The organism is Chitinilyticum piscinae, from assembly GCF_015223195.1.
GTDB lineage: Bacteria > Pseudomonadota > Gammaproteobacteria > Burkholderiales > Chitinibacteraceae > Chitinilyticum > Chitinilyticum piscinae.
Map to the genome: position 1 here is coordinate 1 of NZ_JADFUA010000015.1, position 56,449 is coordinate 56,449.

Annotated in this window: 54 protein-coding genes and 7 pseudogenes; 37 read left to right on the top strand and 24 right to left on the bottom strand. The window is 60.4% G+C overall.

From position 1 onward, the window contains the following. Nucleotides 1-141, top strand: a pseudogene (locus INR99_RS16245) (transposase); the annotation flags it as partial. A 422-nt stretch (nt 142-563) separates the two neighbouring features. Here INR99_RS16245 and INR99_RS16250 read toward each other — a convergent pair. From INR99_RS16250 to INR99_RS16275, 5 genes are all read right to left on the bottom strand, one after another. Beyond that, entirely contained in the window at nt 564-920 is a 357-nt protein-coding gene (locus tag INR99_RS16250; RefSeq protein WP_012435589.1) for a cupin domain-containing protein, read from the bottom strand. Nucleotides 921-1,053: 133 nt separating this feature from the next. Further along, entirely contained in the window at nt 1,054-1,614 is a 561-nt protein-coding gene (locus INR99_RS16255) for a chlorite dismutase family protein (protein ID WP_011514928.1), read from the bottom strand. A gap of 406 nt (nt 1,615-2,020) precedes the next feature. Continuing rightward, nucleotides 2,021-2,305: a type II toxin-antitoxin system RelE/ParE family toxin gene (locus tag INR99_RS16260; RefSeq protein WP_011342942.1), complete on the bottom strand. Its 285-nt coding sequence runs from the start codon at nt 2,303-2,305 to the stop codon at nt 2,021-2,023. Next, complete coding sequence (locus INR99_RS16265) at nt 2,302-2,580, bottom strand: hypothetical protein (RefSeq protein WP_011342941.1); 279 nt, start codon at nt 2,578-2,580, stop codon at nt 2,302-2,304. The genes INR99_RS16260 and INR99_RS16265 overlap by 4 nt, the downstream gene beginning before the upstream one ends. A gap of 353 nt (nt 2,581-2,933) precedes the next feature. Beyond that, nucleotides 2,934-3,698, bottom strand: coding sequence for an IS6-like element IS6100 family transposase (locus INR99_RS16275; protein WP_001389365.1), 765 nt, complete (start codon nt 3,696-3,698; stop codon nt 2,934-2,936). A 44-nt stretch (nt 3,699-3,742) separates the two neighbouring features. On the opposite strand from INR99_RS16275, the gene INR99_RS16280 reads away from it, so the two are divergent. From INR99_RS16280 to INR99_RS16290, 4 genes and pseudogenes are all read left to right on the top strand, one after another. Then, nucleotides 3,743-4,699: a cation diffusion facilitator family transporter gene (locus tag INR99_RS16280; protein ID WP_194117462.1), complete on the top strand. Its 957-nt coding sequence runs from the start codon at nt 3,743-3,745 to the stop codon at nt 4,697-4,699. A 136-nt stretch (nt 4,700-4,835) separates the two neighbouring features. Then, complete coding sequence (gene trfA / locus INR99_RS16285; RefSeq protein WP_002013842.1) at nt 4,836-5,888, top strand: plasmid replication initiator TrfA; 1,053 nt, start codon at nt 4,836-4,838, stop codon at nt 5,886-5,888. Between the two features lie 19 nt (nt 5,889-5,907). Beyond that, nucleotides 5,908-5,980, top strand: a pseudogene (locus INR99_RS17580) (TetR family transcriptional regulator); the annotation flags it as partial. A 72-nt stretch (nt 5,981-6,052) separates the two neighbouring features. Continuing rightward, nucleotides 6,053-6,520 (top strand): GNAT family N-acetyltransferase, encoded by a 468-nt coding sequence (locus INR99_RS16290; protein ID WP_223155915.1) that lies wholly within the window; start codon nt 6,053-6,055, stop codon nt 6,518-6,520. Here the strand turns inward: INR99_RS16290 and tet(A) are convergent. After that, nucleotides 6,451-7,650 carry a tetracycline efflux MFS transporter Tet(A) gene (gene tet(A) / locus INR99_RS16295; protein ID WP_000804064.1) on the bottom strand — a complete coding sequence of 400 codons (1,200 nt, stop codon included), beginning with the start codon at nt 7,648-7,650 and terminating at the stop codon, nt 6,451-6,453. The genes INR99_RS16290 and tet(A) overlap by 70 nt on opposite strands. A 105-nt stretch (nt 7,651-7,755) precedes the next feature. On the opposite strand from tet(A), the gene tetR(A) reads away from it, so the two are divergent. Continuing rightward, nucleotides 7,756-8,406, top strand: a complete 651-nt coding sequence (gene tetR(A) / locus INR99_RS16300) for a tetracycline resistance transcriptional repressor TetR(A) (RefSeq protein WP_000164043.1) — start codon at nt 7,756-7,758, stop codon at nt 8,404-8,406. A 396-nt stretch (nt 8,407-8,802) separates the two neighbouring features. Here the strand turns inward: tetR(A) and sul1 are convergent, their stop codons facing one another. Continuing rightward, nucleotides 8,803-9,654, bottom strand: coding sequence for a sulfonamide-resistant dihydropteroate synthase Sul1 (gene sul1, locus INR99_RS16310; RefSeq protein WP_031966051.1), 852 nt, complete (start codon nt 9,652-9,654; stop codon nt 8,803-8,805). A 101-nt stretch (nt 9,655-9,755) separates the two neighbouring features. Here sul1 and intI1 point away from each other — a divergent pair. The 5 genes and pseudogenes from intI1 to INR99_RS16335 form a co-directional block, all read left to right on the top strand. After that, nucleotides 9,756-10,586: pseudogene (intI1, locus tag INR99_RS16315) on the top strand (class 1 integron integrase IntI1); the annotation flags it as partial. Nucleotides 10,587-10,727: 141 nt separating this feature from the next. After that, the gene (locus INR99_RS16320) at nt 10,728-12,410 is read left to right on the top strand and encodes a TnsB C-terminal domain-containing protein (protein ID WP_011494284.1); all 1,683 of its coding nucleotides are present in this window, start codon (nt 10,728-10,730) and stop codon (nt 12,408-12,410) included. Nucleotides 12,411-12,412: 2 nt separating this feature from the next. After that, on the top strand, nt 12,413-13,321 hold the full coding sequence (locus INR99_RS16325) for a TniB family NTP-binding protein (RefSeq protein ID WP_013741668.1): 909 nt from the start codon (nt 12,413-12,415) through the stop codon (nt 13,319-13,321). Continuing rightward, on the top strand, nt 13,318-14,535 hold the full coding sequence (locus tag INR99_RS16330; RefSeq protein ID WP_194117430.1) for a TniQ family protein: 1,218 nt from the start codon (nt 13,318-13,320) through the stop codon (nt 14,533-14,535). The genes INR99_RS16325 and INR99_RS16330 overlap by 4 nt, the downstream gene beginning before the upstream one ends. A 60-nt stretch (nt 14,536-14,595) precedes the next feature. Beyond that, the gene (locus tag INR99_RS16335; RefSeq protein ID WP_194117431.1) at nt 14,596-15,210 is read left to right on the top strand and encodes a recombinase family protein; all 615 of its coding nucleotides are present in this window, start codon (nt 14,596-14,598) and stop codon (nt 15,208-15,210) included. Here INR99_RS16335 and INR99_RS16340 read toward each other — a convergent pair. The 6 genes and pseudogenes from INR99_RS16340 to INR99_RS16365 form a co-directional block, all read right to left on the bottom strand. Then, nucleotides 15,197-16,708, bottom strand: a pseudogene (locus tag INR99_RS16340) (efflux transporter outer membrane subunit). The gene INR99_RS16335 and the pseudogene INR99_RS16340 sit on opposite strands and share 14 nt — an antisense overlap. After that, nucleotides 16,695-17,201: a cytochrome c gene (locus tag INR99_RS16345; protein ID WP_228098387.1), complete on the bottom strand. Its 507-nt coding sequence runs from the start codon at nt 17,199-17,201 to the stop codon at nt 16,695-16,697. Before INR99_RS16345 ends, INR99_RS16340 begins: the two are co-directional and overlap by 14 nt. Continuing rightward, nucleotides 17,198-17,908, bottom strand: a complete 711-nt coding sequence (locus tag INR99_RS16350) for an ABC transporter ATP-binding protein (protein WP_054257781.1) — start codon at nt 17,906-17,908, stop codon at nt 17,198-17,200. The genes INR99_RS16345 and INR99_RS16350 overlap by 4 nt, the downstream gene beginning before the upstream one ends. Nucleotides 17,909-17,910: 2 nt before the next feature. Continuing rightward, nucleotides 17,911-19,113 carry an ABC transporter permease gene (locus INR99_RS16355; protein WP_054257780.1) on the bottom strand — a complete coding sequence of 401 codons (1,203 nt, stop codon included), beginning with the start codon at nt 19,111-19,113 and terminating at the stop codon, nt 17,911-17,913. Then, the gene (locus INR99_RS16360; RefSeq protein ID WP_054257779.1) at nt 19,110-20,261 is read right to left on the bottom strand and encodes an efflux RND transporter periplasmic adaptor subunit; all 1,152 of its coding nucleotides are present in this window, start codon (nt 20,259-20,261) and stop codon (nt 19,110-19,112) included. Before INR99_RS16360 ends, INR99_RS16355 begins: the two co-directional genes overlap by 4 nt. Continuing rightward, a complete protein-coding gene (locus tag INR99_RS16365) occupies nt 20,258-20,866 on the bottom strand; it encodes a TetR/AcrR family transcriptional regulator (RefSeq protein ID WP_054257778.1) in 609 nt (202 codons plus the stop codon). The genes INR99_RS16360 and INR99_RS16365 overlap by 4 nt, the downstream gene beginning before the upstream one ends. 267 nt (nt 20,867-21,133) lie before the next feature. Between INR99_RS16365 and INR99_RS16370 the strand changes: the two genes are divergently transcribed. Beyond that, nucleotides 21,134-21,691 carry a recombinase family protein gene (locus INR99_RS16370; RefSeq protein ID WP_001162012.1) on the top strand — a complete coding sequence of 186 codons (558 nt, stop codon included), beginning with the start codon at nt 21,134-21,136 and terminating at the stop codon, nt 21,689-21,691. 2 nt (nt 21,692-21,693) lie between these two features. Next, nucleotides 21,694-24,666, top strand: coding sequence for a Tn3 family transposase (locus INR99_RS16375; protein WP_001138073.1), 2,973 nt, complete (start codon nt 21,694-21,696; stop codon nt 24,664-24,666). On the opposite strand, the gene INR99_RS16380 is transcribed toward INR99_RS16375, so the two are convergent. Together INR99_RS16380 and INR99_RS16385 are read right to left on the bottom strand one after the other, a co-directional pair. Next, complete coding sequence (locus tag INR99_RS16380) at nt 24,663-24,785, bottom strand: type II toxin-antitoxin system RelB/DinJ family antitoxin (RefSeq protein WP_228098388.1); 123 nt, start codon at nt 24,783-24,785, stop codon at nt 24,663-24,665. The genes INR99_RS16375 and INR99_RS16380 overlap by 4 nt on opposite strands. Nucleotides 24,786-25,201: 416 nt before the next feature. Next, a pseudogene (locus INR99_RS16385) lies at nt 25,202-25,336 on the bottom strand (ATP-binding protein); the annotation flags it as partial. A 173-nt stretch (nt 25,337-25,509) separates the two neighbouring features. On the opposite strand from INR99_RS16385, the gene vapB reads away from it, so the two are divergent. Then, complete coding sequence (vapB, locus tag INR99_RS16390) at nt 25,510-25,740, top strand: type II toxin-antitoxin system VapB family antitoxin (RefSeq protein ID WP_194117432.1); 231 nt, start codon at nt 25,510-25,512, stop codon at nt 25,738-25,740. Between the two features lie 8 nt (nt 25,741-25,748). Continuing rightward, on the top strand, nt 25,749-26,150 hold the full coding sequence (locus INR99_RS16395; RefSeq protein WP_228098405.1) for a type II toxin-antitoxin system VapC family toxin: 402 nt from the start codon (nt 25,749-25,751) through the stop codon (nt 26,148-26,150). A gap of 145 nt (nt 26,151-26,295) precedes the next feature. On the opposite strand, the gene INR99_RS16400 is transcribed toward INR99_RS16395, so the two are convergent. Then, entirely contained in the window at nt 26,296-26,640 is a 345-nt protein-coding gene (locus INR99_RS16400) for a DUF8583 domain-containing protein (RefSeq protein WP_228098389.1), read from the bottom strand. A gap of 184 nt (nt 26,641-26,824) precedes the next feature. Between INR99_RS16400 and mobQ the strand changes: the two genes are divergently transcribed. The 3 genes from mobQ to INR99_RS16415 all read left to right on the top strand — a co-directional run bounded on the left by mobQ (nt 26,825) and on the right by INR99_RS16415 (nt 29,018). Further along, entirely contained in the window at nt 26,825-27,943 is a 1,119-nt protein-coding gene (gene mobQ / locus INR99_RS16405) for a MobQ family relaxase (RefSeq protein WP_194117434.1), read from the top strand. An 84-nt stretch (nt 27,944-28,027) separates the two neighbouring features. Further along, nucleotides 28,028-28,288 carry a hypothetical protein gene (locus INR99_RS16410; RefSeq protein WP_194117435.1) on the top strand — a complete coding sequence of 87 codons (261 nt, stop codon included), beginning with the start codon at nt 28,028-28,030 and terminating at the stop codon, nt 28,286-28,288. A 19-nt stretch (nt 28,289-28,307) separates the two neighbouring features. After that, nucleotides 28,308-29,018 (top strand): type 2 periplasmic-binding domain-containing protein, encoded by a 711-nt coding sequence (locus tag INR99_RS16415; RefSeq protein WP_194117468.1) that lies wholly within the window; start codon nt 28,308-28,310, stop codon nt 29,016-29,018. A gap of 339 nt (nt 29,019-29,357) precedes the next feature. Here INR99_RS16415 and INR99_RS16420 read toward each other — a convergent pair. Continuing rightward, nucleotides 29,358-29,771 (bottom strand): annotated as a pseudogene (locus INR99_RS16420) (transposase); the annotation flags it as partial. 368 nt (nt 29,772-30,139) lie between these two features. Between INR99_RS16420 and INR99_RS16425 the strand changes: the two are divergent. Together INR99_RS16425 and INR99_RS16430 are read left to right on the top strand one after the other, a co-directional pair. Further along, nucleotides 30,140-31,654: a hypothetical protein gene (locus INR99_RS16425; RefSeq protein WP_194117436.1), complete on the top strand. Its 1,515-nt coding sequence runs from the start codon at nt 30,140-30,142 to the stop codon at nt 31,652-31,654. Next, a complete protein-coding gene (locus INR99_RS16430; protein ID WP_228098390.1) occupies nt 31,615-32,535 on the top strand; it encodes a heparinase II/III domain-containing protein in 921 nt (306 codons plus the stop codon). Before INR99_RS16425 ends, INR99_RS16430 begins: the two co-directional genes overlap by 40 nt. A gap of 472 nt (nt 32,536-33,007) precedes the next feature. On the opposite strand, the gene INR99_RS16435 is transcribed toward INR99_RS16430, so the two are convergent. The 4 genes from INR99_RS16435 to INR99_RS16450 form a co-directional block, all read right to left on the bottom strand. Next, nucleotides 33,008-34,228 (bottom strand): NnrS family protein, encoded by a 1,221-nt coding sequence (locus tag INR99_RS16435; protein ID WP_194117438.1) that lies wholly within the window; start codon nt 34,226-34,228, stop codon nt 33,008-33,010. A 5-nt stretch (nt 34,229-34,233) separates the two neighbouring features. Continuing rightward, entirely contained in the window at nt 34,234-34,953 is a 720-nt protein-coding gene (gene ytfE / locus INR99_RS16440; RefSeq protein WP_194117439.1) for an iron-sulfur cluster repair protein YtfE, read from the bottom strand. A gap of 123 nt (nt 34,954-35,076) precedes the next feature. Continuing rightward, nucleotides 35,077-35,346 carry a DUF2249 domain-containing protein gene (locus INR99_RS16445; protein WP_194117440.1) on the bottom strand — a complete coding sequence of 90 codons (270 nt, stop codon included), beginning with the start codon at nt 35,344-35,346 and terminating at the stop codon, nt 35,077-35,079. Nucleotides 35,347-35,460: 114 nt separating this feature from the next. Continuing rightward, complete coding sequence (locus INR99_RS16450; protein WP_194117441.1) at nt 35,461-37,737, bottom strand: nitric-oxide reductase large subunit; 2,277 nt, start codon at nt 37,735-37,737, stop codon at nt 35,461-35,463. 104 nt (nt 37,738-37,841) lie between these two features. Here INR99_RS16450 and INR99_RS16455 point away from each other — a divergent pair, with 104 nt between their 5' ends. Together INR99_RS16455 and tnpA are read left to right on the top strand one after the other, a co-directional pair. Then, entirely contained in the window at nt 37,842-38,279 is a 438-nt protein-coding gene (locus INR99_RS16455) for a hemerythrin domain-containing protein (protein WP_194117442.1), read from the top strand. A gap of 72 nt (nt 38,280-38,351) precedes the next feature. After that, entirely contained in the window at nt 38,352-38,783 is a 432-nt protein-coding gene (gene tnpA / locus INR99_RS16460) for an IS200/IS605 family transposase (protein ID WP_028455501.1), read from the top strand. A 273-nt stretch (nt 38,784-39,056) separates the two neighbouring features. Here tnpA and INR99_RS16465 read toward each other — a convergent pair whose 3' ends face one another. Next, nucleotides 39,057-39,506: an RrF2 family transcriptional regulator gene (locus tag INR99_RS16465; protein ID WP_194117443.1), complete on the bottom strand. Its 450-nt coding sequence runs from the start codon at nt 39,504-39,506 to the stop codon at nt 39,057-39,059. A 344-nt stretch (nt 39,507-39,850) separates the two neighbouring features. Here INR99_RS16465 and hutW point away from each other — a divergent pair, with 344 nt between their 5' ends. The 4 genes from hutW (at nt 39,851) to hemP (ending at nt 42,698) form a co-directional block, all read left to right on the top strand. Further along, nucleotides 39,851-41,170 carry a heme anaerobic degradation radical SAM methyltransferase ChuW/HutW gene (gene hutW, locus INR99_RS16470; RefSeq protein WP_228098391.1) on the top strand — a complete coding sequence of 440 codons (1,320 nt, stop codon included), beginning with the start codon at nt 39,851-39,853 and terminating at the stop codon, nt 41,168-41,170. Then, nucleotides 41,167-41,712, top strand: coding sequence for a heme utilization cystosolic carrier protein HutX (hutX, locus tag INR99_RS17590; RefSeq protein ID WP_228098392.1), 546 nt, complete (start codon nt 41,167-41,169; stop codon nt 41,710-41,712). The genes hutW and hutX overlap by 4 nt, the downstream gene beginning before the upstream one ends. Next, a complete protein-coding gene (locus INR99_RS16475) occupies nt 41,709-42,362 on the top strand; it encodes an NAD(P)-dependent oxidoreductase (RefSeq protein ID WP_194117444.1) in 654 nt (217 codons plus the stop codon). Before hutX ends, INR99_RS16475 begins: the two co-directional genes overlap by 4 nt. A 177-nt stretch (nt 42,363-42,539) precedes the next feature. Next, nucleotides 42,540-42,698: a hemin uptake protein HemP gene (hemP, locus tag INR99_RS16480; protein WP_194117445.1), complete on the top strand. Its 159-nt coding sequence runs from the start codon at nt 42,540-42,542 to the stop codon at nt 42,696-42,698. A 94-nt stretch (nt 42,699-42,792) separates the two neighbouring features. On the opposite strand, the pseudogene INR99_RS16485 reads toward hemP, so the two are convergent. Continuing rightward, nucleotides 42,793-43,077, bottom strand: a pseudogene (locus tag INR99_RS16485) (transposase); the annotation flags it as partial. A 428-nt stretch (nt 43,078-43,505) separates the two neighbouring features. Between INR99_RS16485 and hmpA the strand changes: the two are divergent. The 4 genes from hmpA to INR99_RS16505 all read left to right on the top strand — a co-directional run bounded on the left by hmpA (nt 43,506) and on the right by INR99_RS16505 (nt 46,760). Beyond that, nucleotides 43,506-44,723: an NO-inducible flavohemoprotein gene (gene hmpA, locus INR99_RS16490; RefSeq protein WP_194117446.1), complete on the top strand. Its 1,218-nt coding sequence runs from the start codon at nt 43,506-43,508 to the stop codon at nt 44,721-44,723. A gap of 211 nt (nt 44,724-44,934) precedes the next feature. Further along, complete coding sequence (locus INR99_RS16495) at nt 44,935-45,750, top strand: ferredoxin--NADP reductase (protein ID WP_228098393.1); 816 nt, start codon at nt 44,935-44,937, stop codon at nt 45,748-45,750. 105 nt (nt 45,751-45,855) lie between these two features. Then, complete coding sequence (locus tag INR99_RS16500; RefSeq protein WP_194117447.1) at nt 45,856-46,392, top strand: iron transporter; 537 nt, start codon at nt 45,856-45,858, stop codon at nt 46,390-46,392. 44 nt (nt 46,393-46,436) lie between these two features. Further along, the gene (locus INR99_RS16505) at nt 46,437-46,760 is read left to right on the top strand and encodes a cupredoxin domain-containing protein (RefSeq protein WP_194117448.1); all 324 of its coding nucleotides are present in this window, start codon (nt 46,437-46,439) and stop codon (nt 46,758-46,760) included. A 290-nt stretch (nt 46,761-47,050) separates the two neighbouring features. Here INR99_RS16505 and INR99_RS16510 read toward each other — a convergent pair whose 3' ends face one another. Next, nucleotides 47,051-47,236 carry a hypothetical protein gene (locus INR99_RS16510; protein WP_194117449.1) on the bottom strand — a complete coding sequence of 62 codons (186 nt, stop codon included), beginning with the start codon at nt 47,234-47,236 and terminating at the stop codon, nt 47,051-47,053. Here INR99_RS16510 and INR99_RS16515 point away from each other — a divergent pair. The 7 genes from INR99_RS16515 (at nt 47,235) to INR99_RS16540 (ending at nt 56,188) form a co-directional block, all read left to right on the top strand. After that, a complete protein-coding gene (locus tag INR99_RS16515; RefSeq protein WP_194117450.1) occupies nt 47,235-48,047 on the top strand; it encodes an FTR1 family iron permease in 813 nt (270 codons plus the stop codon). The two genes, INR99_RS16510 and INR99_RS16515, sit on opposite strands and share 2 nt — an antisense overlap. Further along, complete coding sequence (locus tag INR99_RS16520) at nt 48,044-49,462, top strand: 4Fe-4S binding protein (protein WP_228098394.1); 1,419 nt, start codon at nt 48,044-48,046, stop codon at nt 49,460-49,462. Before INR99_RS16515 ends, INR99_RS16520 begins: the two co-directional genes overlap by 4 nt. Before the next feature lie 301 nt (nt 49,463-49,763). After that, nucleotides 49,764-52,013, top strand: coding sequence for an EcoAI/FtnUII family type I restriction enzme subunit R (gene hsdR / locus INR99_RS16525; protein WP_308431509.1), 2,250 nt, complete (start codon nt 49,764-49,766; stop codon nt 52,011-52,013). Between the two features lie 15 nt (nt 52,014-52,028). Further along, nucleotides 52,029-53,858, top strand: coding sequence for a class I SAM-dependent DNA methyltransferase (locus INR99_RS16530; RefSeq protein ID WP_194117451.1), 1,830 nt, complete (start codon nt 52,029-52,031; stop codon nt 53,856-53,858). Then, a complete protein-coding gene (locus INR99_RS17595; RefSeq protein WP_228098395.1) occupies nt 53,855-54,019 on the top strand; it encodes a hypothetical protein in 165 nt (54 codons plus the stop codon). The genes INR99_RS16530 and INR99_RS17595 overlap by 4 nt, the downstream gene beginning before the upstream one ends. Next, a complete protein-coding gene (locus tag INR99_RS17855) occupies nt 54,006-55,046 on the top strand; it encodes a PDDEXK nuclease domain-containing protein (protein ID WP_308431510.1) in 1,041 nt (346 codons plus the stop codon). Before INR99_RS17595 ends, INR99_RS17855 begins: the two co-directional genes overlap by 14 nt. Further along, nucleotides 55,043-56,188: a restriction endonuclease subunit S gene (locus tag INR99_RS16540; RefSeq protein WP_194117452.1), complete on the top strand. Its 1,146-nt coding sequence runs from the start codon at nt 55,043-55,045 to the stop codon at nt 56,186-56,188. Before INR99_RS17855 ends, INR99_RS16540 begins: the two co-directional genes overlap by 4 nt. Nucleotides 56,189-56,449 lie beyond the last annotated feature (261 nt).

Sequence of the window (56,449 nt, forward strand, 5' to 3'; positions counted from 1 at the left end):
GTAGTCGGGTACATGAAGGGCAAGAGTGCGATTCATCTTGCGCGGGTGTATGGGGAGCGCAAGCGTAATTTCGTCGGGCAACATTTCTGGGCCAGAGGCTACTTTGTCTCAACGGTGGGTCGTGATGGGGTTCTAAGCCGGAACCGCCGAAAATTCCGTCAGCCGATCAACGTGGCTTGTCCCGCGCCCGGTCGATGGGGTAGACCCAACAGTCGTGTCACTAGCCGCCATTTCGATCACGGCAATGCCAGCCGGACGTCACGTCCAGATTGTTCCGGTCTGGATGAGGCCGACTGACGTCTCGGATGACGGGTGGCATACAACTGCTGTGAGTCCTGCAGGGGGGCAGCTGCCTGACCGGACGGCGAGCATCAGCCCATCTCATGTATTAGTCATGTCAGCTTTGACACTGCGCACGCGACGGCACCCGACCCGTTGCAGACCCCCAGACATATGGAAAGCTGACGCTCAACGTGGAGTTAGCCGGCGCGGCGCGGCTTCATCGCGCAGCGTCCGTGTTGATGGATGGGTTAGAACTCTCTGGGGCACACATTTGAGAAAGACTATTTTTCAGCCAACGCAAAACCCGCGTTGCCAGATGCAACCACTGAGACAAATACAAACGGCACTGGACTAGTATTTAGAGCGCCATGCACTTGGCCAGGTTTTGCTATGGCAATATCTCCAGCCTTTAGATGAGCGACTTTGCCGCCTCCTTGGTAATACTCAGCCTCTCCAGAGATAACCGTCCAAGTATCTTGGCCGTCCGGGTGAACATGAGCGGTTATTTCTTGCCCAGGATGGGCATGCCAAACAACAACTGCTGAGTCCTTGGTTTCCAGAACCACTGAACGAATTGGTTCGCCGTCAGACGGACGAATATATTCTGTTACCGAAAATATTCTTGATTCCATTTCCATATCCACTCCAAAAATCAATTTGGCTTGAGAAGTTATTACAGAACAACTGTATCCGAGAGTTCTACGTTGCCGATAACCGGCCCGAAACGGCGGCGCAACGCGCCGCTGTTGGGGGTCCGTGTTCATCGGCGGGTTAGACCTGTGCTTGCGTAAGACGAATATCGACTTCTCGGTCGACGTATTTCCATTCCTCTGACGCACGCAGTTCGGAAAGCAGCCTGTTGAACTCAACCTCATGAATTGGCGCGTATTCGAACCAATTCAGAAAATCGAACGGTTCATTCTCTGAGAGGTCGCGGCAGTGGTGGAGCTTGCGCGCTACTGCAGGCAAATACTGAAGCCCGATTTGGACGTGCTTCGACTGTTCGAAAACGCTCCGGCGTTCGTCTTGCGTGAGCTCCCACCAAGCTGCGTTCTTCCGGATCGGTATTAGCGCACCGCACGTTGCTTCTGGGCGCGCCAGACCTTGCTGCTTCGCTACAATTTCATTCTTCTCTGCGCGCATGACATATCGTTCATTGCTGGTTATTCCACGAAGTATCCAGGGTGCATTGGTTTCAGACTGCAACTCTGAAGCGGATACGACGTTGAGCCTTTTGGCTTCAGGCAGGGGCTCGCCAACTCTCGTTTCGGCCCTGACAATCCGCCAAGGGCCAATGTCTGCGCCGACGAAAGCAAATAATCGTGTATCCATTTCAATCTTTCATGTGTGAATGTTTTAACTCTTGCAGCTTCGAAGAACCTATCTGCCGATCCCGTGCTTGTGCATCATCGCCTCCGCGCAACTGCGACGACCGCCCGCAGCAATCACATTGAACTTTCGAATCGAAACTGCTGAAGCGAACCTACGCGGACGTACGGCCGCAGTCTGTGCGCTGCCGGACGGAGCGCTGCCAATTTGCGCCTACTGGCAGGCTGTGAGTGCGCGGATGGGCCAGCGACCTCCCTTCATAGAGGGAGCGAAGCAGGTCAGAGACACTATTGAACGTCCGCTACCGGGAAGATGCTTGACCGTCCGCAACTGGCCGCCTGCCGCCGACCGCGGTCTGGCTCGAAAGCAGTCTGTCAACGCGCCGTTTCATTGTTGCCATGATCATATCTTAATCGCGCACAGGCGGCCACAGGCGGGCAGTATGAACCAGCGTCAGTATCCACACCGTTTCGCCGTCGATCTGATACACCAGGCGATAGCTTTCGTGCGGGATCAACTCGCGGGTCCCGGGAATCTTTCCCGGCTTGCCCAGCATGGGGTGCTGGATCAAGCGGGCGGCCGCGTCGCTGAAAATCTCATCCATCCGGGCCGCCGCGCGCGGATTGTCGGCTGCGATGTAGTCCCACACATCGGCACGGTCTTGCTGCGCTTCGGGCGTCCAAACAACCCTCACGCCTGGCTCGCCACACTGGCACGCCGTGCGGCGAATTCGGCCTCAACTTCATCGTTCGACCGCCCCAATCCAGCGCGCATCGAAGCCCGGCCGGCTTCGACCTTGCGGCGCAGGAACTCGTCGTACTCGCGCGACTCGCGCTGGCGCTGAACGAACTCGCGCATCAGCTCGCGCAGCACTTGCGACGCCGGGCGATGGGCCGCCTCGGCTTCGGCCATAAACTCGGCGCGCAACTCAGGCTCCAGCTTCATCGTGAAAACGGCTTGTTTTGACATGATCGGGGCCTCCTGCCACTTGATACTAACAAAGTATATACGCCGTCATTACTAAGCGCTATTCACAGAACGCTGCAAGGCGGGCGTGCGCTAGGCCAAGGCCTGTCGGAAAACATTTGTTTTTCGACAGGCCTTCAACGGTCCTCTTGTCATTTTCAGAAGACGACTGCACCAGTTGATTGGGCGTAATGGCTGTTGTGCAGCCAGCTCCTGACAGTTCAATATCAGAAGTGATCTGCACCAATCTCGACTATGCTCAATACTCGTGTGCACCAAAGCGAGGTGAGCATGGCGACGGAGGCTCTGTTGCAAAGATTGGCGGCAGTCAGAGGTAGGCTGTCGCTCTGCGCCGATCAGGCGGCTGCTGCGAAATGGTGGTTGAGCATGCCCATGGCCTCCGTCAGCGCCGAGGGCCCAATGCCAAAAGCTCTCTCCACAAGGCGCACCTCGCCCCTGATGCCGGGCTGCAGGCACCAGGGGCGAGCCTGTCCTTTGCGCAGGGCTCGCATGACTTCGAATCCCTTGATCGTGGCATAGGCCGTGGGGATCGATTTGAAACCGCGCACCGGCTTGATCAGTATCTTGAGCTTTCCGTGATCGGCCTCGATCACGTTATTGAGATACTTCACCTGCCGGTGGGCCGTCTCCCGGTCCAGCTTTCCTTCGCGCTTCAATTCGGTGATCGCTGCACCATAGCTCGGCGCTTTGTCGGTATTGAGCGTGGCAGGCTTTTCCCAGTGCTTCAGGCCTCGCAGGGCCTTGCCCAGGAACCGCTTCGCTGCCTTGGCGCTGCGGGTCGGCGACAGGTAGAAATCGATCGTGTCGCCCCGCTTGTCGACTGCCCGGTACAGGTAGGTCCACTTGCCCCGCACCTTGACGTAGGTTTCATCCAGGCGCCAGCTCGGATCAAAGCCACGCCGCCAGAACCAGCGCAGCCGCTTCTCCATCTCCGGGGCGTAGCACTGGACCCAGCGATAGATCGTCGTATGGTCGACCGAAATGCCGCGTTCCGCCAGCATTTCCTCAAGGTCGCGATAGCTGATCGGATAGCGACAATACCAGCGCACCGCCCACAGGATCACATCACCCTGGAAATGGCGCCACTTGAAATCCGTCATCGTTCCGTCCGTCCAATCTCCGCCAAGCATGCTCAAGCTTCACGATTTTTGCAACAGAGCCTGCCCTACCCAGCGAGCGCAATGAAAAATCGCTCTGGATCGCCCTGGCGCTGACCGGAAGCTTCCTGCTGGCCGAAGTCGCCGCAGGCATTGTTTTCAACAGCCTGGCCCTGCTCTCAGATGCGGCGCACATGTTCACGGATGCAGCGGCGCTGGCCATCGCCTTGGCGGCTGTACGGGTGGCGAGACGGCCAGCCGATGCCAAGCGCACCTATGGCTACTACCGCTTCGAAATCCTTGCGGCCGCATTCAACGCCCTGTTGCTCTTCGGCGTCGCTGGCTACATCCTGTATGAGGGCTGGCAGCGTTTGCGCGAGCCAGCGCAGGTTCAGTCCAGCGGGATGCTGGTGGTAGCAGTGCTGGGTCTGATCGTCAACCTCATCAGCATGCGTATGCTTCAGGGCGGCAAGGACAAGAGCCTCAACGTCAAAGGCGCTTATCTGGAGGTCTGGAGCGACATGCTTGGCTCCATCGGCGTGATCGGAGCTGCGCTGGTCATCCGATTCACCGGCTGGGTGTGGGTAGATGCGGTCGTCGCCGTGGCAATTGGGCTTTGGGTGCTGCCACGAACTTGGCTGCTACTCAAGGAAAGCCTGAATGTCTTGCTGGAGGGAGTCCCAGACGGCATTGACATGGGAGCCTTGATGGCATCTGTTCAGGCCGTGCCAGGCGTGACAGGGCTGCATGACTTGCACGTATGGGCGCTCACGAGCGGCAAGGTCAGCATGACCGCTCATATCGTGTATGCGCCGGAAATAGGGCCCGACGAGTTGCTCAAAACCCTCAAGTTGTTGCTGGCTGACCGATTCAGCATCTTCCATACGACGCTGCAACTGGAGATTGTTGCCTGTGAGCACAGCGTCGATGGGTGCAACTTCGTGGATCATCGCCACAAAGAACCGAGTTCTCAACCAGACCAAGCCGCAGCCCGGCAGGCGTGACTAATGGGACTCCTACTACCCGGCTAGCCAAACCGGTCTTAGCGTACGATTTTTTCCGTTTTCTGAGACGACCCCAGAACTGATCGACGCGGGGTTTTCCGCCGAGGATGCCGAAACCATCGCAAGCCGCACCGTCATGCGTGCGCCCCGCGAAACCTTCCAGTCCGTCGGCTCGATGGTCCAGCAAGCTACGGCCAAGATCGAGCGCGACAGCGTGCAACTGGCTCCCCCTGCCCTGCCCGCGCCATCGGCCGCCGTGGAGCGTTCGCGTCGTCTCGAACAGGAGGCGGCAGGTTTGGCGAAGTCGATGACCATCGACACGCGAGGAACTATGACGACCAAGAAGCGAAAAACCGCCGGCGAGGACCTGGCAAAACAGGTCAGCGAGGCCAAGCAGGCCGCGTTGCTGAAACACACGAAGCAGCAGATCAAGGAAATGCAGCTTTCCTTGTTCGATATTGCGCCGTGGCCGGACACGATGCGAGCGATGCCAAACGACACGGCCCGCTCTGCCCTGTTCACCACGCGCAACAAGAAAATCCCGCGCGAGGCGCTGCAAAACAAGGTCATTTTCCACGTCAACAAGGACGTGAAGATCACCTACACCGGCGTCGAGCTGCGGGCCGACGATGACGAACTGGTGTGGCAGCAGGTGTTGGAGTACGCGAAGCGCACCCCTATCGGCGAGCCGATCACCTTCACGTTCTACGAGCTTTGCCAGGACCTGGGCTGGTCGATCAATGGCCGGTATTACACGAAGGCCGAGGAATGCCTGTCGCGCCTACAGGCGACGGCGATGGGCTTCACGTCCGACCGCGTTGGGCACCTGGAATCGGTGTCGCTGCTGCACCGCTTCCGCGTCCTGGACCGTGGCAAGAAAACGTCCCGTTGCCAGGTCCTGATCGACGAGGAAATCGTCGTGCTGTTTGCTGGCGACCACTACACGAAATTCATATGGGAGAAGTACCGCAAGCTGTCGCCGACGGCCCGACGGATGTTCGACTATTTCAGCTCGCACCGGGAGCCGTACCCGCTCAAGCTGGAAACCTTCCGCCTCATGTGCGGATCGGATTCCACCCGCGTGAAGAAGTGGCGCGAGCAGGTCGGCGAAGCCTGCGAAGAGTTGCGAGGCAGCGGCCTGGTGGAACACGCCTGGGTCAATGATGACCTGGTGCATTGCAAACGCTAGGGCCTTGTGGGGTCAGTTCCGGCTGGGGGTTCAGCAGCCAGCGCTTTACTGGCATTTCAGGAACAAGCGGGCACTGCTCGACGCACTTGCTTCGCTCAGTATCGCTCGGGACGCACGGCGCGCTCTACGAACTGCCGATAAACAGAGGATTAAAATTGACAATTGTGATTAAGGCTCAGATTCGACGGCTTGGAGCGGCCGACGTGCAGGATTTCCGCGAGATCCGATTGTCGGCCCTGAAGAAAGCTCCAGAGATGTTCGGGTCCGTTTACGAGCACGAGGAGAAAAAGCCCATGGAGGCGTTCGCTGAACGGTTGCGAGATGCCGTGGCATTCGGCGCCTACATCGACGGCGAGATCATTGGGCTGTCGGTCTTCAAACAGGAGGACGGCCCCAAGGACGCTCACAAGGCGCATCTGTCCGGCGTTTTCGTGGAGCCCGAACAGCGAGGCCGAGGGGTCGCCGGTATGCTGCTGCGGGCGGTGATAGACTATGGCCGCGAGCATGTGGAGCAGATCATGCTGACGGTTGCGGAAGGGAACGAAGCCGCTATAAACCTCTATCAGCGATCGGCTCGTTGCCCTGCGCCGCTCCAAAGCCCGCGACGCAGCGCCGGCAGGCAGAGCAAGTAGAGGGCAGCGCCTGCAATCCATGCCCACCCGTTCCACGTTGTTATAGAAGCCGCATAGATCGCCGTGAAGAGGAGGGGTCCGACGATCGAGGTCAGGCTGGTGAGCGCCGCCAGTGAGCCTTGCAGCTGCCCCTGACGTTCCTCATCCACCTGCCTGGACAACATTGCTTGCAGCGCCGGCATTCCGATGCCACCCGAAGCAAGCAGGACCATGATCGGGAACGCCATCCATCCCCGTGTCGCGAAGGCAAGCAGGATGTAGCCTGTGCCGTCGGCAATCATTCCGAGCATGAGTGCCCGCCTTTCGCCGAGCCGGGCGGCTACAGGGCCGGTGATCATTGCCTGGGCGAGTGAATGCAGAATGCCAAATGCGGCAAGCGAAATGCCGATCGTGGTCGCGTCCCAGTGAAAGCGATCCTCGCCGAAAATGACCCAAAGCGCGGCCGGCACCTGTCCGACAAGTTGCATGATGAAGAAGACCGCCATCAGGGCGGCGACGACGGTCATGCCCCGGGCCCACCGGAACGAAGCGAGCGGGTTGAGAGCCTCCCGGCGTAACGGCCGGCGTTCGCCTTTGTGCGACTCCGGCAAAAGGAAACAGCCCGTCAGGAAATTGAGGCCGTTCAAGGCTGCCGCGGCGAAGAACGGAGCGTGGGGGGAGAAACCGCCCATCAGCCCACCGAGCACAGGTCCCGCGACCATCCCGAACCCGAAACAGGCGCTCATGAAGCCGAAGTGCCGCGCGCGCTCATCGCCATCAGTGATATCGGCAATATAAGCGCCGGCTACCGCCCCAGTCGCCCCGGTGATGCCGGCCACGATCCGCCCGATATAGAGAACCCAAAGGAAAGGCGCCGTCGCCATGATGGCGTAGTCGACAGCAGCGCCGGCCAGCGAGACGAGCAAGACCGGCCGCCGCCCGAAACGATCCGACAGCGCGCCCAGCACAGGTGCGCAGGCAAATTGCATCAACGCATACAGCGCCAGCAGAATGCCATAGTGGGCGGTGACGTCGTTCGAGTGAACCAGATCGCGCAGGAGGCCCGGCAGCACCGGCATAATCAGGCCGATGCCGACAGCGTCGAGCGCGACAGTGCTCAGAATTACGATCAGGGGTCTGTTGGGTTTCACGTCTGGCCTCCGGACCAGCCTCCGCTGGTCCGATTGAACGCGCGGATTCTTTATCACTGATAAGTTGGTGGACATATTATGTTTATCAGTGATAAAGTGTCAAGCATGACAAAGTTGCAGCCGAATACAGTGATCCGTGCCGCCCTGGACCTGTTGAACGAGGTCGGCGTAGACGGTCTGACGACACGCAAACTGGCGGAACGGTTGGGGGTTCAGCAGCCGGCGCTTTACTGGCACTTCAGGAACAAGCGGGCGCTGCTCGACGCACTGGCCGAAGCCATGCTGGCGGAGAATCATACGCATTCGGTGCCGAGAGCCGACGACGACTGGCGCTCATTTCTGATCGGGAATGCCCGCAGCTTCAGGCAGGCGCTGCTCGCCTACCGCGATGGCGCGCGCATCCATGCCGGCACGCGACCGGGCGCACCGCAGATGGAAACGGCCGACGCGCAGCTTCGCTTCCTCTGCGAGGCGGGTTTTTCGGCCGGGGACGCCGTCAATGCGCTGATGACAATCAGCTACTTCACTGTTGGGGCCGTGCTTGAGGAGCAGGCCGGCGACAGCGATGCCGGCGAGCGCGGCGGCACCGTTGAACAGGCTCCGCTCTCGCCGCTGTTGCGGGCCGCGATAGACGCCTTCGACGAAGCCGGTCCGGACGCAGCGTTCGAGCAGGGACTCGCGGTGATTGTCGATGGATTGGCGAAAAGGAGGCTCGTTGTCAGGAACGTTGAAGGACCGAGAAAGGGTGACGATTGATCAGGACCGCTGCCGGAGCGCAACCCACTCACTACAGCAGAGCCATGTAGACAACATCCCCTCCCCCTTTCCACCGCGTCAGACGCCCGTAGCAGCCCGCTACGGGCTTTTTCATGCCCTGCCCTAGCGTCCAAGCCTCACGGCCGCGCTCGGCCTCTCTGGCGGCCTTCTGGCGCTCCTGCTGCGGCGTCCGCTCGTGGGCCGTGGCGCGGGTCCGCGCGCCGGCCTCGTGCGCCTGGCGCTCGCGGGCGAGGTCCAGGGCGGCCGTCTTCACGTTCTGCCTTGCGCAGAGCGACAGCCTACCTCTGACTGCCGCCAATCTTTGCAACAGAGCCTCTGCGCCCACCTTCGCGGAACCTGACCAGGGTCCGCTAGCGGGCGGCCGGAAGGTGAATGCTAGGCATGATCTAACCCTCGGTCTCTGGCGTCGCGACTGCGAAATTTCGCGAGGGTTTCCGAGATGGTGATTGCGCTTCGCAGATCTCCAGGCGCGTGGGTGCGGACGTAGTCAGCGCCATTGCCGATCGCGTGAAGTTCCGCCGCAAGGCTCGCTGGACCCAGATCCTTTACAGGAAGGCCAACGGTGGCGCCCAAGAAGGATTTCCGCGACACCGAGACCAATAGCGGAAGCCCCAACGCCGACTTCAGCTTTTGAAGGTTCGACAGCACGTGCAGCGATGTTTCCGGTGCGGGGCTCAAGAAAAATCCCATCCCCGGATCGAGGATGAGCCGGTCGGCAGCGACCCCGCTCCGTCGCAAGGCGGAAACCCGCGCCTCGAAGAACCGCACAATCTCGTCGAGCGCGTCTTCGGGTCGAAGGTGACCGGTGCGGGTGGCGATGCCATCCCGCTGCGCTGAGTGCATAACCACCAGCCTGCAGTCCGCCTCAGCAATATCGGGATAGAGCGCAGGGTCAGGAAATCCTTGGATATCGTTCAGGTAGCCCACGCCGCGCTTGAGCGCATAGCGCTGGGTTTCCGGTTGGAAGCTGTCGATTGAAACACGGTGCATCTGATCGGACAGGGCGTCTAAGAGCGGCGCAATACGTCTGATCTCATCGGCCGGCGATACAGGCCTCGCGTCCGGATGGCTGGCGGCCGGTCCGACATCCACGACGTCTGATCCGACTCGCAGCATTTCGATCGCCGCGGTGACAGCGCCGGCGGGGTCTAGCCGCCGGCTCTCATCGAAGAAGGAGTCCTCGGTGAGATTCAGAATGCCGAACACCGTCACCCTGCTGCGTAACATCGTTGCTGCTCCATAACATCAAACATCGACCCACGGCGTAACGCGCTTGCTGCTTGGATGCCCGAGGCATAGACTGTACAAAAAAACAGTCATAACAAGCCATGAAAACCGCCACTGCGCCGTTACCACCGCTGCGTTCGGTCAAGGTTCTGGACCAGTTGCGTGAGCGCATACGCTACTTGCATTACAGTTTACGAACCGAACAGGCTTATGTCCACTGGGTTCGTGCCTTCATCCGTTTCCACGGTGTGCGTCACCCGGCAACCTTGGGCAGCAGCGAAGTCGAGGCATTTCTGTCCTGGCTGGCGAACGAGCGCAAGGTTTCGGTCTCCACGCATCGTCAGGCATTGGCGGCCTTGCTGTTCTTCTACGGCAAGGTGCTGTGCACGGATCTGCCCTGGCTTCAGGAGATCGGAAGACCTCGGCCGTCGCGGCGCTTGCCGGTGGTGCTGACCCCGGATGAAGTGGTTCGCATCCTCGGTTTTCTGGAAGGCGAGCATCGTTTGTTCGCCCAGCTTCTGTATGGAACGGGCATGCGGATCAGTGAGGGTTTGCAACTGCGGGTCAAGGATCTGGATTTCGATCACGGCACGATCATCGTGCGGGAGGGCAAGGGCTCCAAGGATCGGGCCTTGATGTTACCCGAGAGCTTGGCACCCAGCCTGCGCGAGCAGCTGTCGCGTGCACGGGCATGGTGGCTGAAGGACCAGGCCGAGGGCCGCAGCGGCGTTGCGCTTCCCGACGCCCTTGAGCGGAAGTATCCGCGCGCCGGGCATTCCTGGCCGTGGTTCTGGGTTTTTGCGCAGCACACGCATTCGACCGATCCACGGAGCGGTGTCGTGCGTCGCCATCACATGTATGACCAGACCTTTCAGCGCGCCTTCAAACGTGCCGTAGAACAAGCAGGCATCACGAAGCCCGCCACACCGCACTGTCATTTTCAGAAGACGACTGCACCAATCAACGAGACATGAAGCCTGCTGTGCATACGGCTCCTGACAGCCCGATATCAGGACTCCTCTGCACGAAACTCGTCTATGCTCAATACTCGTGTGCACCAAAGCGAGGCGAGCATGGCGACCGATACCGTACCGATTGCCGAGCGCGGCGTAGCCACCCTGTCAGAACAGGCATGGGAGCGTGCTCGCTGCCGCGCGGAGATCATTGGGCCGTTGGCGCAGTCGGAGACGGTCGGGCATGAAGCGGCCGACGCAGCAGCCCAGGCGCTGGGTCTGTCCCGGCGGCAGGTCTACGTCCTGATCCGCCGTGCCCGGCAAGGTTCGGGGCTGGTCACTGATTTGGCTCTTGGACAGTCGAGCGGTGGCAAAGGTAAAGGCCGCTTGCCGGAGTCGGTCGAACGAATCATCCGCGAGCTACTGCAAAAGCGCTTCCTGACCAAGCAGAAGCGCAGCTTGGCGGCGTTCCACCGTGAAGTTGCGCGGGTGTGCAAGCTGCAAAAGCTGCGGATGCCGGCGCGCAACACGGTCGCGTTGCGGATCGCCAGCCTTGATCCACTCAAGACCACTCGACTTCGGGAAGGCCAGGATGCGTCCCGCATCCTGCAAGGTGTTGGCGGTGTTCCTCCGCCAGTCTCCGCACCGCTGGAGCAGGTACAGATCGACCACACAGTCATCGACCTGATCGTGGTGGACGAGCGCGACCGGCAACCGATTGGCCGTCCGTACCTGACCCTCGCCATCGACGTGTTCACCCGCTGCGTGGTTGGCATGGTGGTCACGTTAGAAGCGCCATCTGCCGTCTCGGTCGGCCTGTGCCTCGCACACGCCGGTTGCGACAAGCGCCCTTGGTTGGAAAGGTTGGACGTGGAAATGGACTGGCCGATGAGCGGCAAGCCCGCGCTGCTCTACCTGGACAACGCGGCCGAATTCAAGAGCGAGGCGCTACGCCGTGGCTGCGAGCAGCATGGCATCCGGTTGGACTATCGGCCTCTCGGGCAGCCGCACTATGGCGGCATCGTGGAACGGATCATCGGCACGGCGATGCAAATGATCCACGACGAATTGCCGGGGACGACCTTCTCCAACCCTGACCAGCGCGGGGAATACGCCTCCGAGAAGATGGCCGCCCTGACACTGCGCGAGCTGGAACGCTGGCTCGCATTGGCGGTTGGCACCTATCACGGCTCCGTGCACAACGGCCTGCTCCAACCGCCGGCCGCACGCTGGGCCGAAGCTGTCGCGCGTACCGGCGTTCCAACCGTCATCACTCGCACCACGGCTTTTCTGGTCGATTTCCTGCCCGTCCTCCGCCGCACCCTGACCCGCACTGGCTTCGTCATCGACCACATCCACTACTACGCCGATGCGCTCAAGCCGTGGATAGCTCGGCGCGACCGCCTGCCTGCGTTCCTGATCCGGCGCGACCCACGCGACATCAGCCGCATTTGGGTGCTGGAGCCGGAGGGGCAGCACTATCTGGAAATTCCATACCGTACCTTGTCGCACCCGGCTGTCACCCTCTGGGAACAACGGCAGGCGCTGGCGAAATTGCGGCAGCAAGGGCGCGAACAGGTGGATGAGTCGGCGCTGTTCCGCATGATCGGGCAGATGCGCGAAATCGTGACCACTGCGCAGAAAGCCACGCGCAAGGCGCGGCGCGACGCGGATCGACGCCAGCATCTCAAGTCAACGGAACAACCTGTCAAAACCACGCCACCAGCGGACACGGACATGGCAGACCCGCAGGCGGACAACCAGCCACCTGCCAAACCGTTCGACCAGATTGAGGAGTGGTAGCCGTGGACGAATATCCCATCATCGACCTGTCCCACCTGCTGCCGGCGGCCCAGGGCTTGGCCCGTCTCCCGGCGGACGAGCGCATCCATCGCCTTCGCGCCGACCGCTGGATCGGCTATCCGCGAGCAGTCGAGGCGTTGAACCGGCTGGAAGCCCTGTATACGTGGCCAAACAAACAACGCATGCCCAACCTGCTGTTGGTCGGTCCAACCAACAACGGCAAGTCGATGATCGTCGAGAAGTTCCGCCGCGCCCACCCGGCCAGCTCCGACGCCGACCAGGAGCACATCCCGGTATTGGTCGTGCAGATGCCGTCCGAGCCATCGGTGATCCGCTTCTACGTCGCGCTGCTCGCGGCGATGGGAGCACCATTGCGACCGCGCCCACGGCTGCCGGAAATAGAGCAACTGGCGCTGACACTGCTGCGCAAGCTCGGTGTGCGTTTGCTGGTGATCGACGAGCTGCACAACGTCCTGGCCGGCAACAGCGTCAACCGCCGGGAATTCCTCAACCTGCTGCGCTTCCTCGGCAACGAATTGCGCATCCCGCTGGTCGGTGTGGGCACACGCGACGCCTACCTGGCCATCCGCTCGGATGACCAGTTGGAAAATCGCTTCGAGCCGATGATGCTGCCGGTGTGGGAGGCCAACGACGATTGCTGTTCACTGCTGGCCAGCTTCGCGGCTTCGCTCCCGCTGCGGCGACCTTCGTCGATTGCCACGCTGGACATGGCTCGCTACCTGCTCACGCGCAGCGAGGGCACTATTGGCGAGCTGGCGCACCTTTTGATGGCGGCGGCCGTGGCCGCCGTGGAGAGTGGTGAGGAAGCGATCAACCACCGCACGCTCAGCATGGCCGATTACACCGGTCCCAGCGAGCGGCGGCGGCAATTCGAGCGGGAACTGATGTGAAGCCAGCGCCACGCTGGCCACTGCATCCGGCACCCAGGGAAGCCGAAGCCCTGTCTTCGTGGCTCAACCGCGTGGCCCTTTGCTATCACATGGAAGTGTCCGAGCTGCTGGAGCACGATCTTGGTCACGGCCAGGTTGATGACCTGGACACCGCGCCACCACTGGCGCTGCTGGCGATGCTCTCCCAGCGGAGCGGTATCGAGCTGGATCGGCTGCGCTGCATGAGTTTCGCCGGCTGGGTGCCTTGGCTACTGGACAGCCTTGATGATCAGATTCCAGCCGCATTGGAAACCTATGCGTTCCAGCTCTCGGTACTGCTGCCGAGACTCCGCCGTAAGACGCGATCCATCACGAGCTGGCGTGCCTGGCTGCCCACCCAACCGATACACCGCGCCTGTCCGCTCTGCCTGAACGATCCGGAGAACCAAGCCGTACTGCTCGCGTGGAAGCTGCCCCTGATGCTGAGCTGCCCACTGCATGGCTGCTGGCTGGAATCCTATTGGGGCGTGCCAGGGCGGTTTCTCGGCTGGGAGAACGCCGACGCCGAACCGCGCACTGCCAGCGACGCGATTGCGGCGATGGACCAGCGTACCTGGCAGGCACTGACGACCGGCCACGTGGAGTTGCCGCGCCGACGCATCCACGCCGGATTGTGGTTTAGGCTGCTACGCACGCTGCTCGATGAGCTGAACACCCCGCTTTCGACGTGCGGCACCTACGCGGGGTATCTCCGCCAAATCTGGGAATGCTGCGGGCATCCGCTGCGTGCTGGGCAAAGTCTGTGGCGACCGTATGAAACCCTGAACCCGGCAGTACGGTTGCAGATGCTGGAGGCGGCGGCAACGGCAATCAGCTTGATTGAGGTGAGGGATATAAGCCCGCTAGGCGAGCACGCAAAGCTATTCTGGTCCGAGCCCCAAACCGGGTTCACCAGTGGCCTGCCGGCGAAAGCGCCGAAGCCCGAACCCGTCGATCACTGGCAGCGTGCAATCCAGGCCATTGATGAGGCCATCATTGAAGCACGACACAACCCCGAGACGGCACGCTCGCTGTTCGCGTTGGCTTCCTATGGTCGGCGCGACCCCGCTTCCTTGGAACAGTTGCGCGCCACCTTCGCGAAGGAAGGCATCCCCCCGGAATTTCTGTCACATTATGAGCCTAGCCTACCCTTTGCATGCCTTAGACAGAATGACGGGTTAAGTGACAAATTTTGACGTGCAGAGCTTCCCGATGCAAACTGTCACATAATCGAACGTATATGTGACAGGTGCAAAATGTTGATCGGCTACATGCGGGTATCGAAAGCGGACGGCTCTCAAGCGACCGATTTGCAGCGCGACGCGCTGATTGCTGCCGGCGTCGATCCGGCACATCTCTACGAGGATCAAGCGTCCGGGAAGCGCGAGGATCGGCCCGGTTTGGCAAGCTGTCTGAAAGCGCTACGCGATGGCGATACGCTGGTGGTGTGGAAGCTGGATCGGCTCGGCCGCGACCTGCGGCATCTGATCAACACCGTACATGACCTGACTGGACATGGCATCGGCCTCAAGGTGCTGACCGGCCACGGCGCGGCCATCGACACCACGACCGCCGCCGGCAAACTGGTCTTTGGCATTTTCGCTGCGCTGGCCGAGTTCGAGCGCGAGCTGATCGCCGAACGCACAGTTGCCGGTTTAGCGTCGGCACGGGCACGCGGACGGAAAGGCGGGCGGCCGTTCAAGATGACGGCGGCCAAGCTGCGCTTGGCCATGGCGGCTATGGGGCAACCGGAAACCAAGGTCAGCGATTTGTGCCAGGAACTCGGGATTACCCGGCAGACCTTGTATCGGCATATTTCACCCTCCGGTCAGTTGCGTTCCGACGGAACGAAGTTGCTCAGTAAGGCTTGACCTTCATTCCATCATAACCACCACCCATCGCCTGAAATAGAGCGGCACTATCGGCAAGTCGTTGCGCCTGCGCTGCGACCAAGGCAATGCTATTTTGTTGAGCCTGCTGCCTTGCAATCAGCAATTGCGTGTAGCTGGCTGCGCCAAGCGCATACTGACGCCCCGTGGATTCAAGGGAAGACTGTGCAGTTGAGTCTGCAAACGCGAGTGAACTCAATGCCTGTGCATCGTGCTCCAGTGCGCTCAATGTGTCCGCCACGTTGCGCAGAGCGTCGAGCACAACGCCCTGATAATTTTCCGCTGCGGCATCCAATGCCGCCAGCGATGCCCGTTTTTCTGCGGGTAGTCCCGGATTGAATAGTGGCTAGGTCAACTGCCCCAGCACACTCCAAACAGCAGAGTTGCCGCCAAAAAGAGCCCCGGTTGTGAGTGCTTGTGAGCCAAGGTTTGCACTGAGGTTGATTTGTGGATACAGCTTGGCGATCGCCACCCCATATTCGGCATTCGCCGCGTGAAGCAATGCTTCTGCCGCCTGAATATCAGGCCGTCTGCGCACCAGATCAGAAGGCATCACAAGAGGCAATTCGGTGGGCAGTTTGAACTCGGCCAAAGTGAAATCCGGCACCTTCGCGTCACCAGGGGCCTGGCCGGAAAGCGTAGCCAGAAGATGCTCACTTTGTTGCAGTTGCTTGAGCAACAGGGGTAGTCCAGAACGAGTCTGTTCGGTCTGCGTTTGCTGTGCAAGCAGTTCGTCCGGTGCTGCTTGACCAAAACGCACCCGCTCGCGGGTGACATTGATCTGCTCGTCCTGTGCTTCGACCATCGCTTTGGTGGCCGCAAGCTGACCCGCGAGTTTTGCTCGGACAATGGCGGTGGTGGTGATATTTGCCGCAAGGGTCAGTTGCGCGCCCGCCAGTTCATGGCTCCGGTAGTCCACACGAGCGGCCAGCGCTTCCAGCGCACGACGATTCCCTCCGGCCAAGTCGAGGCGGTAATTTACGCCAACACTGGTGTTGTAAAGACTGAACTCACGTGCCTCGCCGGCCAATCCGAGACCGCTGGAGCTCATGCGTTGGCGTTGCGCACCGATACTCGCATCGACTTGGGGGTAGCGCGTTGATCCCGCTTGCGCAGCATGAAGCTCCTGCGCCTGCCGCAGTGTCGATTTTGCGGAGGCTAACGTGGGACTGTTTTGTAAAGCCAATGCAATCAGTGCATCGAGTCTGTATGACCCCAGGCTGTGCCACCATTCCGAACTGACCTCCCGACCGACCCGGAGGGTTTGCACTTCCCCCAAGGGGATTGTGGACAAGGCGGTTTGCGCTGGCATGGTGGCAACGGTGTATTTGGATGTAGTCGGCGCTTCGGGGCGTTTGAAGTCAGGCCCGACCGCACAACCAGCCAACAAACCAACAAGTGCGAGAGATGTCAGGGCTCTGGCTGGACTTTGACTGGGTTTCGTGCATTGGCCCGTGCAAGTCAGGTCATCGGTTTTCATAGAAATGCTCCAGGAACGGCTTACGGAAGCTCTGATGACAAATGAGACAGCTTTGTTGCACCTTCGAAAAAGCAGAGATAACGGCTAGACCATCACCACGCTTGGCTGCGTCGCCCATAGCTGTAGCAGATTCGTGCGTCTGCCCATCGTGGCTGCGAAACTTCCCAGCATCGGTTCCGAGCCAAGCAAGAATGCGCATTTTTTCCGCGACGGGAGGCTCTGCGTGGTTGGCAATCTTCGGCGCCAACTCGGCAACCACCGCCCACTCTTCCTTGGAAATTGCGCCTGTAATGGCTTGCATGTCGCGGCCTAATTTGTCCATCACACCACGTAGCGCCATCGGCTTTGCGGATTCTGCCTGCGCGCCAGCAGGGTTGACTGATATGGTCATCACCGTGAAAAGCACGGTGGCAATGACCAGGAACGGTTTTTTAGTGCTGTTCATGAGACCTCTTCTTTTCTCAGCGACATCGATAACGAGTGGTGCAGTCATTCAAAACTGCGCCCTTCACCCGCTTCCTCGTGAGTGACGCCATCGCGGATGTGGTAAATGCGCTTGAACGTCGGGATGATTTTTTCGTCGTGCGTGACGACGATGACGGCGGTTTCAAAACGCCGAGCCATGTCGTTGAGGATGCGGATGACAGACATCGCACGCACCGAATCCAGCGGTGCTGTTGGTTCATCAGCCAGGATCACTGGTGGTCGATTGACCAAGCCGCGAGCAATAGCCACGCGTTGCTGTTCTCCGCCTGAGAGTTGTGACGGCATGGCCCTGGCGCGGTGCTGCACATCCAGCGCGGTGAGCAGTTCGAGCGCGCGTTTTCGCGCATCGTCATTGCCGACACCCGCGAGCATCGGCAAGAGCGCCACGTTATCGGTGACATCGAGAAACGGGATCAGGTACGGCGCTTGAAACACGAAACCGATCTTGTCGCGGCGCAAAGCCCGCAGGTCGCGCACTTTCCATTCATCGTCGAAAATCACCTCGTTTCCCAGCACCATGCGACCGGCGGTGGGGTCAATCACGGCTCCCAGGCACTTGAGCAACGTGCTCTTGCCGGAACCGGATGGGCCGATCAGACCAACCACCTCGCCCGGCGCAACCTGCATGTTCACGTTCTTCAAGGCGAGAACCGCAGTGTCTCCCTCTCCGTAACGCTTGCTCAAGCCTTCGATGTGAATGCCTTTTGCCGTCATGTTCAGCCTCCAATCGCTTCGGCCGGATCGACCTTCAGCGCCATACGGATGGCGACAACGCTGGCCAGCACACAAATAACCATCACCGCGAAGAAACCCAAGATTGAATCAATGGGCATCAGCAATACGTATTTGGGAAACAAGGGTGCAGCGAAGGTAGCCGTGATCTTGCCAACGACAAAACCGATGACCCCAAGTACCAACGCCTGCTGCAAGATCATTCCCGAAATCGTGCGGTTGCGTGTGCCGATGAGCTTGAGCACTGCGATTTCGCGAATTTTGTCCATCGTCAGGGTGTAGATGATGAACGCCACGATGGCGGCGCTGACCACAGCCAGAATCACCAGGAACATGGCGATTTGCTTGGCGGATGTGGCAATGAGTTTTCCCACTAAAATCTCTTCCATCTGCGCGCGGTCATAAACCGTGAGCCGTTTCCAGCGCCGTATCGGTTCAGCCACTTCCTGCGGGGAGTATTCAGATTGGATACGCACCAGCACCGCATTTACCGAGTTGTTACTGGTTTGTGAGGCAATCACAGCATCGAGCAGACCAGGCACGCCGGGGCGGTTAAAGGCCGGATTGGCTTCGGTGCGGCGACGCTGCATCAGAATGGCGTCGTTGTCTTTGAGGAATTGCGCTTCTTGCGCATCCTTGAGTGGGATGAACACCATTGGGTCGCCACTGGAGGACACCATGCGGCGGGTCAGGCCAACTACTGTGTAATGGTTGCGGCGAATTTTCACCTCATCGCCCAGCCGAAACCCGGTGGCGATGTCCGCGACCGCCTCATAGTGGCCACGTGTAATCTGGCGCCCCGCGACCAATTGAGGTGGCCAACCCGATGTTCCCGGTTCGCCTGCCGCAATGCCCACGACCATGGCGCGCACATCCTTTTCACCTCTTCCGACCTGCATGGTCAGGTAGGTCACATTGGCGGCCTCTGCGACGCCCGGCAGGGTGCGGATGCTGCGCCACAGGTCATCAGGGATGCTGGAAGACTCGGCATAAGGGCCCAGGGTATCTTTCTGTACCACCCACAAGTTGGCACCACTGTTGTCCAGCAACACCTTACCGTCATCGACCATGCCGCGATACACACCCGCCATGGTCAGCGTGACGCCAATCAACAGGCCCAGGCCGATGCCCGTAAAGATGAATTTCCCCCAGGCATGAAGGATGTCACGTCCGGCCAGGCTTATCACGGTGAGACTCCTGGCAGACGATCGACGATGTTAATCCGACTCTTGGCGCTGAGTGTCTTTTCGCTGTAGAGCACGATCTGGTCGCCAACGCTCAAGCCCTCGAGCACCTGAACCAGGCCATCAAGACTGGAGCGGCCCAGCACGACCGGAGTGAAAGTCAAACCTCCTTCAACCAGCTTCCATACACCGCGTTTTCCATCGACTGTCCGAATTGCGGCATTGGAGATGGTCGGCGCGGCAGGCAATTCGCCCAGTTGCACAGTCACCTCCGCCAACTCACCCAATGGTGGAAGAGGTACTGGAGGCGCGTTGAAAACGATTTTTGCCAGGGTTTCCTCAGTCACGGCATCGGCACGAGGCTCGATTCGCAATACGTGTCCCGCCACTGCCTGAGATCGCCGTGATCTCAGAACAATCTTGGCTGGAAGCCCTATAGCCAGTCCCTCGGCACTGATTTGATCAAAGCGTGTATCAACCCACAGGCTTGCGGTGTCAATTACTTCGATTACCGCTTGCCCCGCCACCACCGTGGTGCCAGGGTCTGCATCGCGTGCTGCGACCAGTCCGGCAACCGGTGCCACCAACCGCAAGTTTCCGCGTTGAGCGCGGAGCGCTTCCAACTCTGCGCGCAGACGCGCGATATCTTCTCGCGAGGCGACCAATGCCGCGCTCGCCACAGCCAGTTCTTGCCGTTTGGTGACTACCGTTTCTTCGCTGGTGCCACGCACCGATAAAAGCTGCTCATAGCGTGTGGCCTGTGTCTGCGCGAAAGTTTCTTTGGCCGCAGCCTGTCGAAGTGCAGCTTCGGAACTCTTGATTGCAGCCTGCTGAGCGCTAACGCGATCGTCCAGGTCCACCGCATCCATTTCACCGAGCACTTGCCCTGCCTTAACGATATCGCCGACATGCACATCCAACCGCTTGACGCGCCCGGCAACGGTGGGGCCGATTTTGTAAGTAAAGCGCGCTTGTACTGTCCCTATACCAGCTAATGCTGGGGCAACGGAGCGGGACTCTACCGTGCTGACAGTAGCTGCAATAGGAGCCAATGGCCCTGAACGCAAAGCAACATAGATGAAAAGTAGTAGAAGCGGAATGATGATTACGACAAGTGCCAGTGTGCGGCGTTGTAAGGGTGGAAATTTCATGACTCACTCCCAATGCCACGACGATAGATTGCAAAAACACCAGAGGCATCGCGACGGATGCGAGCGGCGTCACCCGCGATGAGTGACTGCATCACCAAGCCCTGGATGGAGCCGATGAACGATACCGAGGCAGCCTCGATATCGAGGTTGGCATCAAGCTCGCCTATCGCCTTGCCCCGCTCCAGTAGATGGCGCAAGCGTTCTCCGTACCGTTGAATTAAGGTCTGAACCATCCTTTTAGGGAGTGTTTCTCCGGGCCGCTGCAATTCTCCGAAGAGCATCCGTGGCACACCCGGATGCTCGGAAACGAAGTCGATATGAGCCATGAAGACCGCTTCCAGCGCGGCAAGAGGAGAAGTCACGTTCTGTGCCGCCCTGTCTACTCGGGAAAGAAGACGTTCCGCCACCCATGTCATCACTGCTTCGAGAATGGCATCCTTGGTGGGGAAGTGCCGGAACAGCGCGCCTTGGGTCAGGCCCATGCGCTGCGCGATCGCCGTGGTGGTGATGTCGCTGGGATTCTGCTCAGCCGCCAGATTGATCACCGCCTCTACGGTGGCCGCTCTCCGTTCATCAGCCGGAAGGTGCTTAGGGTGTTCGCTCATCGCCAATCCAAAAGAAAGTAATCTATTACTATCTTAGCAGGTTGTGTGATGAGAGTAAGACCCTATCTGACAGCGCCCAATGAACTCAACGCCAAGTTCGACCCCGAGCCAAGGTACCCAGCTTGTCGGTTGGCCCCTACAGGCAGGTTTAGCGCGTACTGAATTTAGTCAGTTTTTTTCTTTCACCGGCACAGTGCAATCGACTTCTGATGTTTGGTGCGGTCGTCTTCTGAAAATGACACTGACACTTTTGCCTTTGGAGGCATCTTGCAAGGTCAACGCATCGGCTATGTCCGCGTCAGCAGCTTCGACCAGAACCCGGAACGGCAATTGGAGGGTGTTCAGGTGGCGCGGGTGTTCACCGACAAGGCTTCTGGCAAGGACACCCAGCGTCCCGAGCTGGAAAGGCTGCTGGCCTTCGTCCGCGAGGGCGACACCGTGGTGGTGCATAGCATGGACAGGCTGGCACGCAACCTTGATGACCTGCGCCGCATCGTCCAAGGGCTGACACAACGGGGCGTGCGCATGGAGTTCGTCAAAGAAGGGCTGAAGTTCACCGGCGAGGACTCACCGATGGCCAATCTGATGCTGTCGGTCATGGGAGCCTTCGCTGAGTTCGAGCGCGCCCTGATCCGCGAACGTCAGCGCGAGGGAATCGTGCTGGCCAAGCAGCGCGGTGCCTACCGGGGACGAAAGAAATCGCTGAACAGCGAACAAATTGCCGAGTTGAAACGGCGAGTTGCGGCAGGCGACCAAAAAACCTTGGTGGCCCGTGACTTCGGCATCAGCCGCGAAACCTTGTACCAGTACCTGCGGGAAGACTGACCATGCCACGCCGCTCAATCCTGTCCGCCACCGAGCGCGAAAGCCTGCTGGCACTGCCAGATGCCAAAGACGAACTGATACGGCACTACACGTTCAACGAAACCGACCTGTCGGTGATCCGTCAGCGTCGCGGCGCCGCGAATCGATTGGGCTTCGCTGTGCAGCTTTGCTACTTGCGATTCCCTGGCACCTTTTTGGGCGTCGATGAGCCTCCGTTTCCGCCCCTGTTGCGCATGGTGGCCGCGCAACTCAAGATGCCAGTGGAAAGTTGGAGCGAGTACGGCCAGCGCGAACAGACACGGCGGGAGCACTTGGTCGAGCTGCAAACGGTTTTTGGGTTCAAGCCCTTCACCATGAGCCACTATCGGCAAGCCGTGCATACATTGACCGAGCTGGCCTTGCAGACCGACAAAGGCATCGTGCTGGCGAGCGCACTTGTCGAGAATCTGCGGCGGCAGAGCATTATCCTGCCCGCCATGAATGCCATCGAGCGCGCAAGCGCCGAGGCCATCACCCGTGCCAACCGACGCATTTACGCGGCGCTGACCGATTCTTTGTTATCACCCCACCGTCAGCGCCTGGACGAACTTCTCAAGCGCAAGGACGGCAGTAAAGTGACGTGGCTGGCATGGCTGCGCCAGTCGCCTGCCAAACCGAACTCTCGCCACATGCTCGAACATATTGAGCGCCTGAAATCCTGGCAAGCACTTGATCTGCCCGCAGGCATCGAGCGGCAGGTTCACCAGAACCGCCTGCTCAAAATCGCTCGTGAAGGTGGCCAGATGACGCCTGCTGATCTGGCAAAGTTCGAGGTGCAACGACGCTATGCCACGCTGGTAGCGCTGGCCATCGAAGGCATGGCCACCGTCACCGATGAAATCATCGACCTTCACGATCGCATCATCGGCAAGCTGTTCAACGCGGCCAAGAACAAGCATCAGCAGCAGTTCCAGGCTTCCGGCAAGGCGATCAACGACAAGGTGCGGATGTATGGGCGCATCGGTCAAGCGTTGATTGAGGCCAAGCAAAGCGGCAGCGATCCGTTCGCCGCCATCGAGGCCGTTATGCCCTGGGACACCTTCGCCGCCAGCGTCACCGAAGCGCAAACATTGGCGCGGCCTGCCGACTTTGATTTCCTGCACCACATCGGTGAAAGCTATGCCACGCTACGCCGCTACGCGCCGCAGTTCCTGGGCGTGCTCAAATTGCGGGCTGCGCCCGCCGCCAAGGGTGTGCTCGATGCCATCGACATGCTGCGCGGCATGAACAGCGACAGCGCGCGCAAGGTGCCCGCCGATGCGCCAACCGCATTCATCAAGCCGCGCTGGGCAAAGCTGGTTCTGACCGACGACGGCATCGACCGGCGTTACTACGAGTTATGCGCCCTGTCGGAGCTGAAGAACGCGCTGCGCTCCGGTGATGTCTGGGTGCAGGGTTCTCGCCAGTTCAAGGACTTCGACGAATACCTGGTGCCGGTCGAGAAGTTCGCCACTTTGAAGCTGGCCAGCGAATTGCCGCTGGCAGTGGCCACCGACTGCGACCAATACCTGCATGACCGGTTGGAATTGTTGGAGGCGCAACTCGCCACAGTCAACCGCATGGCTGCGGCCAACGACTTACCGGATGCCATCATCACCACCGCGTCAGGCCTGAAGATCACGCCGCTGGACGCGGCAGTACCAGACGCCGCGCAAGCCATGATCGACCAGACAGCTATGCTGCTGCCGCACCTCAAAATCACCGAGTTGCTGATGGAGGTCGATGAATGGACGGGCTTCACCCGCCACTTCACACACCTGAAGACCAGCGACACGGCCAAGGACAAAACCTTGCTGTTGACGACGATCCTGGCCGACGCGATCAACCTGGGTCTGACCAAAATGGCCGAGTCCTGCCCTGGCACCACCTACGCCAAGCTGTCTTGGCTGCAAGCCTGGCACATCCGCGATGAAACCTATTCGACGGCGCTGGCCGAGCTGGTGAATGCGCAGTTTCGGCAACCCTTCGCCGGCAACTGGGGTGACGGCACCACGTCATCGTCGGACGGCCAGAACTTCAGAACCGGCAGCAAAGCAGAAAGCACTGGTCATATCAACCCGAAGTATGGAAGCAGTCCAGGACGGACTTTCTACACCCATATCTCCGACCAGTACGCGCCCTTCAGTGCCAAGGTGGTCAACGTGGGCATTCGTGATTCAACTTACGTGCTTGATGGCCTGCTGTACCACGAGTCGGACTTGCGCATCGAGGAACACTACACCGACACGGCAGGCTTCACCGATCACGTGTTTGGCTTGATGCATTTGCTGGGATTTCGCTTCGCGCCGCGTATCCGTGACTTGGGCGAAACCAAGCTATTCATCCCCAAGGGCGATGCCGCCTATGACGCGCTCAAGCCGATGATTAGCAGCGACAGGCTGAACATCAAGCAAATACGCGCCCATTGGGATGAAATTCTGCGGCTGGCCACCTCCATCAAGCAAGGCACGGTAACGGCTTCGCTGATGCTGCGCAAACTCGGCAGCTACCCGCGCCAGAACGGCTTGGCCGTGGCGTTGCGCGAGCTGGGGCGCATCGAGCGCACGCTGTTCATTTTGGATTGGCTGCAAAGCGTGGAGCTGCGCCGCCGCGTCCATGCGGGGCTGAATAAGGGCGAGGCGCGCAACGCGCTGGCCAGGGCGGTCTTCTTCTACCGATTGGGTGAAATCCGCGACCGCAGTTTTGAGCAGCAGCGCTACCGGGCCAGCGGCCTCAATCTGGTGACGGCGGCCATCGTGTTGTGGAACACGGTATATCTGGAGCGTGCCACCAGTGCTTTGCGTGGCAACGGCACGGCGCTGGACGACACATTGTTGCAATATCTGTCGCCGCTGGGGTGGGAGCACATCAACCTGACCGGCGATTACCTATGGCGCAGCAGCGCCAAGGTCGGTGCGGGGAAGTTTAGGCCATTGCGACCGCTGCCACCGGCTTAGCGTGCTTTATTTTCCGTTTTCTGAGACGACCCCAGGCCCATCGAGGCCAGCGTTTCCGCAGCCTGTGCCTTGACGTTTTCGTCCACGCGAACGTGAATCATAGTGGTGGTAGCAGCCATGATGGCCTCCTGTTGCGACTGATTGAGATGCTTTGTATCTCACGTTGTCGGTGCTAGCAAGGCCCCGGCTTTCTTATTTGTAGGTATGTATATACATACCTATGGCGGCCACGGCAACAGCTTGGCGATGTTGCGCGCATCTTTAAGGCCTCGGTGGTGCGCGCCATCGAGCGGCAGGCCCACCATCTGCAAGGCGCGGGCTATACCAATTCCTCGATCTTGCGGGCCTTGGCGAACCGGCTTTTGAGGTTGACATGCTCGAAGGCTGCGAGAGCGGGTTCTGAACGCCATGTCGCTCGCCGTCGCGGGCAAGCTGCTTGAAGTCGAATTGGCTCCTGCGCCCCCTCGTTGCGCCTGGTGCCTGATGCCGTTGGGCGAAGCTGGCTGTCAATCAGCATCCAAAAGTTTCCATTTGATCAGCCGGTTTTCACCTGATTTCTCCGCTGCTTGAACCGGAGTGAGTCGTTGCCAATTTCCTGAATTTCGCTGTGGTGTGTCAGCCGATCCAGCAAGGGCGTCGTCATTTTGGCATCGCCGAACTCGGTGTGCGGATTCTGGTGCAAATGATCACCCATTCTGATCACTCGTGACCACCTCGCTGAGCAGGTGTGATCAGCCTGCTGGTCATGATGAGCAGCACCGTTGTCGTCCATAGGTCTTGCATATGCCACCAGGTGGCGTATGATGAACATATGTCAATCATATGCATGCCAAGGAGCTTCCAATGCGCACCGTTTCTATTTTCAAGAATGGCAAGAATCAGGCTGTTCGCCTGCCTAAAGATATGGAGTTCGACGGTGTATCCGAGCTGGAAATTGTCAAAAATGGCGATTCCATCACACTACGCCCGTTGCGCCCAAGCTGGCTGTCTTTTGCTGATCAACCCAAAGCAGATGATGATTTTCTGCAAGACCGTTCGCCTGTTGTGGGTGATGAAGGCAGGTTTGTATTGTGATTACATACATGCTGGATACGTGCATTTGTTCGTTCATCATGCGCGAACGCCCTGAGTCGGTTTTACAGCGCCTCGCTCACGAGGTGAGTCGAAAGAACCAGATTGTCATTTCCGCCATCACCTACGCTGAAATGCGCTATGGCCAGATTGGCAAAAAGGCATCGCCAAAGCATTCCGTACTGGTGGACGAATTTATCCGCCGCATTGATGGCATTCTGCCGTGGGATAGCCATGCCGTAGACGCGACGGTATCCGTCAAACAGTCACTTGCAGCGGCGGGTACGCCCATTGGGGAAAATGACACGGCAATCGCCGGACACGCTATTGCCAACGACTGTATTCTCGTCACCAATAATCTTCGCGAGTTCAGCCGAGTGCAAAGTTTGAAAGTTGAAGATTGGGTTCATTAATCTGGTAAGCAGGATGGTCACGAGTGCTCAGCACCGTGTTCACGAACGCCAGAAATGGTGGTCACGAGTGACCATATTCCGCACTCGGTGACCTGCGGTGTGTTGCGAACATCAGACAAAACCACGTTCTGAGAACGTGGTTGGTCTACTTTCCGTTTTCTGTGACGCAGCCTCCCAGCTCCGGCGAGCCACCCGGCGGCGAGGGCGGGGTGTTAGGCTGCGCTCCATGGTCTTGCAGTCCGAACAGTGCTCGGTCGTCAGGCCGGGTCAGATAGGCGTCCAGGCGTTCCATGAATCGCCCTCTGGCCGTTTCGTCGCGTTCCATCATTTCCAGAACCAACGCCCCCGCCAGAATCTTGCGCCGTGTGTCCTCTGCCCTGCTGCGTTTGGCGTCGGCTGCCCGTTTACGGGCTTCGATTTTTTGCCGCTGTGCCTTGGCCTGTTTTAGCTGCTCTTCCAGCTTGCTGATTTTGTCGTTTATGTCCGCCATGCTTCCCCCTTTGGTTGTGGTGTGGCATGGCTATTCTAGCGCGGTCGGAGGGGATGCGCCTCCGGGAGCGAAGGGCTAGAATAGCCCGCAGCACCATCCCCCGCGCCGAAAGGCAAGGGCGCACTTATGCAAACTTCGTTTGCGTGCGGTCGCTGAGCGACGGAAAACCCAAAGGCAAAAGCAAATGGCGATTTATCACCTGTCCGTGAAAACGATAAGCCGGTCGGCTGGCCGATCTGCGACCGCCGCCGCTGCTTATCGTTCAGGTGATGAAATCACCGACGAGCGAACCGGCGAGATTCACGACTATCGGCGCAAGGCCGGTGTCGAATCTGCCGAGCTGGTCTTGCCAGCCAATGCGCCAGAGTGGGCAGCCGACCGGGCTGCGCTCTGGAACGCTGCCGAGCAAGCCGAAACCCGGAAGAACTCAACCGTGGCGCGGGAGTTCGAGATTGCCTTGCCCGCCGAATTGCCCGCAGCGCAACGGCGGCGACTGGCTCAGGACTTCGCCCGCGAAATCGTCGAGCGCCACGGTTGCGCGGCAGACGTGGCGATTCATGCGCCGGGCAAGGAAGGCGACAATCGCAACCATCACGCCCACATTCTGCTATCGACTCGCCGCCTCACCTCGGTGGGCTTCACCGAGAAAACCCGCGAGCTGGACGACCAGAAAACCGGCAAGCAGCTTGTCACCGAATGGCGCGAACGCTTCGCCAGTTTGCAGAACGAGCGACTGGCCGAGGCGGGCATTGCCGCCCGCGTTGACCACCGCAGTCACGCCGAGCGCGGGCTTGATGAAGTGCCGGGGCAGCACTTCGGGCCAGCAATCGCCGGGATGCTGCGCCGGGGCGCAACCTCTGACGTGGCCGAGCGTATCCGGGCTGAACAGGTCGAAGCCCTGCTAACCCGCGCCAAGGAGGCGGGCGAGCTGGAGCGGCAAGCGAAGGCGATAGACAGAACCATCCTCGACTTGTCCGGCAGCCTTGAGGCGGCCAAGGCTGAACGCGCCCAGGTTGATCAGGCGAAGCAATCCGCCGCCGCAGGCATGGCCGACTTCCGGGCGCAGTTCGAGGCGCACAAGCAGGCCGAGGCCGGAAAGCAGCAAGCCCGCGATGCCTTCGAGCAGTTCAAGGCCGACCAGCAGCGCCGCATCGAGCAGGCCAGAGAAGCCGAGCAGCGAAACGCTGCCGAGCTGGCGCGGCAGCGGCAGATCGAGGAAGCCAAGCAGGCCGCCAAACCGCAGGAAAACAAACCAGCCCAGCCCAAGCGCAGCCGCGATAGCGGGCCGGATTTTTCGATGTAAAACATACAAAAATGCAATTATGTTGTTTTGTGTTTGCGTTTTTATTGTGCAATAAAGCCATCAAAAACGAACGGATTTGCAGATATGAAGCCTCTTGATGTCGATAGTTTTGCAGTGTTGACCCGCACCGGGTGCGTGCACCGCGTTTTTCTGACCCCGTACCCCGCCATTGACGGCGGTGGCTGGTTTCTTGACGTTGATCACAACGACCACGGGCTAACCCGTGAGCTGCACACCAAGCGCACCGGCTTGCGGGTTTTCAAAACATCGGACGCGGCCATTCGGGCGCTGCATGAGTGCGGCTATGCGGGTTCGGTAGTCGTGGTTATGAAGCCAGAAGTATGAAGCCGGAAGGGGGCAAGTGATGGACGCACAGCAACAGCTATTCGGCCTGATGGCCTTGGCAGAAGATCAGCAAAAAGCGGTACAGGCCGCCATCGAGGCGCTAGAAGCCGAGCGGGAAACGCTCCAGCGCGAGCGGGAAGCCTTCAAACAGGCCACCAGCGCAGCGGCGGGCGTGGTGGTTGAGGTCAAGCAAGCCGCTGCGGCGGCGATTCCGGGCGTTCAGAAGGCCGCAGAAAACGCCGTAGGCGCTGCGGTGAGGGTTTCCCTTGCTGGCGCGTCACAAGCGGCGGCAAACGCGCTAGAAACGGCTTCTAGCCCTATTCTGTCGGCCTTGACGGGGGTGGTGCGGGCGGGGGAGAGCGCCGCCGACCGCCTGAACGCTGCAAGCGCCGCGTTTGGCTGGCGTTGGGCAACCGTGGCGGGCGGCATTTCAGCGGGCGCGATTGTGGCCGTTTCGCTGGTGGCGTGGGGCGCGGTCTGGTGGCAACGCGGCGAGGTTGAGAGCTTGCAGGCCGAACGGCAGGCGCTGGCTACTGATGTGGCGCGGCTGCAAGTCAGCGTGGCCGACTTGGAAAAACGCGGCGGGCGCATCGTGATGAACGACTGCGGCGGGCGGTTGTGCATCGAGGCCAGCGGCAATCAGGGCAGGGACAGCAACGGCAAGCCCGCGCCGCTTGGCAGCTGGACGACCAAGGCCGGGGCGATTCTGGTCATTCCGAAGGGGTACTAATGGGCTGCGGGGAGCAAGCACGAGCTGGGTACAGGGACTGACACAATCTGCTGTGGCGGTTGTTGGGTGAATTCCGCGCCAGCCTGTTCCTGGAGGCTCCGCAGAATTAGGAAAAAATTGTGCGCTAAGCCACTGCGGCTGATTTACTACTTGAAGTCTGGCTCTCCTGCCCTCCATCAACAAAGGCGTCGCTGGTTGACGCGGTCGTGGAAGCTGGTGCGGCCGCCTTGCAAATCCAGTTAAAAAAGCTGGGTGGTGTAGCCTGTCTTGCTGACTTGGCATGTAATGACAGGCCGCTGCGACGCATGGGGTTCCCGGATCTCGTAAACCATTCGAGGTGCCCGCTTGTAGCAACTGGCTGGTCATGCCGTCAAACAGGGCGGTGGCACCGGCAACGCCGATGCGGTTCTCGAACTCCCAGATCGTGGTGCGGTCGGGAATGTTGGCGGCGTGGGTGAGGCCGCAGAACCGCTGGTAACTCATGCGGTCGAGCAACTGGAACTCCATCTGCTCATCCGACAGGTTGTACAGGCGTTTGAGCACCAGAATGCGCACCATGGTTTCCGTCGGAAACGCCGGCCGTCCACCCTGCAGGCTGACCGGACGCGGCGCCACTTGATCGACTCGCAGTGCCAGCGCGATAAAATCGATGTGACGCTCGATGCGCTGCAGCGGATCGCCCAAATCATCAATCTTCGCGCGATGGCGGTCAGCGGCAAACAAGTCGGTTTTGATGGCAGAGCGGTTCTTCATGGCTGTATCTTACGGATTCTGTACGGTTGCCAGTTTACACGCCTGGGCTGCTGGGGTTTTTCGAGGTGCCCATCTATGTCGCCAAGGTCGCACACACCGCATTTCCCGGCGCAAACCTTCAACCAGACCGTTCGCCCAGCCTGTGGCAAATACTGGCGATAGGCGATCCGGCAAGACCGCCACTTCCGGATCGGAAGCCAACGGCTCAGCCAAGTCCTGCTCCCTCGCCTGCACCCACTCAGACAGTAACTCCACTTCCCACTACAACACCCATTGTTGTCACCACACCAACGTTGCCAATCACGCCAGCCCCACTTGCATTCAACCGACTGGAAGATTCTGACTCTAGAATCAAAATCACCGACTGGATGAGCACTCTGCAGGAAAGCCGCCAATACCCGACCCCCAACCCCGCGCCGGGAGCTACCCCCCCAGGCTCGACGCCCATGATGCCGGTGCGCCCCGAGCATGGCCTGACGCTGGAGCAGAACCCGCCCACCTTCACCTGGCCGATGCAGGATTTCACCAGCGATTATCAGCAAGTGGAATACATCCTGGAAATCCGCCACCCTGACGGGCATGTCGAGGCATTCAGCAGCCCCTACAACTGGTATCTGCCACGCAAGCTCTATTCGCCGGGCACCTATGAATGGCGGGTAACGGGCAAGGGGCTTGATCTCAAGCCCAATCTGGGCAAGGACTCGATCAGTGGCTGGCGGCGATTTACCATCAGTCCGACGGCAATGCCGCTTGTCGAGCAAAGCCAGCTGAGCTGGTTTGTGAACGATCGCAGCTGGTATGAGCAGGTAAAGCAGAGCCCGCATCCCCGGCTGCAACCCGAGCAGCTGATTGATGAGTTGCGCCCGGCATTGACGACCGGCGAGCGGTCGGAGATGTTCAAATACCTGATCAAGGATGTCAGAAATCAGGCCGCCCGCGCCGTGCTGCGTGACACGTCTGGAACTATCACGGCGGATTACAGACTGCCCGCCATGCCGGTGCTTGGCACGGAAACCATCGGTGGCCTCCCCCCCGAAAAGTACTACATCATCAAATCACAGGAAGTGCCAGCACGCGAACACCGACTGATCGCCAATTCAACGCTGGTCTGGCTCATTTACCGCCACTCCAGCAATCCTGACGAGCAGGCGCTCGCCCGGCTTGCCATGCAGGACGCCAAGGACCGCGTCATGAACCTGGCTGGCTGGCCCGGACTGGGGCTGGATGCCTATGCCGGCAATACCGATTCGGGCGCGCGCTGGACCTTGCTGGCGATGGTGCGCGGCTACGATGCGCTGTATCCGGTGCTGAGTCAGTCCGAGCGCGAGATGATCCTGCGAAACGCCCGTACCCGTTTTGCCAATATGGAGCCGGTGCTGATCGGGAAGCGCCGCTACATTGAGCGCACCCCGATGGATTCGCACAATGTCCAGGCCATCATGGCCATGGGAGGGATCACCGCCGTCCTCGCTGGCGATGAAATCAACGGTCAGGCGGCATTCGATGAAGCGGTCTTCTCCCGCTACGTACCCCTTATTTATGCATTCGGCTCGCCCTGGGGGGACAGCGATGGCGGCTGGACCAACAGTGGCGGCTATGGGACACAGCAACCGGATGGCAGTTATCTGCATCTGGATGCACTCAAGTACGCCGCGCAAATCGACCCCTATCGCCTGATGCAGCAGCGCAACTACATGCACTGGCATATGATTTCCAATCTGCCGGGGCGCATCCCTGCGCCGTTCGGTGACGGCGCCGATGTTGAAAAAACATTTCCCCGGCGTATGCCCGCATTTTGTACTCCCGCAATCCGACGCAGGATCTGGCGTGGTACTCGTCACAGTTGCCCCCGCCCAACGGCTTCCGATCATTCGCCAGGCTGATTTCACCAACCATTTCCGACAGCAAGGGTCTGGCCGGGCCGGACAACCGCAGTACGTCCGCGCTGTTCGAATCGGTAGGGCAGGTCACGATGCACAGCGATTTGACTGACAAAAATCGCACGACCATTCATTTCCGCTCCAGCCCCTATGGCGCCATCAATCACGGCCATGCCGACCAGAATGCGTTTACCGTCGGCAGTCAGGGCAGCGCCTTGCTGATCAGCAGTGGTGTTTATGACTATTATTTCTCACCTCATGCCCAAGCCTGGTACCGGCAGACCAAGGCCAGCAATGCCCTGACCTATGATGGCGGCATCGGCCAGCAGGCGGAACGCTGGTATGCGGCTACCGGCAAGATCAGAGCCTATATGGACGGCGGCGACTTCACGATCACCACTGGCGACGCCACACGCGCCTATGATCCGGCCACCATCCAGCGCGTCCTGCGCACGCTGGTATATCTGAAGGACAATCTGCTGCTGGTGCATGACGATGCCAGCGCCAGCAAACCCGTGAGCTGGGAATGGAATTTCCACACGCAGGAAGCCGCCAGTGCGGCGGGCGGACCACAGGGCATGATTGCGGTGCAGCGCGGCCAGGCCAAACTCTGCATGCAGCAGCTGGCGGGCTCGCCGCTGACCAAACTCGCGCAAACCGACCAATACCCGGTCAATCCGTCCACCAGCGGCTGGACGCCGACCCATCACGCCGTCTGGTCGGTGGCCACGCCAGGCACGAGCTTTGAAAGCCTGGTACTGATCGACATTGGCTGCCAGGAAAGCAGCAAGCCGGTGGTACAACGCGATGGCAGTGCGCTGCTGGTCAAGGTGCGGGATCGCGAATTCCGCTTCGAAGCCGGCAAGCTGCCGCAATATCGCTAAACGCAACAAAACACCTTGAGGAAATCCGGCGGGGCGTAGACTGCGGCAAGAAACGCGCTCGACATTCATCGCCAGTTGCTGCATGGCTTCACGCTGCTCGCCGGATGAATGCGAAATATCGCTCACCCTGTGCACCGTGTCTGCCATGCGCTGATTGATGTTGCGCAACGCCTCTTGCGCCCCCTCGACCAGCGCGACGCTTTTCCCGACATGCACAGCGCCTTCGCGCATGCCGCTGACCGCCAAGCTGGTATCGCACTGAATCGCCTGAATCATGCTGTTGATGATGGATCAGCGTGGCGGCGACGCCAGTGTGGAGAAACCACCTGCAGCGACAGGCAGCCACACCCCGGACCGTCGACAATGCCTCGGCCGAAGCTGCGCTTGCGACGAATAGTATAAAAATACGCAGGTATTACGCTGCAGCCATTTGCAGTGAATGGCCGCAGAAGCATGGACTGTACCGTATATATCAACCTTCCTTCCCGTCCGGCCTGGGCTGCAGGTACATCGGCAGGTGGCGGGCAGACCAGAGCGCCAGCACCAGTGCGATGCCGCCAGCAGCAAGCAGCAGCAACGGTATGCGCAGTGCGGACAGCCATTCGCCCAGGAGGCGCAGCAGTGTCAGGGTCTGCAGCAGCCAGAACAGTGTCCACGTCAGCCGGCTGGCGACGAGTGCGCGGCCGGAGTGGCCGAGCGTGACGCGGGTGACGAAGGCCAGCAGCATGGACAGCATGAAACCCAGCGCCAGCGCGTGCAGGCCGGCATGACCCGAGCCGCTGAGGGGCGACGCAATCGGGCCGGTTTCCAGCACCAGCAGTACCATTCCCAAGCCGGCCCACAGGAAGGCAATGTGCTGCATCGCCAGCAGCGGCACGTGCAGCGACTTTCGCAACTGCCAGCGCCAGCTGGTGTACAGCAGCTGCGCCGCCAGCAGAACATCAACAGGGTATGTGGCTACAGCCAATACATTTAAAAGGCCGTGTAACCATACCCCGCCAACCATCATGTAAAGCAACCAGTCCGGCCGCCACGACTGATAGGGTTGCAGCACGTTGGCCGAGAAAAACGGCAGCATGCGGTGGCAGACCACCAGAAACACCGGCAGCAGCATGCCCCACAGCAGCAGGGTTTCGGCGTAATGGATGAATTGCCACTGCGCAGTGATTGCGACGAAGGCGTACAAACCCAGCGCCACCGCCCCGAGTGCAAAGGCGGCCAGAATCAGTGCGGCGTGCTTGCGGTCCGGCGCGTGGCTGGCGCGGATGCGCCCCATCCAGATCAGGCAGGCCCACAGCCAGGCCAGCGTCTGCACGATACTGGCGATGGGCCAAAGCACGGGAAACCGCGTCGCCAGCAGCAGCCCGGCGCTACCCAGCGCATACGGCACGATGGCGGCGAGCCAGGCGCGGGTGGCTGGCGGCGCGACGCCCAGCCACTTCGGCCCGGCGGTGTAAATGAAGCCCAGCATGAACAGCGGAAAAAAGCCGCCCAGCATCAGTTGCCCGTGCAGAAAGCTCGGCGGCAGCTGTGAAACGCTTATGCCAAAGGTGCGTCCCGCCAGCTCCAGCAGCCACCACAGCAAGGCCAGCAGCAACACGCCGCCGCCCAGAAAGAAGCCGGCGCGGTGCGGCGCCTGAACAAGCTGGCGCAGTGACAACGCGGCGGGAGCGGGTTCCGGGTGGCTGGCCATGGCTGTTAATCTCCGCTGCACGCACAGCCGCCCGAACCGCAACCGGTATCGGCCGGCGGCGCTTCGAACTGCGGGAACAGCACGTTGTTTTCCAGATGGATGTGGCTGACGAGGTCGTCGCCCAGCTGCTTCAGCCCGGCGTAGAGCGCACGCCAGGTGGTGCAGGCTTCCGCCGGCGGCGTCATGTCATTGGTCAGTGCAGCCAGGCGCTCCAGATTGGCGCCATGCTCGACGTGCTCGCTGCGCATCATGCCGATCGGATGCACGACGAAGGGATTGCCGCCGCTTTTCAGCATCGGGAACAGCACCTGCTCTTCCTTCTGCATGTGCTCAAGCAGCTCGCCTTCGATTTCGGTCAGCAAGTCAGCCAGCCCGGCCGGGACATCCGGATGGCCGCGATGCACGGCTTCCACCCGCTTGGCCATGGCGATCAGCTCGGGCAGCTGGGCGCGGTGCACGTCGTGAAAGCGCTCCAGAATATGGTCGATCAGCTCGGACGCACTGGCGAATTGCGGCGCGGCGTCGCTGCGCTGCAGCGTGGCCAGCTCGGCGAGGATGGTCTGCACATCCAGCCCCTTGTCAGCAGCTGCCTGTTGCAGGCTGATCTGCCCGCCACAGCAGTAGTCGAGCTTCAGGCGGCGGAATACCGCGGTTGATCCGGGCAGCGCGACGGCGATCTGGCCGATGGCCTGCGCCGCGTCGATGGGCGTTTGCGGGGTAGTCATGGACGATTCTCCGGAAAATTGAAATAAAACAATTCAGTGCCGGGGCGACGGGACCAGCAAGAACACCTCAGGTTTTGCCTGTGGCCATCATGGGCTCCGCCCTTCCCGGTTTTGATCAATCTTTCAGGCTGCAGCCAGAATGCGGAAATCGATCACGATCTCGCCCGGCTCGCGCTGCACGTATTCGATGCGCACGCGCGGGCCGAAGAATTGCTCGATCTGCGCCAGGAGCGGCAGCGGGTCGTGGTCGTTGCAGAAGCGCATGGTTTCGCCCGGCTGCAGCGCATTGAGCGCGCCGAAAATCGCCGCGTGACGGAAACGCCGGGCGATGCCGCGCGCGTCAAAACCGTAGGTGCCGTCCTGAATGACGGGAATGGAACAATCGTGGGCCATGGTGAAACTCCTTCGGTAGTGTTGCCCCGGCAGACCGATCTGCCGGGGCAGTAGTTCAAACAAAAACAAACCAGATGAATGATCAAAAATAAATATTCAGACACATTGCGTGCTTCAGGCGCGGGCATCAGCACGCTTGCCGGACAGCGCCTCGGCGCGGCGCGGGCCAGTCAGCAAACGCCAGGCAAAAACCATCAGGAACACCACGCCCAGCGAGAACACGATGTCACCCGGCACGCGCAGCCAGACCAGAGTATGCATCACCGATGACTGGACGATGTCCACCGAGCGGGCATACCACAAGCCGCTGTCGATGCTGTGATAGGCCTGATAAATGCCGGCCGGCAGCAGGGACATGAACACCATCATCGCCAGGCCGATATTCATCAGCCAGTAGGCAATGGCGAGCGGTTTGTCCTGCCAGTTCTCGCGCGGATAGAGGCCGCGCAGGCAGAACAGCATCAGGCCGATGCCCAGCATGCCGTAGACGCCAAACAGTGCAGCATGGCCGTGCGCCGGGGTCATGTTGAGCCCCTGCACGTAATACAGCGCAATCGGCGGGTTGATGGCGAAGCCCAGCAAGCCGGCGCCAACCATGTTCCAGAAACCGACCGCGACAAAGCACAGGATCACCCAGCGATACGCCGCCACCCAGGGTGCGGCCTTGCTGCGGCGGTACATCGCCACGGCATCAAAGCCGATCAGCGTCAGCGGCACCACTTCCAGTGCCGAGAACACGGCGCCGATGGCGATCACCGACGTTGGCGTGCCGGTGAAATACAGGTGGTGCAGGGTGCCGAGAATGCCGCCGAACAGGAAGACGATGGTTTCCAGCACAATCGCGGCATTCGCGGTGGACGAGCGGATCAGGCCCAGACGGCTGAAAATCAGTGCAACCACGGCGGTGGCGAATACTTCAAAGAAGCCTTCCACCCACAGATGCACCAGCCACCAGCGCCAGTATTCAACCATCGAGTAATGCGTGCGTTGCCCCCAGACCAGCGATGCGGCATAAAAGAGGCCAATGCAGGTCGCCGACAGGAACACCATCGCGATCAGGCCACGGCTTTCGCCCGGTTTTTTCAGCGCCGGCCATAGTGCACGCCCCATCAGCAGCAGCCACAGCATCAGGCCGATAAAGAGGCCAATCTGCCAGACACGGCCCATGCTGGTGAATTCCAGCCCCTGGTTGCCCAGCCAGAAGGCAAAGCTGCTGCCCAGCCGTTCCTGCGTGCCGACCCAGCCGCAGATGAGCGAGCCCAGCGCCACTACGATCAGTGCCCAGAACAGCACATTGGTGCCCAGCTTCTGCAGCTTCGGTTCATGCCCGGAGAGCGCCGGCGAGATATACAGGCCGGTTGCCAGCCAGGCCGTGGCGATCCACAGCACGGCCAGTTGCGTGTGCATGGTGCGGCTGGCGACAAAAGGCAACAGTTCGCCCAGCGGCAGGCCGAAGAAGGTCTGGCCTTCCACCGAATAGTGCGCGGTCACGATGCCCATGATCACCTGCAGGGCAATCAGGGCGATGACCACGAAGAAATACTTGCGCGTGGCCAGCATCGATGGTGTTGGCTTGAGGTTGAACAGTGGATCGTTCTTGGGCGCAACCGGATCACCTTCATCCTTGTGCGCGTTGTGATACCAGATCATGGCGGCGATGCCGGCAATCAGCAGGATCACGCTGGCAATCGACCACATGCCGGCGCCGGGTGTCGGCGTGTTGCCGATTAGCGGCTCGTGCGGCCAGTTGCTGGTGTAGCTGAGGTTCGTCTCGCCCGGCCGGTCGGTGGCGGCCGACCACGACGACCAGAAAAAGAAGGCGGAAACCGCTTGCAGATCGGCCGCATCACGGATGCTGCCCGGCATCATGGCGTAGTCTTCACGCAGCGCATTGAGCGACTCGTCGGTGCCAAACAGGCCCGAATAATGCGCCGCCAGCGTCTTGATGACCACGGCGCGTTCGGTGCTGACCGTCAGTGTACCGCTTGCTGCGTCATAACGGTTTGCCCGCATTTCGGCTTTGGTATCCGCCAGAACGCTGGCTTGCTCACTGGCCGTCAGGACATCAAACGCCTTGTTGTACTGCTTTTTCGCCAGTTCATCGCGCAGACCGATGATCTCGCGATGCAGCCAGTCAGCCGACCAGTCCGGCGCAACATAACTGCCATGCCCCCAGACCGAACCGACCTGCTGGCCACCGGCTGATTGCCAGGCGCTCTGGCCTTGCTGAACCTGTTCACCGCGATAAAGCACTTCACCCGTGCTGCTGACGATCTGCGCCGGAATGGGCGGCTTGGCGAGATAGATCTCGCGGCCGATCCAGCCCAGCACGGCAAATGACAGCAAAAACACGACCAGCAAGCCGCGCCATCTCCAACTCAATGCACCCATTGCACTCCTCCCGGATGTTTAAACATGTATTATGCATGCGTATTATGCACGTCAGGCACAAACATGTAAAATAATTGCATGTTTTAATCAGGCAGGAGCCCGTCATGAAACGCAGTCCGGAACTGATTCACTTCTCGCGCGAACACCATCCGGCGCTTGTGCTGGCCAAGCGCATCCAGCGCGCACAAGACGGCGATCTGGATGCGCTGCTGCCTTCGGCGGCTTTTCTTGATGAACTGGAACGCCACTTCGCCGCCGAGGAAGCGCAATTTGCCCTGCAACTCGGCGGTCTGGCGCAACTGGCCAGCCGCTTCAACGCTGAGCACGCCAGTCTGCGTGCGCTGATGCACAAACTGCATGCAGGGGATGTCACGGCCTTGCCGGAATTTGGCCTCTTGCTTGAGGCGCATGTGCGTTTTGAGGAGCGTGAACTGTTTCCGGCGCTGGAAGCTGATGTCGATGGAGAAACCGGCTTTTTCAACAGCCTGTTAAACAGGCAAGGGAAATCCCCCGGCTCTGCCGGGGTGGCAGTAGAAGTTTGACTTTTGCGGGAGTCGCCCATCAGTAACACTGCTCTTTGTGAGCCGCCAAGCACACTAAGAGGAGTATCAAAGATGGACGACTTCGAAAGCCTAAGTCACAGCCGCTGGGAGTGTAAATACCACGTGGTCTTCATTCCCAAGTGCCGCAGGAAGGTGCTGTACGTACAACTCAGACAGCATCTCGGAGAAATTTTCCGGAAGTTGGCAGAGCAGAAGGAAAGCCGGGTGCTGGAAGGGCATCTGATGCCGGATCATGTGCACATGCTGTTATCGATTCCACCGAAATTCGCGGTGTCGCAGGTAGTCGGGTACATGAAGGGCAAGAGTGCGATTCATCTTGCGCGGGTGTATGGGGAGCGCAAGCGTAATTTCGTCGGGCAACATTTCTGGGCCAGAGGCTACTTTGTCTCAACGGTGGGTCGTGATGAGACGATGATTCGGGAATACATCAAGAATCAGGAAAAAGAGGACCAGAGGTTGGAGCAGTTGCAGCTGTGGTCATAGGGCTTGCCACCTCCTGATTAGGTAGCTACCTCAGCAAAGTACAATTCGTCATTCCCGCGAAAGCGGGAATCCAGCTGCAATGCCTGTTTGAGCGTCGCTCTGGATGCCGGCCTTCGCCGGCATGACGAGTTGCTGAGCTGGCTACCTAATCAGGTGCCACCTTGGGTGGCATTTGATTGGGGCGCGTTAGCGCCACCATTTAGCCGCTTTGAGCGGCTCACATTACGAAAGCCCCCGGCTTTGCCGGGGGATTGTTACTGCGCCCGAAGCCGCTCAGGCCACCGGCGTCAGCAGAATGCGTCCAAGCTGGGCCGCCAGCGCATCACGGTTTGCGCTCAGATCCGCCAGCGTATAACGATCCAGTGCCGCGTACATGGCTTCACGCGCCTCGAACAATGCGCGTTTGAGCACGCACATGCCATCAATGCGACAGCCGCCGCCCTCTTCAAAACATTCGACCACCGGCGCATCATCCTCGCACAGGCGCACCAGCATGCCGATGCGTATCTCTCTGGCCGGGCGGGCCAGCTTCATGCCGCCGCCCCGTCCGCGCAGTGTATCAATCAGGCCGGCTTTGCCCAGAAAATGCACGACTTTCATCAGATGGTTGTCCGATACGCCATAAGCCGCGGCAATCTGCGCGCGCGTTGCCAGTTCTTCCGGCTGCACGGCCAGATAGATCAATGTACGCAGGCAGTAATCGGTAAAGGCATTCAGGCGCATGACGCGGACTCGGTGCGAAGGTGGATATAAATATTGTACTTTAAATATATCTTTTCAAGATATACCGCATGTCCTGATCGTCATCCGGGCGATGTTTGCACGGATGCTTTTCGTGCTTACTGGATCAGGGGGATTCAAGCCGACACAACAACATGGTTTTGCCGTACGGAGACCGCTTGCTGCTGTCTTGTGAAAACCGGCAGAGAGGCTGCAAAAAGCAGTTCGGACCAGTTGGGGCCTACGGACGTTGCGCTGACGAGATCGGGAATTTGATCTAAAACAAACGTTTCCTGCATTGATAATGATAATATTTCTCGTTACTAATTAGCCGTCACTTACTTGCAATGCGCCACGTCGAACTCTCCGCGTCCCTTCTTTTACCGAGTGATGCCCAGCCTGCCGCCTTTGCCCGCCGGCAGGCCCTGATGCCGATGTGGGGGGCGCAACCGATTGCCGAGGCCGACTGGGCCGCGATCTGGCAAGCACAGCAAGCCGCGCCGCTGGCGACGGGCAGTCTTGCCTACATTCATATTCCCTTCTGCGCCAACCATTGCGTGTTCTGTGGTTTTTACCGCAATGGCTGGCAGGAAATGCAGGCCAGCCGGTTTGTCGAACGCCTGATTGCCGAGCTGGCGCATGAAGCCAGCCAGCGCCCGGCAGGGGGGCGGATTGATGCACTGTATTTTGGCGGCGGCACACCGACGCTGTTGCCGCCTGCCGAGCTGGCCAGGCTGATCGAGGCGGCGCGGCGTTATCTGCCACTGGCCGACGATTGCGAAATCACCATCGAAGGCCGCCTCAACGCCGAGTCCGCCACGCTGGTGGCGGCCTGCACAGAGGCAGGCGCGACGCGTTTTTCTTTTGGCGTGCAGACGTTTGATACGCCGCTGCGCCGCCGCATGGGCCGCAAACACGACGGTGAACAGATTGCGGGCTTCCTGCGCGAGCTGCGCAGGCAGAGTGCGGCCACGCTGGTCGTTGACCTGATGTTTGGCTTGCCGGGCCAGGATGAAGGCAGCCTGCTGGCTGACCTGGCCATTGCCACGACCCTGGATATGGATGGGCTGGATCTGTATGCCTTCAACGCCTATCCGGGCTTGCCCATGTTGCGCATGATCGAGAAAAAAGCGCTTGATCCCTTGCCGGGCCTGCCGGAGCAGGCGCAGCACTATGCCCTGGCCGTCAATGCCTTGCGTGATGGTGGCTGGCGGCAGCTCAGCAACAGTCATTTCGCCAGTGGCGGAAAAGAGCTGAACCGTTATAACGCGCTGATCAAGGCTGGACGTGATTGCCTGGCGTTTGGTTCGGGTGCGGGCGGCAAGCAGGCTGGCGTCAGTTATCAGGTGCAAGGTGATCTGGCGGCTTATCTGGCTACGCCAGTCACGGAAAAACCAATGTCCCATATGGCCTGGCAAAGCCCGCAGCATGCCACCATCGGGCAGCTGCAGGGCGCTCTGGATCAGGGTGAGCTGGGCGCCGAGCTGCTGGCCGAGCATCCCGTTCTACTGCCCCGCCTTACGGAATGGCAGGCGAAATCGTTGCTGCAATTTGCCAACGGCAAGGTCAGCCTGACCACGGCCGGCCGTTTCTGGGGGCCAACCATTACCCGCGAGCTGGTCATGCTCGCCACTACCAACCTTGATACCGCAGGAGCAACACAATGACATCCACCGCAACAGGCAAACGCCTCGGCGAAGCTGCGCGCCAGCAGATCACTGCTCGTCTGGCCAGCAATCCCGGCGTGATTCTCGAGCAACTGGCGGCGACCCACGAATGCAGCATGATCGAAATCATCGAATGCCTGCCTGCCGATATGTGGCAGCGTCTGCCTGGTGACAATTTTGTGCCGCTGCTGCAGGAAATTCACGGCTGGCAAACACCGGTAACGCTGCTGGTGCACAGTGCGGACGCCATTCTGGAATTCACCGGCCCATTGCCTCCCGGGTCGGTTGGCCACGGTTTTTACAATCTGGAAAATGCCAGCGGCCTGCATGGCCACCTGCGTTACCAGCATTGCGCAGCCATTTATCTGGTCGAGCGCCCTTTCATGAACAAGCCCACTGTCAGCCTGTTGTTCTGTAACACGGCCGGGCAAGTGATGTTCAAGATTTTCGTGGGGCGTGGCGAAGCGGGCGAATTGCTGGAGCAGCAGCATCAGGCGCTGCTGGATTTTGTCGAGGCGCATTGCTGCAAGGTGTGTGCATGAGCGCCACTCACGACCTGCTGATTTTTGGCGCCAGCGGCAAGCTCGGGCTGTGGCTGGTGCGGCACGCGCGGGAGCGCGGGCTGAGCGTTGCCGCCTTGTTGCGCGAAGAGCGTGACGCCAGTGCGCTTGAGGCGCTGGGCGTAACCATCCTGCGGGGAGATGCGCTGCTGCGCGCCGATTGCGAGCAGGCTGTCCGGCGCAGCGCGCCGCGCACGGTGATCAGCCTGCTGGGGGGCAAGGATGCCCAGGGGCGTCGTATTGATGCCACGGGCAACCTCAACGTGATTGCAGCCATGCAGGATTTGCCGGATTGCCGGCGTCTGTTGCTGATCACCTCTTATGGTTGCGGCGAGCAGTTCGAACTGCTGGGGGCGCCGGCCCAGGCGGCGCTGGGTGAAGCGCTGGCCGCCAAAACGCAGGCCGAGCAGGTGCTGCAACAAAGCGCATTGCTCTGGACCATCATCCGCCCGGCCGGCCTTTGCGATGCGGACGGGGTCAGCCGTTATACGCTGAACCCCGCACGGCAAGAAAACGCTGCGCCTTACCTGCCGCGCCATGATGTGGCATTGGCCATTTGCGATCAGCTGCGCGAGCCGGCCGCCATTGGCAAGATCATCACGGTGTTTGGCCCGCCCCGGGATGGAGATTGATTTCACCCCGTGACGTTCGAATGGTTGTGAGAGCGGACAAGCCTGCTCTTGCAACGTAAAGAACCGGCAGGGCGGGGCAATGGGTTAGTGGCCCGGGAGCAGGCGATAAATGGATTCTGCCGGCATCCCTTACAAAAATTTTGATATAAAGAATTATTCTCGTTATTATTTCCGTCCATGAATACGACACCGAACACGCCTCCGGCCGCCAGCACAGGCACGACCCTGCATAGTCATCAGCTCTTGCAGGGGCAGCGTCAGATCGTGATCGAGCATCGTGGCGAGCGCTATATCCTGCGCGAAACCAGTCAGGGCAAGCTGATCCTGACCAAGTAAGTCCGCCCCAAAAAATAATCTGCACGACTGCCAGTCCCGCCTTCTTGGTGTGGTAGCCAGCCGCAGCGCCTTCCGCATGGAAGATGCCCTGCTAGTCGAAGAACGGCGTTAGCCGTGACCAGTTGCGCCGCCAGGACTGCGCGATGGTCGGGTGCGTGGCGTCCCGTTTCTGCTCGAATTCGTTCAGCTACCGTTCGGCCTTGCTTACTGTTGCCGACTGGTAAATCCGCTTCAAATCCGCCGCCACTTCGGTGCGCTGTTTCCAGGATACGTAATTCAGGCTGTGCCGCACCATGTGCACAATACACAGTTGTGTTTTGGAGTGACCATGGTGTTTCCGGTCAATGCGGCAGTGTCCTGCCAAAAGACCATTTACACAAAATTCTGCACCCCCTCCCGGCTGAGCGGCGGATACGCCGAAACAATGGCCTGACTGGAAAACCCGACGCCCGTCAGTGAACTCGACCAGCAAAGCCATCTGCGCCAGCGCCGCATCCGCTTCGGGCAAACCATAGCGCCATCCGGCTTATATATGTATATATACATATATATAAAGGTTGCCCGTGACTTGCTAAAAATGGCCGACGTGCACGGACGAATGGCGCAAACCCTCGGTGATCATGGCTCACGCACACCGTATATATCTATATATATAGATATATATGTGCGCTGTTGATGGTTTTGCTCCCGGGCATCCGCAGATGCCAGTGTTCTCTGGCGGGACGCAATGTTACTTGTTGCGTATTGATGTAGATCAAATGAATCTTTATCATTTCGCTAATGATTCATGATTTACCGGAGAACAGCATGCTCGATCAGGCAACCCGACAACTAGTCAAAGGCACCGCGCCCGTGCTGCAACAACATGGCGTAGCCCTAACCAGGCACTTCTATGCACGCATGTTCCAGCACAATCCCGAGCTGAAAGAGATTTTCAACCAGGGGCATCAGCACAATGGCAGCCAGCAGCAAGCACTGGCGATGGCGGTCGCCGCTTATGCGGAACACATTGACGACCCCAGCGTGTTGTTGCCGGTGCTGGAGCGGGTCGCCGCCAAGCACGTCAGTCTGGGTATCCGCAAGGAACATTACGCCATTGTCGGCAAGCATCTGCTGGCCTCCATTTCCGAAGTGCTGGGGGAGGCTGCCAGCGCCGAATTGCTGGCGGCCTGGGCTGCGGCCTATCAGCAACTGGCGGATATTCTGGTCACCATGGAACAGGGCTTGTACGACAAGGCCGCCACCAGTGCTGGCGGCTGGACAGGCTGGCGGAGCTTCCGTGTGCAGCGCAAACGTTTCGAGAGTGCCGAAATCACCTCGTTCTATCTGGCGCCAGCGGATGGCGGGAGTGTGCCGGAGTTCCATCCGGGCCAGTACATTTCGGTGCGCGCGGCCATTCCAGCGCTGGGTTACCGGCAAGCACGGCAGTACAGCCTGTCGGCTGCGCCGGGCGAAGCGTTCTTCCGGATTTCCGTCAAACGCGAAGCGGGCAGCGACGATACGCCGGAAGGCATGATTTCCAACTACCTGCATCAACAGGTTGAGGTGGGTGATTTGCTGGAAATTGCTCCGCCGGCCGGTGATTTTTTCCTGCACGATGACCGCAAGACGCCCGTTGTGCTGATCAGTGCCGGCGTTGGCATTACGCCGATGATGTCGATGCTGGAGCACCTGGCACGCTCGGCGCAAAAGCGCAGCGTGCGCTTCTTCCATGCCAGCCGCCATGCGGGCGTAGAGGCCTTTGCCGGGCGGGTGAGCGAACTGATTGCCGCACTGCCCGATGCGCAATCCTGGATCGTGCATCAGGACAAGCATCCGGATTATCCGGCCGACCATCACGATGCGCTGGGCCATCTGGATTTGCATGCCGCCAGCAAGGTGACGCCTTTGCCTGCCGATGCCGATTACTACCTGTGCGGCCCGGTGGGTTTCATGCAACAGCAGGTCAAGGCGCTGCAACAGCTGGGTGTCGCCAATAAGCGCATACACCACGAGGTCTTCGCCACCGGTGGCCTGATGCAATAACAGGGTGTTGAAAAAGTCGCTTTCTCCATCAGCATCAAGCACCAGGCAAAGCCCGGCTCAAATGGATCTTTGAAGAATTAACGACTTGCATCTTTCATTTCATACATTTTTCCCGGCTTTGCCGGAAAAAACGAGGCACCGGGTGTTTTTCAACACCCTGCTAAATCCGGAGCTCCGGGCCGGAATTGATCTGTGGCGGGAGGAGTCAGTCATGGAACAGATGGTCAACACCTGGGCGGCGCCCTTCCCCGACGCGGGGCCCGCCGGGAAATGGACAGCCGAAACAATCACCGCGATTCGCCACTGGTCGCCGACGCTGCTTTCTTTCCGCGTCACCCGTTCGCCGGCATTCCGCTTCAAACCCGGACATTACGCCCGCCTGGCGCTGCCGGATGAGCAAGGCCAGCCGGTCTGGCGGCCTTACTCGCTGGTGTCCGCCAGCCATGACGATCACCTCGAATTTCTGGTGATCCGCATCCCCGGCGGCGCATTTTCGAATGCGCTGGCGCGGCTGCAGGTGGGCTCGACATTGCTGGTCGAAAAAAACACCTTCGGCTTTCTCACGCTGGAACAACTGGCGCCGGGAAAAGTGCTCTGGCTGCTGGCCAGCGGCACCGGGCTGGGCCCGATGATGTCCATACTGCAAGAACCCGCGACATGGCGCGACTTTGAACGCATCATCGTGGCGCACAGCGTGCGCCATGCGGTCGAGCTGGCCTACCGCGAGGAGATCGTCGCCCTGGCTGATAATGCACTGCTGGCGGAGGGCGGCGCCAGTCTTTGCTATGTGCCGATCGTGACGCGCGACACGAGCCATGCCGGATTGCGGCAACGCATTCCGGCGCTGCTGACCAGCGGCCAGCTGGAAGACGCCGCGCAGTGCACGCTGGACGTGGCCGGCTCGCGGCTGATGGTCTGCGGCAATCCGGAGATGACGGCGGAGCTGCGCAGCTGGCTGGCCGGACGCGGCTTTGCCACAACGCGCCGTGGCATCCGCGGGCAAATGGCCTTCGAGCAATACTGGTAGCCTGCATCACCAGCGCCATGCCGCATAGGCATAGGAAATAAGAACTATTCCATTTTACGGGGCATGAATTCACAATGGCGGCTCATCCTTCAGGGAGTTATCCATATGCGAACACTGCTGCTGGCCGGCGTTCTCGCCGGTATTTTCGCCACCGGCGCCCAGGCTGCCGAATACCCGATTGGCAAACCGACCATCAAGAACGGCATGGAAATCGCTGCGGTCTATCTGCAGCCCGTAACCATGGAGCCGCCGGGAATGATGCGCGAGGCCGCCCAGAGCGACATCCATCTCGAAGCCGACATTCATGCCGCCAAGGCCAATGCCAACGGTTTTGGTGAAGGCGAATGGATGCCCAATCTGGTGATCCAGTACGAAATCCAGAAAGTCGGCAGCAAAAATGTCATCAAGGGTGATTTCATGCCGATGGTGGCCTCCGACGGCCCGCATTATGGCGACAACATCAAGCTGGAAGGCCCCGGCAAGTACAAGCTGAAATACCGGATTTCGCCACCGTCGGCCAATGCACACGCCCACTTTGGCCGCCATGTCGACAAGGAAACAGGCGTTGCTGCCTGGTGGCAGCCGTTCGAGCTCAGCTATGAATTCAGCTATGCCGGCACCGGCAAGAAGGGCGGTTACTGATGGATGCGGCGGGCCACGAAGGTGGCCCGTTGTGGAGCAAAGTCATGCGCATGATTGCATTAGCACTGCTGTCCGTCAGCGCGATGGGTAACACCCTTGCCGCTGACATGCCGACATTCCGCATTGAAATGAATGATGGCAAGATGACGCCGACGCGCATCGAAGCGCCCGCCAAAACCCGTTTCCGCATCGAAGTCGTCAACAAGGGCAAAACACCGGCCGAATTCGAAAGCCTGCCCTTGCGCAAGGAAAAGGTGCTCGCTCCGGGCGTCACCTCATCGGTAGTGGTGATGGGCGCATCTCCTGGTGAATACATCTATTTCGATGACTTCCATCCGCAGGCGCGTGGCGTGATTGTCATCCGTTAGCAGGGTGTTGAAAAACACCCTGTGTCTCGTTTTTTCCGGCAAAGCCGGGAAAAATGTACCTGATTAGGCAGCTATCTCAGCAAAGTACAATTCGTCATTCCCGCGAAAGCGGGAATCCAGCTGCAATGCCTGTTCGAGCGTCGCTCTGGATGCCGGCCTTCGCCGGCATGACGAGTTGCTGAGCTGGCTACCTATTGATCCGGCCCTGTGATGTTTTAAGTCGTGGGAGCGAGCTTGCTCGCGATCAACAGGGCTTCGCGAGCAAGCTCGCTCCCACGAAAATTCAAACTTCAGAAGGCCGGATCAATAATCAGGAAAATGTATGAAAAATAAACTGCAAGTCGTTGATTTTTCAAGAGGCCATTTGCACCGGGCTTTGCCCGGTGCTTGGTGCTGCCGGAAAAGCCGGCTTTTTCAACAGCCTGTTGGAATCCGGATTTTTGGCGGCGGCCGCCTGTTTTGATAGGAAACACCATGGAACAAGTCGCTTTCATTGTCTGGCGCGAAAGCGTCGAGGCTTTGCTGGTCATCGGGATTCTGTACGCCTGGATCAGACAAAGCGGCGAAACCCGCGCCATGCCGTATCTGTGGGGAGGTGTCGGCGCCGGCCTGGCGCTATCGGCGCTGCTGGCAACGGCGCTGCTGGGCATGATGAACGGTTTGTCCGATGCCTTGCAGGAATACCTGCTTGCCGCCATGCCCATTGCCGCCTGTGCCCTGATCGTGCAGATGGTGGTGTGGATGCGCCGCAATGGCAGAACATTGCGCTCCGAACTGGAGCAGGGCATGGCCAGCAAAGCCGCGCGCGCCAACTGGTGGGGCTTGCTGATGCTGGTTGCCCTGGCGGTGGCGCGTGAAGGCTCGGAAACCGTGGTTTTCCTGTATGGCAGCATCGCCGGACAAGCGGTTTCCGCCAGCTTTTTCGCCGCTGCCGGCGCGGGCTTCATGGCCGCCCTGGCGACCTTCTGGGCATTGCAATCGGGCGGGCGCTGGATCTCGTGGCGCGCTTTTTTCCGGATATCCGAAATCATGCTGCTGTTGCTGGCCGGCGCCATGCTCAATACCGGCATTGAGCGCCTGATCGGCAATGGCGTCCTCCCGGCCCTGATCGATCCCTTGTGGGACAGCTCGGCGCTGCTGGATGACAGTGCCGGTTTGGGCAAGGCGCTGGCTGATTTTGCCGGCTACCGCGCGCATCCGGCGCTGCTGCTGCTGATCGTCTGGGGCATGTACTGGCTGGCATCCCTCTGGCTGCTGACAAGGCAGAACAAGCCGGGCGCGCAATGAGCGCTTGCCAGCACGACACGCCCGCCATGGCGTGCTGTGGCGCATCCCGTCCTGTACGGCAGCGCTTTCCGGCGCGGTTTGGTGATGTCCTGCGCGACCATGCACACTGGCTGCGCCGCCTGCAATGGCTGGTGGTTCTGGTCTATCTGGCCTTGCTGGTCATTCCCGCCATTCTCCCCCTGCCGCCGGATAGCGCCCGTGCGTTTGACCATGTCACGGTCGCGGCGCAGTTCATGTTCTGGGGTATCTGGTGGCCTTTCGTGCTGTTGTCCATGGTGCTGATGGGGCGCGCCTGGTGCGGCTGGCTCTGTCCTGAGGGCATGCTGGCCGAATGGAGCAGCGAGCGTGGGCGCGGCGGCGCCATTCCGCGCTGGATACGCTGGGAAGGCTGGCCCTTTCTGGCCTTTGTCCTGACCACGCTGTACGGGCAACTGGTCAGCGTCTATCAGTACCCCAAGGCCGCCTTGCTGGTTCTGGGCGGCTCCACCGTTGCCGCAATGCTGGCAGGCTACTGGTACGGCAGAAACAAGCGTGTCTGGTGCCGTTACCTGTGCCCGGTCAATGGCGTATTCCATCTGCTGGCCAAGCTCGCCCCCTGGCATTACCGTGTTGACAGCGAGGCCTGGCGCAAGAGCAAGGGCCAGGTCATTATCCCGATCAACTGCGCGCCGCTGGTGCCGCTGGCCCAGATGAAAGGCGCAGCGCAGTGCCATATGTGTGGCCGCTGCAGCGGCTACCGCGATGCAATCGAGCTGGCCGTGCGTTCACCCGAGAACGAGATTGTTCATGTCGCGCACGGTGACAAATGGCAGGCGCGGCTGATTCTGACCGGCATGATGGGCATCGCCGTTGGCGCCTTTCAGTGGAGCGCCAGCCCGCATCTGGTCAGCATCAAGCAGGCGCTTGCCGCCTGGCTGATCGAGCGTGATGTTTACTGGCCACTGGACGACAGCGCGCCCTGGTGGCTGCTGACACACTACCCGGAGCTTAACGACAGCTTTTCCTGGCTGGATGGCGCACTGATCGCCGCCTACATCCTCGGCGGCGGCATGTTGCTGGGATTGGCTTACGCGATTCTGCTCAGGATCGCAGACGCCTGTCTGCCCGGCAAAACCGCCGGCAGCTGGACCGTCCTGGCCCAATCCTTCATTCCTGCCGCAGGGTGCGGCGTGTTTCTCGGCCTGTCGATGACGACATTGACACTGCTCCGGCACGAAGGCGTGAGCACTGGCTGGGCCGGCCCCGCACGCGCCATCCTGCTGGCCGTCGCGCTGCTCTGGTCGCTGCGCCTGTTCTGGCGGCTGGCCGCTCGGCGTGGCGGCGTACTGGCGCGCCGGCTGCTGGCCCTGTTGCCGGCGGCAGCGGCGCTGGCCCTGTTCGGCTGGCAATGGGTTTTGTTGTTCTGGCGCTGGTAACCCCGCCGCAACGAACGGCCGATCGCGCCCGCGCCAGCCTGGCATTCGCCCGGAGGCTTATCCGGGTTAAACTGGCGCCCGGATGCGCCATGCCATACGGGCTGAATGCCCGGCCAGCGCGAGGAACGATACAAGGCAGGGGAAACAATGCGAGATGGCGTGAGCACCGAGGCGGACACCTGCCGCGAATTCGTCACCCCCCGTCTGATGGAGGCGGGCTGGGGCGTTGCCCCCCACTCGATTGGCGAGCAGCGCAGCTTCACCAACGGTCGCCTCATCGTGGCGGGTGGCAAGGTTCGCCGTGGCCAGCAGAAGCGCGCCGACTATCTGCTGTATTACCGCCGCGACTACCACTCTTGCCGTGGTCGAAGCCAAGGACATCGGCCAGCCGGCGGAAACGGGCGTGCAGCAGGCCCGCGAGTACGCGGAAATCCTCGGCCTGAAATTCGCCTACGCCACCAATGGCCGGCGCATCATCGAAATCGACTACACCACCGGCGCCGAGCGTGAGGTAGACCGCTACGCCACGCCCGACGAGCTGTTCGCCAGATTGACGGCGGCCACGGCGTTGCCACAAAACACCGCGTCGCACCTGCTCGAACCCTTCAACCTTGTCTCCGGCAAAGTCCCGCGCTACTACCAGCAGATTGCAATCCATCGCGTCATTGAATCCATTCTCCTCGGGCAAAAGCGCATTCTTGCCACACTCGCCACCGGCACCGGCAAAACCTGCGTTGCCTTCCAGATCTGCTGGAAGTTGTGGAACAGCCGCTGGAACCGCACCGGCGAGCACCGCCGGCCCAAGATCCTGTTCCTGGCTGACCGCAACATCCTGATTGATGACCCGATGGCCAGAATGTTCGCGCCCTTTGGCGATGCGCGGCACAAGATCACCGGTGGCGACACCAGCCAGAGCCGTGACATGTACTTCGGCATTTACCAGGCGCTGAGCACCGCCAGCGCGGACGTATTCCGCCAGTACCGTCCGGATTTTTTCGACCTCATCATCATTGACGAATGCCATCGCGGCGCCAGCCGTGATGAAAGCGCCTGGCGTGCGGTACTCGATTATTTCGAGCCCGCCGTGCAGTTCGGCATGACCGCCACGCCGCTGCGTGAGGAGTCGCGCGACAGTTACGACTACTTCGGCAACCCCGTCTACACCTACAGCCTGCGCCAGGGCATCGAGGATGGCTTTCTGGTCCCGTACCGCGTGCACCGTGTCATCACCACGGTGGATGCCGCAGGCTGGCGTCCCGGCAAGGATGAGCTGGACCGCTACGGGCGTGAAATACCTGATGACGAGTACCAGACCAAAGACTTCGAACGTGTGGTCGCGCTGCGCTCGCGCACGCGGGCGATGGCCCGCCACCTGACCGGCCTGCTCAAAGGCACCGACCGCTTCGCCAAAACGCTGGTGTTTTGCGTCGATCAGGAACACGCCGCCGAAATGCGCCAGGAGTTGCTCAACCTCAACAGCGATCTGGTTCGGCAATATCCCGACTACGTCTGCCGCGTCACCGCCGACGAGGGCGCGATTGGCCTTGCCCATCTGTCGCACTTTCAGGACGTGGACAAGCCCACGCCAGTCATCCTCACCACCTCCCAGTTGCTCACCACCGGCGTCGATGCCGAAATGGTCAGGAACGTCGTGCTGGCGCGCGTGGTGGGCTCCCGCGCCGAATTCAAGCAGATCGTCGGCCGTGGCACGCGGCTGAAGGTGGATTACGGCAAAGAGTATTTCAACATCATCGACTTTACCGGCACGGCCACGCAGCATTTTGCCGACCCCGATTTCGACGGCTCCCCGGCGCGCATTGAAGAAGTGACGGTCGATGAATCGGGTGAGGTCGTCGAAACCGCCGCAGACGAAGTGCCCGGCGTGGCAGAGCCCGAAGCCGAGTACGTGGCCGAAACTGGACAGGGTGATGACACTGGCGGCAACGGCGAAATCATCACCGAACCGCCGGCAGAACCCCGCAAGTTCTACATCGATGGCGGCGAAGTCGAAGTGATTGGCCATCTGGTCTACGACCTCGACACCGCCGGCAAGAAACTGCAGGTCGTCAAGTACACCGAATATTCAGGCCGCGCTGTACGCACGCTCTACCCGACCCGCGAAGCGCTGCAATCGGCCTGGGCCAATCCCGACACCCGTGCCGACGTGTTGCGCGAGCTGACCGAGCGCGGCATCAGCTTCGAGGAACTGGCCGCCAGCAGTGAACAACCCGATGCGGATCCCTTCGACCTGCTCTGCCATCTGGGCTGGAATGCGCCGCTGCTTACTCGCCGCCAGCGTGTGGAAGCCGCCAAGCGCCAAACCCGGGACCTGTTTGCGCAACACGGCGAGACCGCCCGCGAAATTCTGTCGCTGCTGCTCGACCGCTATGTCGAGCGCGGCATTTTGCAATTCAATACGCTGTCCGAGCTGATGAAGGTGCAGCCCTTCGACCGCTACGGCAGTCCAACCGAAATCGCCACCCGCCACTTTGGCGGCGTGCGCGGCATGAAGGACGCCGTGTCGCAGCTACAGATCGCGCTGTACCAATAACGAGAACCCGCCCCAATGGCCAAAGCCAGTACAAGCACCGAAAAGAAGACCCGCGCGCCACGCAAAGCCAAAACGCCGCTCACCACGCGCGAAAACCTGTCCGCGCTGATCGGCACCGCCCGCAAGATCCTGCGCAAGGATAAGGGCCTCAACGGCGATGTGGATCGTCTGCCATTGCTCACATGGGTGATGTTCCTCAAATTCCTCGACGACCTTGAAATCAAGCACGAGGAAGAGGCCGAACTCGACGGCAAGCGCTATCAGCCCATCATCGAATCGCCCTATCGCTGGCGCGACTGGGCCGCCCGCGAAGACGGCATCACCGGCGACGAACTGCTGGCCTTCATCGGCCAGGAATTCGCCTTGCGCGCGGATGGCAGCGCGGGGCGCGGCTTGTTCGCCTACCTGCGCGACCTGGCCGGCGAAGGCGAAAAAGGCAGCCAGCGCGAAGTCATCGCCAACGTGTTCAAGGGCGTGCAGAACCGCATGGTCAGCGGCTACCTGCTGCGCGACATCATCAACAAGGTGGGGGGCATCCGCTTCTCGGCCAGCGAAGAAATCCACACGCTCTCGCACCTGTACGAATCCATGCTGCGCGAAATGCGCGACGCGGCCGGCGACGCGGGCGAGTTCTACACCCCGCGCCCGGTGGTGCGCTTCATGGTGCAGGTCAGCGACCCGCGCCTGGGGGAAACGGTGCTCGACCCGGCCTGCGGCACCGGCGGCTTTCTGGTCGAAGCCTACGACCACATCGCCCCGCAGGTGAGCTCGCCCGAACAGCGCCGCAGCCTGCAACGCGCCACCCTCCATGGTCAGGAAGCCAAGCCATTGCCCTACATGCTGGCGCAAATGAACCTGCTGCTGCACGGGCTGGAAGCCCCGCAGATCGCCTATGGCAACACGCTGGATCGGCGGATCAACGAAATCGGCCACCGCGAGCGCGTGGACGTCATCCTTACCAACCCGCCCTTTGGCGGCGAGGAAGAAGCCGGCATCAAGGCCAACTTTCCGTCCAATATGCAGACGGCGGAAACCGCACTGCTGTTCCTGCAATACATCATGCGCAAGCTGCGCGTGGCCGGTGCGCCGGTGCCCGGAGGCAAAGCCGCCGAACGGGGTGGCCGCGCCGCCGTGGTCGTGCCCAACGGCACCCTGTTTGGCGATGGCATCAGCGCCGTCATCAAGGAGGAAATGCTCAAGGAATTCAAGCTGCACACCATCGTGCGCCTGCCGCAGGGCGTGTTCGCGCCGTACACCGACATCCCGGCCAACCTGCTGTTCTTCGAACGCGGCGGCCCCACCGACACCATCTGGTACTACGAACTGCCGCTGCCCGAGGGGCGCAAGAAATACAGCAAGACCGCGCCACTGCAATTCGAGGAATTCGCCCCGGCCCTGGCGTGGTGGAACAACCGGGAAGAAGGCCCGCAGGCCTGGAGCGTGGACTTTGCCGCCAGGCGCGCTGCCGCCGTTGCCGCCGCCACGCCGCACTGGCAGCGAGCCGAGGCCGAACGCCATGCCGCCATCGCCCTGGGCAAACCCATGCGGGAGCTGGAGCAGGCCATCCAGGCCGCCGCCAACGGCCAGAAGGCTGAGCGGCAAGACCGCCTGAAGGCGCTCAGGGGCGAGCAATTGGCCCACGAGCAGGCCGCCAAATCGGCGCAGGCTGAAGGCGATGCGCTGTACTGGCCGATTTTCAATCTGGACCTGAAAAACCCCAACGCCCGCGCCGGGCTGGAACATGCCGACCCGAAAGACCTGATTGCCGCCATGCGCAGCCACGAGGCTGAAGTGATGCGCCTGTTGGGCGAGATCGAGGCGCTGGTGGCCGAGGTGCAGGCATGACCAACCGCAGCACGCCAGCCCTGCCGGATCAGGCCGACTACGCCACTGTTCACACCGACATCGTCGCCCTGCTGGAATCGGCCCGCCGCGCCGCCGCACGCAGCGTCAATGCCCTGATGACCGCCATATTGGGAGATTGGCCGCCGCATTGTCGAATTTGAACAGGGCGGGCAGGAGCGGGCCGAATACGGCGAGGCATTGATCGAACGCCTGTCGGCTGACCTGTCGGCCCGGTTTGGCCGTGGCTTCAGCAAACAGAATCTGTGGCAGATGCGAGCCTTCCACCTCGCGTGGCCGGTTGAGCAGATATCGCAGACACTGTCTGCCAAATCGCCTGTCGCTCCAATTCTCCAGACACCGTCTGGAGAATCTTCGCGGGCGGGAACTCTCCAGACGGCGTCTGGACAATACCCAGATTTATCCGCCCTGGCCCAGGCCTTCCCCCTGCCCTGGTCAGCCTACGTTCGCCTGCTCTCGGTCAAAAACGCACATGCCCGCGCCTTCTACGAAACCGAAACGCTGCGTTGCGGCTGGTCGGTGCGCCAACTCGACCGGCAGGTGAACAGCCAGTTTTACGAACGCATCGCACTCTCGCACAACAAGGCCGCCATGCTGCAGAAGGGTGAACTCACCGAACCCGGCGACACCCTCACCCCCGAGCAGGCCATCAAAGACCCCTTCGTGCTGGAATTCCTCAACCTCAAGGACGAGTATTCCGAGTCTGACCTAGAAGAGGCGCTGATCCAGCATCTGGCCGACTTCCTGCTGGAACTGGGCGACGACTTCGCTTTCGTGGGCCGCCAACGTCGCCTGCGCCTGGACGACAACTGGTTTCGCATCGACCTCTTGTTCTTTCACCGCAGCCTGAAATGCCTGCTGGTCATCGACCTCAAGGTCGGCCAGTTCAGCTACGCCGATGCCGGGCAGATGCACATGTATCTGAACTACGCCCGCCAGCACTGGATGAAGCCCGGCGAAAACCCGCCCATCGGACTGATCCTGTGCGCAGGCAAAGGCAGCAACGAAGCCCACTACACGCTGGAAGGGTTGTCCAACAAGGTGCTGACGGCGGAATACCGCACGGCGCTGCCGGATGAAAAACGGCTGGCCGACGAACTGGAGAAAACGCGGCGCGAGCTGGAAGCGCGGCGGATGGCGCGCGGTGGCGATGCGGAGGGCAGGGTATGAAGGCGTGGCCTGTCGTTCCTCTCGCGGACGTTTTGCAGCATCGCAAGGAATTCATCACGATTGATGACACCCAGCATTACAAGCGTTGTCGTGTTCAACTTCACGCCAAGGGTGTCTTGCTGCGCGACACCGTGTCTGGTGCTGATATCAAAACCAAAAAACAGCAAGTATGCCGAGCCGGTGAGTTTTTGGTTGCTGAAATTGACGCAAAGATGGGTGGCTTCGGGCTAGTACCCGCAGAACTCGATGGCGCGGTAGTCAGCAGCCACTACTTCCTTTTTGAAATCGATGAATCGTGCCTTGATGTGCGGTATCTCGATCACTATTGCCGTACCGAACGATTCAGAAAACAGGTTGAGGCGCAAGGATCGACAAATTACGCTGCGATTCGGCCTGCGGACGTGCTGGCCTACACAATTCCGCTGCCAGCACTGCCAAAACAACAAGCCCTCGTCGCCCGCCTCGACGCGCTGGCCGGGAAAACCCGGCAGGTCGAAGCGCATCTGGAGGCCGCCCTGCGCGACGCCGAACACCTGCTGGCCCTGCGCTTTCGCGATGCCATTGCCGGCGCGCCGCTGCGGCCGATGGCGGAAGTGGCTCCATCAATTCGTCGCCCAGTGGAAATCGATATCGACACCCGTTACCGGGAGGTTGGCGCACGATCATTCGGCAAGGGTTTGTTCATCAAGCCCGACTTCGACGGTGCTGAAGCAACATGGCAAAAGCCAGTCTGGATCAAGTCCGGTGACTTGGTTCTCAGCAACATCAAGGCATGGGAAGGCGCGATCGCTATCGCGGATGAACAGCACGACGGTTGCATCGCCTCACATCGCTACATTACCTGTGTTCCTGACCCGGAACTGGCGACCGTAGGCTTCCTCGTCTATTACCTGCTGAGCGAAGACGGGCTGGAAAAGGTAGGGCTCGCATCACCCGGCACGGCTGACCGCAACCGCACACTGAGCCTTGGCAATCTTGGCAAGATCGAAGTGCCCACACCCCCGCTGGCCGTGCAGCACACCTTCGACCGCCTGCAAGCCGCCGTCGCCGCCCTCAAGGCCCGGCACGCCGCCATCCGCGAAGCCAACGCCGCGCTGTTGCCGGCGCTGCTGGCGCGGCTGTTTGCGCACGGGTGCGATTGATTTGCAGGGTATATTGCCATAGCCCTTTTATTTGATTGGCTGCATGGCAATACCTTGTTGGGTATTGTGGCCGTTGGCGACCCCGGCAACATGCCGTTCGTCATGCCCGCGCTTGATCAGGTAGCCAGTCCAGCACGCCGTCATACCGGCGAAAGGCGGTATCCAGAGCATCGCTCGAACAGGCCTTGCCGCTGGATTCCCGCTTTCGCGGGAATGACGAACTGTACTTTGCCGGGGCGGCCGCCCGACCAGGAGGCGTGA

Coding starts and splice junctions, on each gene's coding strand:
- INR99_RS16250 (WP_012435589.1), bottom strand. CDS start 920: ATGGAAATGGAATCAAGAATATTTTCGGTAACAGAATATATTCGTCCG.
- INR99_RS16255 (WP_011514928.1), bottom strand. CDS start 1,614: ATGGATACACGATTATTTGCTTTCGTCGGCGCAGACATTGGCCCTTGG.
- INR99_RS16265 (WP_011342941.1), bottom strand. CDS start 2,580: ATGTCAAAACAAGCCGTTTTCACGATGAAGCTGGAGCCTGAGTTGCGC.
- INR99_RS16275 (WP_001389365.1), bottom strand. CDS start 3,698: ATGACGGATTTCAAGTGGCGCCATTTCCAGGGTGATGTGATCCTGTGG.
- trfA (WP_002013842.1), top strand. CDS start 4,836: ATGCGTGCGCCCCGCGAAACCTTCCAGTCCGTCGGCTCGATGGTCCAG.
- sul1 (WP_031966051.1), bottom strand. CDS start 9,654: ATGTTACGCAGCAGGGTGACGGTGTTCGGCATTCTGAATCTCACCGAG.
- INR99_RS16320 (WP_011494284.1), top strand. CDS start 10,728: ATGGCGACCGATACCGTACCGATTGCCGAGCGCGGCGTAGCCACCCTG.
- INR99_RS16335 (WP_194117431.1), top strand. CDS start 14,596: ATGTTGATCGGCTACATGCGGGTATCGAAAGCGGACGGCTCTCAAGCG.
- INR99_RS16345 (WP_228098387.1), bottom strand. CDS start 17,201: ATGACTGCACCACTCGTTATCGATGTCGCTGAGAAAAGAAGAGGTCTC.
- INR99_RS16350 (WP_054257781.1), bottom strand. CDS start 17,908: ATGACGGCAAAAGGCATTCACATCGAAGGCTTGAGCAAGCGTTACGGA.
- INR99_RS16360 (WP_054257779.1), bottom strand. CDS start 20,261: ATGAAATTTCCACCCTTACAACGCCGCACACTGGCACTTGTCGTAATC.
- INR99_RS16365 (WP_054257778.1), bottom strand. CDS start 20,866: ATGAGCGAACACCCTAAGCACCTTCCGGCTGATGAACGGAGAGCGGCC.
- INR99_RS16375 (WP_001138073.1), top strand. CDS start 21,694: ATGCCACGCCGCTCAATCCTGTCCGCCACCGAGCGCGAAAGCCTGCTG.
- INR99_RS16380 (WP_228098388.1), bottom strand. CDS start 24,785: ATGGCTGCTACCACCACTATGATTCACGTTCGCGTGGACGAAAACGTC.
- vapB (WP_194117432.1), top strand. CDS start 25,510: ATGCGCACCGTTTCTATTTTCAAGAATGGCAAGAATCAGGCTGTTCGC.
- INR99_RS16395 (WP_228098405.1), top strand. CDS start 25,749: ATGCTGGATACGTGCATTTGTTCGTTCATCATGCGCGAACGCCCTGAG.
- INR99_RS16400 (WP_228098389.1), bottom strand. CDS start 26,640: ATGGCGGACATAAACGACAAAATCAGCAAGCTGGAAGAGCAGCTAAAA.
- mobQ (WP_194117434.1), top strand. CDS start 26,825: ATGGCGATTTATCACCTGTCCGTGAAAACGATAAGCCGGTCGGCTGGC.
- INR99_RS16410 (WP_194117435.1), top strand. CDS start 28,028: ATGAAGCCTCTTGATGTCGATAGTTTTGCAGTGTTGACCCGCACCGGG.
- INR99_RS16415 (WP_194117468.1), top strand. CDS start 28,308: ATGGACGCACAGCAACAGCTATTCGGCCTGATGGCCTTGGCAGAAGAT.
- INR99_RS16425 (WP_194117436.1), top strand. CDS start 30,140: ATGAGCACTCTGCAGGAAAGCCGCCAATACCCGACCCCCAACCCCGCG.
- INR99_RS16435 (WP_194117438.1), bottom strand. CDS start 34,228: ATGGCCAGCCACCCGGAACCCGCTCCCGCCGCGTTGTCACTGCGCCAG.
- ytfE (WP_194117439.1), bottom strand. CDS start 34,953: ATGACTACCCCGCAAACGCCCATCGACGCGGCGCAGGCCATCGGCCAG.
- INR99_RS16445 (WP_194117440.1), bottom strand. CDS start 35,346: ATGGCCCACGATTGTTCCATTCCCGTCATTCAGGACGGCACCTACGGT.
- INR99_RS16450 (WP_194117441.1), bottom strand. CDS start 37,737: ATGGGTGCATTGAGTTGGAGATGGCGCGGCTTGCTGGTCGTGTTTTTG.
- INR99_RS16455 (WP_194117442.1), top strand. CDS start 37,842: ATGAAACGCAGTCCGGAACTGATTCACTTCTCGCGCGAACACCATCCG.
- tnpA (WP_028455501.1), top strand. CDS start 38,352: ATGGACGACTTCGAAAGCCTAAGTCACAGCCGCTGGGAGTGTAAATAC.
- INR99_RS16465 (WP_194117443.1), bottom strand. CDS start 39,506: ATGCGCCTGAATGCCTTTACCGATTACTGCCTGCGTACATTGATCTAT.
- hutW (WP_228098391.1), top strand. CDS start 39,851: ATGCGCCACGTCGAACTCTCCGCGTCCCTTCTTTTACCGAGTGATGCC.
- hutX (WP_228098392.1), top strand. CDS start 41,167: ATGACATCCACCGCAACAGGCAAACGCCTCGGCGAAGCTGCGCGCCAG.
- INR99_RS16475 (WP_194117444.1), top strand. CDS start 41,709: ATGAGCGCCACTCACGACCTGCTGATTTTTGGCGCCAGCGGCAAGCTC.
- hemP (WP_194117445.1), top strand. CDS start 42,540: ATGAATACGACACCGAACACGCCTCCGGCCGCCAGCACAGGCACGACC.
- hmpA (WP_194117446.1), top strand. CDS start 43,506: ATGCTCGATCAGGCAACCCGACAACTAGTCAAAGGCACCGCGCCCGTG.
- INR99_RS16495 (WP_228098393.1), top strand. CDS start 44,935: ATGGAACAGATGGTCAACACCTGGGCGGCGCCCTTCCCCGACGCGGGG.
- INR99_RS16500 (WP_194117447.1), top strand. CDS start 45,856: ATGCGAACACTGCTGCTGGCCGGCGTTCTCGCCGGTATTTTCGCCACC.
- INR99_RS16505 (WP_194117448.1), top strand. CDS start 46,437: ATGCGCATGATTGCATTAGCACTGCTGTCCGTCAGCGCGATGGGTAAC.
- INR99_RS16515 (WP_194117450.1), top strand. CDS start 47,235: ATGGAACAAGTCGCTTTCATTGTCTGGCGCGAAAGCGTCGAGGCTTTG.
- INR99_RS16510 (WP_194117449.1), bottom strand. CDS start 47,236: ATGGTGTTTCCTATCAAAACAGGCGGCCGCCGCCAAAAATCCGGATTC.
- INR99_RS16520 (WP_228098394.1), top strand. CDS start 48,044: ATGAGCGCTTGCCAGCACGACACGCCCGCCATGGCGTGCTGTGGCGCA.
- INR99_RS16530 (WP_194117451.1), top strand. CDS start 52,029: ATGGCCAAAGCCAGTACAAGCACCGAAAAGAAGACCCGCGCGCCACGC.
- INR99_RS17595 (WP_228098395.1), top strand. CDS start 53,855: ATGACCAACCGCAGCACGCCAGCCCTGCCGGATCAGGCCGACTACGCC.
- INR99_RS16540 (WP_194117452.1), top strand. CDS start 55,043: ATGAAGGCGTGGCCTGTCGTTCCTCTCGCGGACGTTTTGCAGCATCGC.